The following is a 57,104-nucleotide window of genomic DNA, read 5'->3' as shown; positions in this document are numbered from 1 at the left end:
AATCCCAAGATCTACATTATAGATGAAGCGGACAAAATGACGGTGCAAGCCGGCAATAGTCTGCTGAAGTTTCTTGAGGAGCCTTCGGCACCGGCAGTGGGCATTCTGATCTCGGATAATAGCCGGGCGCTTCTGCCGACGATACAATCGCGAACTCAGCGTATCCCATTCAGTCCTGTACATCCGGATCTAATGCTGCAGGCGCTTGCTTCTGACGGAGTTCCGCTTCCCTTGGCCCGCTGCGCCGTATCCTTGACCTCTGGTCTTGAGGGCTGCAGGCAACTTTTGGAACAGAATTGGTTTGCAGAAATGAGAAATCTAGTGTTACAATTAGCAAAGGAGTCTTTGGGCAAAGGCAGCTCCGCGCTTGCAACTGCGGGGGTGAAGCTGTTCAAGACCGGGCTCGGTGAACATTTGGATACTCTATTCAGCATGTTCCATCTATGGTTCAAAGATATGCTCTACTTCCTGTACCGAAAGCACGAAAGTATCGTTTTCATAGATCAGTTAGACTTTATTTCCAGACATGCCCGTCAGCGGACTACGGAACAGTGGGTTGGATACATGGAGTTTGCTGCAGAGAGCAAAAGAAAGCTGCGCTCCAATGCCAATGCCCAGCTTTGTCTGGAGCAGTTCTTAATCCGTCTGGAAAGCTAAAGGATAATTATGAATATCCTCCATATGTCGCTTCAGCCTGGAAGTATTGGTGTAACCGATGAGGAAGGACAAGCATGCATTACCAGGGAGCGGACTTGCCCTTAGGTTCCTTTTACCGGCAAACAAGGGGGTTAATTTTTGTACAGCGTAGTAGGTGTCCGCTTCAAAAAAGCGGGTAAAATATATTACTTCGATCCGCTGGATTTTCCGATTGAACGGGATCAGTGCGTGATTGTTGAGACGGCACGTGGGGTGGAGTACGGTAAAGTCGTCATTGGCAAAAAAGAGGTGCAGGAGTCTGACGTTGTACTGCCTCTGAAGAAAGTCATGCGTATTGCCGGTGAAACCGACGCACGTGTGGTGGAAGAGAACAAGGGTGCGGCAAAAGATGCCTTTACCACCTGTTTAAATAAAATTCGTGATCATGGCCTTAAAATGAAGTTGGTGGATGTCGAATTCACGTTTGACCGCAACAAAATCATCTTCTATTTCACGGCTGAGGGACGTGTCGATTTCCGTGAATTGGTCAAGGATCTGGCTAGTATCTTCCGTACCCGGATCGAGCTTCGGCAGATTGGTGTGCGTGATGAAGCTAAAATGCTGGGTGGACTGGGTCCCTGCGGGCGGGTTCTCTGCTGTTCATCCTGGCTGGGCGATTTCGAGCCGGTATCTATCAAAATGGCCAAGGATCAGAACCTTTCGCTCAATCCGACCAAAATTTCCGGATTATGCGGACGGCTTATGTGTTGCTTGAAGTTTGAGCATGATAATTATGAAAGTGTGAAGGAAGAAATGCCGGCAGTCGGTAAGATGGTCATTACCTCTTTAGGGGAAGGCAAGGTTGTAGGCATTAATGCCGGAAACCGTACGATTCATGTGCAGCTGTTTGAAGTGGGCAAAGTGAAGGAACTTCCAATGGATGATGTTGTCGTCAAGTAAACCATATAAGGTTACTTTCGGGGTGGAAACTTGGAGAAGAAAAATATATTTGCACACATGCAGGATATGGAAGCGCAGATGGAAACGATGCGCGCCAATCTTGGCGAATGGAAACAGACGGTAAAAGAACTGATGGAAGCCAATCAAAGGCTCAGTCTCGAAAATGAACAACTTAGAAAAATATTAAAGAGGGAAGCACCCCTAGATCCTAACGTGGATTCGGCGGAAGCAGAAGCGCTTCTGGCGGCAAGCGAAGGAACAGAGGAGGTTGTCGGGGAAGGTTATGATAACCTGGCCCGTCTATACCATGAGGGCTTCCACATCTGTAATGTTTACTTTGGGCATTTGCGTACAGAGGGTGATTGTCTGTTCTGTCTTTCTTTTCTTAATAAATGAGGATATCCAGCCGTAGGGGATTTACGCCTACGGTTTTTTTGTAATCTAGAAGAGATTTATGGTATTTCAATTTTTCAAGGGTAAGGAGAGCTACAAGATGAATTCGTTCAAAGATTCAGCCATTCCTCTGCTTCCGTCGGAGCGAGTGGATGATTTATTGACCCATGATTTGCATATTATACAAAGCGATGAGGTATTCAGCTTCTCGATGGATGCTGTGCTGCTGGCCAGATTCGCAGGTATTCCGCCGCGTGGAAGAGTGCTTGACCTCTGCACCGGTAATGGCGTTATTCCTATGCTCCTGACTACACGTACTAGTGCTTCTATAGAAGGAATCGAGATTCAACCTCGTCTTGCTGACATGGCCCGCCGCAGTGTGGCTATGAATGGTCTGGAGGAGCGGATTTTCATTCATGAAGGCGACTTGCGGGAGCTGCATACAGTGGCTGGCTATGGCGTATATGATGCAATCACCGTGAATCCGCCATACATGCCGCTGAACGGGAGTGATCTCAAAATGAACACGCACCAGGCGATGGCCCGTCATGAACTGGGCTGTACACTGGAGGAGGTCATTCAGGCCTGTGTCCGGCTTGTCCGTACTGGAGGTAAGGTGAGTATGGTACACAAGCCGCAGCGTCTTGCAGATATTATCAGCCTGATGCGGCAGTATAGACTGGAGCCGAAAAGTATCCGTTTTGTGCATCCGCGTGCACATCTTGAAGCGAATATGGTGCTGATCGAAGCAGCGCGTGACGGGAAGCCGGAGGTGCGTTTGCAGCCGCCGCTGATCGTTTATAATGAGAACAATGAATATTGTCCGGAGATCATGGACATCTATTTTGGAGCCGGAGAGGGTAGATCATGACAATATCTTGCCAGAGTAGTTTTCAAAACAGCAAAGATGGAGGGCGTCCAGAAGGGAGCGGATCTCTTTATCTTGTAGCTACACCGATTGGCAACTTGGAGGATATGACTTATCGTGCTGTGCGCACCCTCCAGGAGTGCGATATTATCGCTGCTGAGGATACACGAAATACGCGAAAACTGCTGAGCCATTTTGAAATTACCCCATCCATGTTATTCAGCTATCACGAGCATAATAAGGCGGCAAGTGGGCCGGAGCTGATACGCTATATAATAGAAGGTAAAAATTTGGCACTTGTCAGTGACGCTGGTTTGCCGGCCATTTCTGACCCCGGTTCTGACCTCGTTGCGCTTGCTATTAGTCATGGTATTCCGGTCATTCCAGTGCCGGGTGCGAACGCTGCATTGTCCGCGTTGATCGCTTCCGGCTTGCCGACGACAACTTTCACTTTTGCCGGTTTCCTGCCCCGGGAGCGAAAAGACATTCGTGCAGTATTATCCCCTCTGCGTTCTGCCCAGGGAACACTGTTGTTTTATGAGTCTCCGCATCGGGTACTTAAGACCTTGGAGCATTTGCTGGAGGCGTTCGGCAACCGCCGTATCGTTCTGGCCCGCGAGCTGACCAAGCGGTACGAGGAATTTCTGCGCGGAACGATTGAAGAGTGCAGCGCCTGGCTAGCTGAGCATCCTCCGCTTGGGGAATATGTCATTGTCGTTGAGGGCGAGAGTAAAGAAGAGGCAGCTGCTGCCGAGTCCGCTTGGTGGCGCGAGCTGAGCATTGAAGAACACGTCGCCCACTACGAGGCCAACGACATCCCCCGTAAAGAAGCTATGAAAAAAGCGGCTTCCGACCGCGGCGTCGCCAAACGGGATATTTATAATGCGCTGCTGGAGCGGGAATAGCAGTCTAGAAGATTCGTTCATTAAAATGGATTTAAGTGTATAAATTGGATGAGTTATATGATGTTAGATAATGCTGAGGGAACATTGGGAAAACATTAAGCGGTTATTTTGGAGAGGTAATGCTAAACGCCGATGCCAGCGATTCCCGCAGGGAGAGCGATCAAGCCCTGTCGTCAGTAGCTCATTTGGGGTTAGAAGTCCCAACGGCTCTAACTAAGGCAATTCCCAAAGGGAGAGCCGCCGCAATCCGCACGACGTAACTCATTCGCCGAATCAGCTGTACGCCTATAGCCGAGTTAAGCCGATTCCCGCAGGGAGAGCGATCAAGCCCCGTCGTCAGTAGCTCATTCGGGGTTAGAAGTCCCATCGGCTCCAACGTAAGGCAATTCCCAAAGGGAGAGCCGCTGCAATCCGCACGACGTAACTCATTCGCCGAATCAGCTGTACGCCTATAGCCGACGCCAGCGATTCACGAAGGGAGAGCGACCCATCCCCGCTGTGTGTAGCTCACTCGGGGTTAGACGTATCACCCGGCGCCGAAGTGAGGCGATTCCCGAAGGGAGAGCCGCCGCAGTCCACACGCCGTAACTCATCGAACCGCACTAAAAGTACGGATCACCGTCGACGCAATGCGATTCCCAAAGGGAGAGCTGCCGCAGTCCGTTCGTAGTAACTCACCCATCCGCGCCGCATGACGAGGCCCGCAGGGCCGGGCCTACCACTACCGCCTGCTTCCGTCCGCGATTGCCGCACTGTCCGCGGGTGTGCCCTTCCAAGTGTCCAGAGGGCTGGCAGCCCTTTGGGGCCCTCCCTACAGGGAGGGTTTGGGAGGGTGTCCCCACAAAAAAAGTGCCCCCCGCATAAACGGAGGGCCAAGGAGATATAAAAAGGTTAGAATTAACAATTTGATTTATTCTTATTATATACTATTTGTTTTAGTTTGTCACAGGGGTAGGGATAGTAGAAATGCATTCATGACAAACAATTTTTCCTTTGAAATAAGTTACATTCTCGGCATTGCCACAGAAGATGCAGGCAGGCTCATATTTCTTAAGCATGATCCGCTCACCGTCCACGTAAATTTCGAGCGCATCCTTTTCACCAATGCCAAGCGTACGGCGCAATTCAATTGGAATAACAACCCGTCCCAGTTCGTCTACTTTTCTTACAATTCCTGTTGATTTCATCATAGCCATCGTTGCCCCTTTCAAATATCAAAAGCGTCATTATTCGACATTCTTCACTGTTTTATGATATCCATAATACCAACGATTCCCAAAACAGTCAACCTTTTTTCTAACGAATTTTAGGGTAATTTTATGGAAATGTACAGTGCTGTTAGGTTTGAAGCAAAACCACCCAAAAATTACATAAATAAATTTTGTCGATTCAACCACTCATTTTGTGTCATAATTCGACAAAGTGCGACATTATTACCCATTATATACCGCCAAGAGCGAAATGACTAATTAAAATTAGATGAAGGAGTTGATCTCATGAAGAAGCCGCTCACAGAAGAGAAGGTTTTCAAAGATCCGGTTCACAATTACATTCACGTGCAGGATGTAATCATCTGGCGTTTGATTAATACTAAGGAATTCCAACGCTTGCGCCGGATTCGGCAACTAGGTACCTCTTATCTGACTTTCCATGGTGCAGAACACAGCCGATTCTCGCATTCTCTTGGTGTCTATGAAATTACACGTCGAATTATTTCCCAGTTTGAACGAAGTGGATATAAAGGATGGATTCCGGAAGAACGATTGCTCACGCTCTGTGCAGCGCTGCTTCATGATTTGGGGCATGGACCGTTCTCCCATTCTATAGAAGAAGCTTTTGAAATGAACCATGAGGACTGGACGTGCCGGATCATTCTGGAGAACACAGAAATCACCAATATTCTAAGGGATGTAGAGGAAGATTTCCCTCAGAAAGTCGCTTCAGTTATCGCCAAAACCTATGAGCACGCAATTGTTGTCAATTTGGTGTCTAGTCCCCTCGATGCTGACCGGATGGATTATCTTCTGCGGGATGCTTATTACACTGGTGTGAATTACGGTACGATTGATATCGATCGAATTCTGCGGGTGCTCCGTCCCTATAATGGAAGAGTTGTAGTTAAGGAATCAGGAATGCATGCGATAGAGGACTATCTGATGTCGCGGTATCAAATGTACTGGCAGGTATATTTTCATCCGGTAACCCGGAGTTCTGAAATTATTTTAAGACAGATTTTCCGCCGGGCCAAAGAGCTGTACTTAGAGGGGTATAATTTTAAATTTATGATTCATCCACTAGGTGACTTGCTTCAGGGGGAAGTGACAGTGCAGCAGTATTTGCTGCTAGATGAAGCGTTAGTTCAAACGGCCTTCATGCAATGGACACTGGAGGAGGATGGACTGCTAAGCGACTTGTGCAGCCGGTTTATTCATCGTAAACTGTATAAATATGTGGAGACGGAGAGTCTCAATCCGGAGACGATTGACGAAATCCGCCGCAGTTTTGCGGGAGCCGGGCTGGACCCGGAATATGATCTGGAAATTGATTTTCCGTCAGACCTTCCGTATGATGTGTTTCGTCCAGGAGAGGGTTTTGACAGCAATCAAATATTGCTGCTTGACCGGAAGGATCGGCTCCGTGAAATCTCGGAGGTTTCAGATATTGTACGTTCCATCAGCGGCATTCACCGTGGAAGATATCACCTATATTTTCCTCAAGATAAGCTGAATAAGGCGCTTTCACAACTGCCTGACTCTGTTGCTGAAATATTCGCAAAATAAAGATTAAATAGTTATTTTTGAACATAGAGACCAAGACCGGGAGGACAACAGTACATGTACTTATTCGACACACATACCCATCTGGATGCCCCGCAATTCGACGAGGACCGCGAACAGGTCATTGCTCGTGCGGTAGAGGCCGGTGTCAGCAAAATGATTAATATCGGATTCAATCGGGGGACGATCCCAACCACGATGCAGCTCGCAGAAAAGTATGATTATATTTATGCAGCAGTGGGGTGGCATCCACAGGATGCGATTGACATGAAGGAGGGGGACCTTGATTGGATTGCCTCGCTATGCAGCCACAAAAAGGTCGTCGCCATTGGTGAGATCGGACTCGATTATTACTGGGATACCTCACCGAAGGACGTGCAGCACGAGGTCTTCCGCAAGCAGATCGGACTAGCCCGCGAGCTGAAAATGCCAATCTGTATTCATAATCGGGAGGCCCATGAGGATGTAGTGCGAATTCTTCGCGAGGAGAAGGCTAACGAGGTTGGCGGTGTAATGCATTCCTTCTCGGGTAGCTGGGAAACAGCGAAAATGTGCCTGGATTTGGGATTCCACTTATCCTTCGGAGGACCGATAACGTTCAAGAATGCAAGGGTTCCCAAAGAGGTGCTGGCGCAGACGCCGCTGGACCGTTTATTGATCGAAACAGACTCCCCGTATCTGACGCCACACCCCTTCCGTGGGAAGCGAAATGAGAGCGCTCATGTCAAGTTGGTGGCAGAAGCTGCGGCAGAAATTAAAGGGATAACTTGGGAGGAATTGGCTGAAATTACGTATGCGAACGCACTGGAACGATTTGTCATTGAGTGAAATCGGGAGGAAACACGGTGAAAAATAGAGTATAGCCGATGTATTAAACTTTTTTAACAAAAAAACAGCCGAATATTACAATATTTTAACCATATATTTGCGTAAACGTGGTTGAATCGTCCTTTACAACATGCATCAAAACAGGATATCATCTTTTCAGTGCAGTGAGCTGTTGTTACAGTGACAGCCCACGCTATCATGGATCGTCTCGCTGAGTCTCCGTATGGAGAACGGGGGAACCAATATTGTTTGCCGTATACAGAGCACATCAAGTACAGCTTAGAATGCCGCAGACAGTAGTTGATTTCTTCACGTGGTCTTTGGGGTGAATTTTAGGGCAACCGCCGTGAGCGGGTGACCCGAGATAGGGCGTCTCTCTTTCGTCCGAACCCGACAGCTAACCCCGTAAGCGAAAGTAAGAGAGGAAACCTCGTGCATGAGCCGCGTATTCTGACATCGGAGAAGCCACGAAAGAGTCCTCATAGAACTCTTTTAGGCTTCTTTTATTTTGAATATTGCGCATGTACCCTGCATACTGTTATATAACAGATGTGGGGGGAGCACTATGCCGGGCAGGCGATCCATGAGCAGGAGACGCAAAGGTATTGCAAATAGCGTGTCCTGTGACAATCTCGAATAGTTTCGTCCGAATGATAACAGTCATCTTGGTATACAGCTGACGACGGGGCTATGTAAGGAGGATGGAGAGAATGGGCGTATTCCAACCAGAAGTATCCCATGATTCGCAATCATCCAGCAGGTCTTACGCTTTACGGTGGGAACAAGTGAACTTTCGCGTACTTTCACTTGCCGGCGTGTTATCGATTTTGATCACGCTGATCATTCTGCTGTACGTGCACGGTCAAAGCAGCAAGCAGATCACTTTAGTAATTGACGGGAAAACGCAGTCTCTGGAAACGCGTGAAGCGATTCTCAGTGATGCACTAGCAAAAGAGCAAATTTCGCTGCAGCCGCATGATCAACTATCTATAGGCCTTAGTGATGAAATAAAAGACGGCGACCGTGTCGTGATTAACCGTGCGCAGCCATTCAGTCTTACTGCGGATGGTGCAAAAAAGATTTTTTATACGACCGAGAAAACAATCGGTCAGGCCATCAAGAAGCTGGGTATTGCCCTCGAAGGCCATGATAAGATTTTCCCTTCGCTAGATACCACTATCTCTGCCAATATGGATATCAAGATTGTCCGCATTAACAAACAAACTGTACAACGGACAACGAACTTGCCATATCGAGTCATCAAGACGGCAGACCCCTCCCTTACCAAGGGAACAGTTAGAGTGGCACAGGCGGGCGCACCAGGCGTCATGATCCAGCACATCGAAAAGATTTATCAAGACGGTGAACTGGCTTCCATGCGTATGGTTGGGAAAGAAGTTCAGACGGTGACCAAAGACAAGATTATCGCCGTTGGCACAAAGCCTCTCCCTAAACCTGTTACAGTGGCCCAAACAACAACTTCCAAAACAGCTAATGCTACCATTTCAACAAAAACCAGTGCCAAGAGCAGCAATGTCGCCACTAAATCGGGCGTCAATTTTGAATACAAGAAATTAATCAAGAACGTCTCGATGACTGCTTATTCTTCAGAAGAACCGGGAATTGGAACTCGTACCGCCTCCGGCACACGCGTAACGGAAGGACGTACGATTGCAGTGGACCCTAATGTAATTCCTATCGGTTGGTGGGTATATATCGAAGGCCTTGGCTTCCGCCGTGCAGAAGATACTGGTGGTGCTATCAAAGGCAATAAGGTGGATGTCTACTACGATTCGTTGAACCATGCACGTAACTTCGGACGCAAGTCGCGTACGGTGTATGTGATTGGACCTGTAAAACCGGAGCTTAACTAAGTCCTGGCTTTTGCAAAATTAGGTTGAATCAGCTATAGTGAGGGTAGCAGTTAAGAATAACATGTGCTCATGAAATGATCGCAGAGCTACCGCTCATCACTTATACATTCTTTAGCCAAAAAGAAGGGGAGCGAATCCTCTTCTTTTTGCGTTTACGAGAAGGAGTCAACACTATGATCAAGGAAGTGATCGTTGTCGAAGGCAAGAGCGACACGATAGCCATCAAGCGGGCGGTACAGGCTGATACCATTGAGACTGGCGGCTCCGCGGTGGACAAGAAGGTGATTGCCAAAATCGCGCTCGCCATGGAGCGGCGGGGGGTAATCATTCTAACCGATCCGGACCATGCAGGAGAGCGTATCCGTAAGATCGTTTCAAGCAAGGTGCCAGGCTGCAAGCATGCCTTCATCCCCGAGAAGGATGCGACCCGCAAGGGTGACATTGGCGTGGAGAATGCTACACCTGAGGCGATTCGCCACGCGCTGGCACATGTACATACGTCCTTTGAGGGCGCACCGGCCCTGATCGGGCTGGATGACCTGATGGCGGCAGGTATGCTCGTGCATCCCCGGGCCGCAGAGCGGCGGATGGCACTTGGCAATCTGCTTGGTATTGGGTACTGCAATGGCAAGCAGCTCTTCAAGCGGCTTGCAATGTTTGGTATTACGCGGGAGGAGTTTGCCGGAGCCCTCGCCCAAATTGAACAGGGAGGCATAACTTCATGACTGACAAAGAGAGCGTTTCAACCCCTAAACGGACAAAGGAAATCATTCAACGGTACGGATTCTCATTCAAAAAAAGTTTGGGCCAGAACTTTCTGATTGACCAGAATATTCTCGACAAAATTGTAAATGCTGCTGAACTGGACGATACTGCAGGTGCTTTGGAGATCGGTCCTGGAATCGGGGCGCTGACAGAGCGCCTGGCACAAACGGCGGGTGCAGTAACGGCGGTCGAAATCGACAGACGGCTGATCCCGATTTTGAAGGATGTACTGTCACCATATCCCCATGTAAAGGTTCGTAATGATGATGTCCTGAAGGTGGACTTACAGCAACTGTTCAAGGAGGACTTTGCCTCCGTAGATCGAGTAAGCGTAGTTGCTAACTTGCCCTACTACGTTACGACGCCGATCCTTATGAAGCTGCTAGAAGAGAAGCTGCCGCTTGATAATATCGTTGTTATGATCCAGAAGGAGGTTGCCGAACGGATGGCAGCATCTCCAGGTGGCAAAGAGTATGGCAGTCTGAGTATCGCCGTGCAGTATTACAGTGAGCCTGAGTTGGTCTGCATTGTGCCGCATACCGTATTCATCCCGCAGCCAAATGTGGAGTCGGCAGTGATCCGACTCAAGGTACGGGAGCGTCCGCCTGTAGAGGTTGCCGATGAGAAGCACTTCTTCGATGTGGTACAGGCCTCCTTTACCCAGCGGCGCAAGACGATCGCTAATAACCTCAAGGCCCGTTTCTTCCCGGGAGAGGGACGCGAGCGCCTGGAGGCGCTGCTAAGCGAAGCAGGAATCGAGCCAACAAGACGCGGAGAGACACTTAGCTTGGAGGAATACGCCCGGCTAAGCGGAGTTCTTTTGGCTGCAGGAGTCGTCTGAGTTAAGCAGAAACAGTTCCCATCCTTAACTGGGGGCAGATATTTTAAAATCACGCTGGAATACGAACCAACCGCGGCCTTTGCCCATACGATGGGGTAAAGGTGGTGTTTTGATGAATTCAGGAGACTTGGTCGTTCGCAAATCTTATGGCGGTGACGTGACTTTTCGAGTAGAGCGCATCGTACAGACCGGAGCCGTTATCAAGGGGACAGAATTCCGTCTGCTGGCGGATTCCCCCCTGGACGACTTGGTACAGGTGCCTCCTACCCGGATCACAGAGCTGGGGCAGCGAGCGCAGATAAAGGCAAAGGAATCGTTAACACAGCTGCACAAGGACCGTCAGGACCAGACACAGCGCAGCGGTAACAGTACGGGCGGGCTGTGGAATCAATCCTCTGCAGAAGCGGCTTATTTTGAAGTACCAGGCAAAGTGCTGCATTTGGACGGGGATGCGTCCTATTTGAATAAAAGCCTTAGCTTGTATGAGCAATTGCGGATTCCTGCGGAGGGTCATCATGTTCATGAGTCTTCCATGGCGGATACGCTACACCGGCTACTGCCCCGTGTCCGTCCGGATATTGTGGTGATTACCGGTCATGACGGGGTGTTAAGGCAGCAGCATACTTATGATCTCTACAGCCTGAACAGCTACAAAAATTCGCAGAATTTTGTGTCCGCGGTTCGGGTCGCGCGGGAGTATGAACGGAATTTTGACTCGCTCACCATCATTGCGGGTGCTTGCCAATCGCATTTTGAGGCACTGCTGGGCGCAGGCGCTAACTTTGCCAGCTCGCCGGGACGGATTCTGATTCACGCGCTGGACCCTGTCTATGTGGCCGCCAAAGCGTCATTTACCTCCGTCCGGGATACGGTTAACCTGAACGATGTGCTTAGCAATACAATCAGCGGCAATCAGGGTGTGGGAGGCATTGAGACACGCGGCAGCTTCCGGGTGGGGATGCCACGCTTGCAGAACCTCTCTGCGCTGAAGGTTACCCCTTCAGTCGTTTAACACGGGTTTACGCGTCTTAGAGGAAGAGAGAGCCGTCTCGCGGCTATATAATTTATCAGAGCCGGGCTTCCGCCCGGTTCTTTCTTTTTCTTTTAAAAAAGGGTCTTTCGCTCATAATATGGCGGGAACAGGACACACTCCTCATAAGGACAATTCAAGATCAGTCGATCCAGGCGAATAACTATTACTGATAACAAGGTAATTATTACAGCCAATCTTTCCTCCGAAAAAAATCCATTGACATCCTTTTTGGCATAATTTATAATTATTTATTTACTTTGACAAGGTCTGTAAAATGATGTATAATGGACAAGGAAAGAGGTGGTCGTCAGGCAATGGCTAATAACGCGCTGTTGGAAATCAAACGCAGTCTCGAAGCTCACGTCGGTCATAAGATTACGCTACGTGCAAATGGTGGTCGCCGTAAAACCGTCGAACGCACCGGTGTCCTGGAAGAAACGTACCCTTCTGTTTTTATTGTCAAACTAGATCAGGAGCAGCAAACGTTCAAACGAGTCTCCTACAGCTATGCCGATATACTTACCGAATCTGTGGAAATCACAGTGTGTGAAGATGACGGGCAGATGCGGATCATGTATATTAAATCTTAACGATTCATGGGCAGCCTCCTTTTGGGGGCTGTTTTTTGTTGGATGAATGATCTCTTCCCCTGGCAAGCATACTAGTAAGGCAAGTTGCTCATCATCAAATACGCATTAAGGGAGGAACCTTAAGTGAGCCGAAGAAGACGTAGCACGATGTCGGAGGAACTGAAGACCGAGCTGGCCAAGGAACTGGGGTTCTATGATACTGTGGAGCGCGAAGGCTGGGGCGGAATCAGAGCGAAGGATGCCGGGAATATGGTCAAGCGGGCCATTCAGCTCGCTGAGCAGGCTGCACGCAGATCGGATTGAGGCTTAGGGTGTATGAACCTGAAGAGGACGCTGCCACAATGGGGCGTCTTTTGTGCTGTCTTGGGGCCCATTACATTTGAAGAATGGACTTCGATACCAGTTTCTCATATAATATGTTAAGTTGTTTTTAGGGGAAAAGCTGAAGGTGGGTGAACGCCTTGAAAATGTACGAAAAAGCGCCGGCCAAAATCAATTTGATGCTGGACGTATTGAATAAGCGCGCTGACGGTTTTCATGAGGTGGAAATGATAATGACGATGGTGGATCTGGCAGACCGTTTGGAGCTATCAGAGACGCCGAGGGATTCGATTATAATATCCAGCCAGGCGGGATACATCCCCCTGGATGAGAAGAATTTGGCCTTTCAGGCAGCAAGGCTGATTAAAGACCGCTACAATGTGCGGAGCGGCGTACATATCCATCTGGATAAAAGAATTCCAGTCGCTGCCGGACTCGCCGGCGGCAGCAGTGATGCCGCAGCTACGCTGCGCGGCCTTAACCGGCTCTGGCGCCTCGGGATCCCCGCGCAGGAGCTGCAAGAGCTCGGCGCCGAGCTGGGCTCGGACGTGCCTTTCTGCGTGACGGGCGGCACTGCCCTTGCGACGGGCCGTGGGGAGCAGCTGACGCCGATTGCAAGTCCCCCGCAGTGCTGGGTGGTGCTGGCGAAGCCGCCGATCAATGTATCGACGGCTGAGGTGTACGGCCGCGTGCGTGCCGGGAATATAGCCGTACATCCGTCCGCTAGCGAAATGCGCGCGGCGATTGAGGCTGGCGATTTTCACGGTGTGTGCAGCAAGCTAGGCAACGTCCTGGAGGACGTGACACTGAAGCTGCACCCGGAGGTGCAGCAGCTCAAGGATGCAATGATCAAGCTGGGAGCCGACGGTGTGCTGATGTCTGGCAGCGGGCCAACCGTGTTCGGACTGGTGTCCAAACAATCTAAAGTAGCGCGGATCTATAATGGACTGCGCGGATTTTGTAAGGAAGTATATGCAGTACGGTCGCTGACATAGCAGGCTTCTCTTGTATAAACCCGTACAAAAGTGATATATTTTTCTATAATATTCGGTTTTGGCGAGGAGTATTCTGTGAAGAAACTAAAACGAAGTCAGCGTTTGGTTGACATGACCCAATTTTTGCTGGAGAAGCCGCATGATTTGCTGCCGCTGTCCATTTTTGCGGAGCGTTACGGTGCGGCGAAGTCATCCGTAAGTGAAGATCTGGCTATTATAAAAGAGGTATTTGAAGGTGAAGGCATGGGCGAGCTTCAGACCCTGGCTGGTGCAGCAGGCGGAGTGCGCTATATTCCGATGATTCCGAAGGAAATGGCGCTAGAGTTTGCCAAGCGTCTGTGCGAGCAGCTCGAGCATAGTGATCGCATTCTTCCGGGCGGATATTTGTATATGTCTGATCTGCTCGGGCTTCCTTCCTTGATGGAGCAGGCTGGCAAGATCATTGCCACTGCCTACAGCAATCAGGACATCGACGTGGTTATGACGGTAGAGACCAAGGGAATTCCCCTGGCTTATGCCACGGCAGCGCAACTGGGATTGCCTGTGGTAATTGTTCGTCGTGACCATCAGGTGACGGAAGGCTCGGCGGTGAGCATTAATTATGTGTCCGGATCGCATAAGAGCATTCATACGATGTCACTGTCCAGACGGGCCCTGAAGGAGAAATCCAGGGTACTGATCGTGGACGACTTCATGAAAGCAGGCGGAACCATTCGCGGAATGGTGGATCTGCTCGGTGAGTTTAATGCCGAAGTGGCTGGTGTTGGTGTGCTGGTGGAGTCTGGCGCGGTAGAATCAGAAGAGAGGCTGCTGCACGAGTATGTGTCGCTTGTGAAGCTAAGCGAAGTGGACGCCAAGGAACGGAAAATTTCCGCACATCCGGGGAATTACTTTTTTTAACGGAAATGTGAATTGAGATACGCGGGCCGGCTGGAATGCCGGGTTCGCGTATTTTTTCAAATACGGAGTAATTTGTCGAAATTATGAGGAATAAACAGTAAACCGCCCGAAACGTGTCGAAAACAATGGATGTTCAAAAATAATCTTCTTAAACAGTCATTTTTTGGTATGGAAAAGAAGGATTTAGCATTGTTGTGTGGAATTATACACCAAGTCTCTGATGGAAAAAGGTGGTGAACACACACATGCAAATTACGGATGTCAGACTCCGCCGGGTTAACTCTGAGGGGAGAATGAAAGCAATTGCATCCATTACCATCGACAACGAGTTTGTTGTTCATGACATTCGCGTCATCGACGGGAACAATGGGATGTTCGTTGCTATGCCGAGCAAGCGTACACCGGATGGAGAATTCCGCGATATCGCACACCCGATCTCTTCGGGCACACGCGAGAAGATTCAATCTGCGGTTCTGGCCGAGTACGATCGCGCCGCTACAGAAGAAGAAGAAGTCATCGAAGAGGGAGCCTAGGATGCGCTTTCTACTCGCTGACAGCTGCCTTTCGGGGCGGTGCCAGGCCATGCCGTTATTTATAATATCAGAAAGTATGAGCATCCCTTTGAAGTGACTTCCTGATATTGCAAAATGGGCCGCCTTTACTGATGGTTTTCTATACGTCATTTAAGGTCCAGCATGAACGGTCTTTCTCATTGGGGTTCGGAGAAAAGGGAACCATGCCTACATGGTTCTCTTTTCTTTTTGCCCGGAATGAGATATATTCAGTAGTGAGTTCAAGAGTAGGAGGTTGGCATTCTTGAAAAGAATGGCTGTAGTACTTGCCGCAGGCCAGGGCAAGCGGATGAAATCTAAATTATACAAGGTGCTGCACCCCGTTTGCGGAAAGCCGATGGTTGGGCACGTGCTTGATACAGTAAAAGCGACCGGATGCCAGCGGAGTATTGTCATCGTCGGACACGGCGCGGAAGCGGTTCAGGCTTATTTGGGCGACAAGGCGGAATATGTGCTGCAGGAACAGCAGCTCGGAACCGGCCATGCCGTGAAACAGGCCAAGGATTTGCTGGGCGGCGAAGAAGGAACAACAATTGTGATCTGCGGGGACACCCCACTGGTTACAACTGAGACGCTTAACGGGCTGATGACGCTGCATGAAGAGAACCAGGCGGCAGCAACCGTGCTCAGCGCTGTTATGGATGATCCAACAGGATACGGACGCATTATCCGCGGGGAAGACGGCGGAGTACAGAAGATTGTCGAGCAGAAGGATTGCACTGCTGAAGAAGCTGCTGTACAGGAGATTAATACAGGCACTTATTGTTTTGATAATGCTAAATTGTTTGCTGCTCTGGAGAAGGTCACGAACAGCAATAATCAGCAGGAGTATTACTTGACCGATGTAATCGGTATACTGCGGGCTTCGGGCGAGGTTGTACTGGGTTACCAGACAAAGGATGCCGCGGAGTCTATTGGTGTGAATGACCGATTGGCACTGTCAGAGGCTGAAGGCCATATGCGTAGCCGTATCAACCGTTACCATATGCTTAATGGAGTAACCATTATCGACCCTGCCTCAACTTATATTGGAGCAGACGTAGTCATTGGAGCGGACACTGTTCTGTATCCGGGGACAATCCTGAAGGGCTCAACCGATATCGGAGAGAACTGCGTGATCGGTCCTTCAACAGAAATCGAGGATTCCCGTGTGTTTGACGGAGCCGAGATCAAGCAATCCGTATTGAATCAGGCAGAAGTTGGCGCACGGACCACCGTTGGGCCTTTTGCGTATTTACGTCCTGGTGCTGTACTTGGTGAAGAAGTCAAAGTTGGCGATTTCGTAGAAATCAAGAATGCCACGATCGGCGACGGTTCCAAGGTATCGCACCTTAGTTACATTGGTGATGCAGCAGTCGGCTCCAATGTAAATGTGGGCTGCGGTGCAATCACCGTCAACTATGATGGTTATAATAAAGCCAAGACAGAGATTGGCGATGATGCCTTTATCGGTAGCAACGTGAATCTCATCGCTCCCGTTAACGTGGGCAAAGGGGCCTATGTTGTTGCGGGGTCAACCATTACCCGTTCCGTTCCGGATCATGATCTTGCCATTGCCAGAGTGCGGCAGGAGAACAAAGAGGGCTATGCGGTCAAGATCCGCGCCCGTGCGAAAGCTAAGAAAGATCAATCCAGTCCATCGTAAAGTCCTGCTGTAACCGCCGGACGGACTGAACATCTCCGCTCCGGCGCCTTTGGAAAGCTAAATTCCGTCACGGAGGGTTTATATTTTATGACTTATTGTGATTCCAAGCTAAAAATTTTCACCTGTAATTCTAATCCCAAGCTGGCCAGTCAAATTGCGGACTATATCGGTATTCCGATGGGTGAATCGCATACTACCAGTTTCAGTGATGGCGAGATTCAGGTGAAGCTGTCGGAAAGCGTACGGGGCTGCCATGTATATGTAGTACAGTCGACCTGTGGTCCAGTCAATGACAACCTGATGGAGCTTCTCGTCATGGTAGACGCACTCAAACGCGCTTCCGCGAAGAGCATCAACGTTGTTATTCCATACTACGGGTATGCGCGTCAGGACCGTAAAGCGCGTTCACGCGATCCGATTACGGCCAAGCTGGTGGCGAACCTGATTGAAAAAGCAGGAGCGCACCGCGTCATTACGATGGACCTTCACGCAATGCAGATTCAAGGCTTCTTTGATATTCCAGTGGATCATTTGCTCGGCGTGCCGATTTTGGCCCAGTATTTCCGCTCGAAACAAATCGAGAATCCTGTCGTTGTGTCTCCTGACCACGGCGGTGTGGTTCGCGCCAGAAAACTGGCTGATTTCCTGAATGCTCCGTTGGCCATTATCGACAAACGTCGTCCGGAGCCAAATGTCAGTGAAGTTATGAACATCATTGGTAACATTGAAGGCAAAACAGCGATTCTGATTGACGATATCATTGATACAGCCGGAACGATTGTACTGGGCGCTAATGCCCTGATGGAAGGCGGCGTGAAGGAAGTATACGCTTGCTGTACCCACCCGGTCTTGTCCGGACCTGCGCATGAGCGTCTGGAGAACTCGCCGATCAAGGAGATTATCGTGACGGATACCATTCCAATCCGCAGCGAGAACCCTACTTCGAAGCTAAAAGTGCTATCCGTTGCTCCACTGATGGGCGAAGCCATCATCCGCGTGCACGAGGAGCTGTCGATCAGCAAGTTGTTCGAGATTGAATAAGATAGATAGACTAGAAGTAACTGTATAATAAATAAAGGGTTACACCTCTCCTATCAGGAAGATGTAACCCTTCTCGGCGTGATGCCGGGGAAAGCATATGGCTTTCTAGTACCCGGGACGGGAGATGAAGGTATAGCGATTGCGGTTGTACAGCGTACCCTGCAGCTCGACAAAGCCTTCATCTACTGCCGTCAGTATACCGATGTCTATGTGCACATTGTCCAGGTAAATCTCGACAGGCACAGCATACTGGATGTGATACTGGAAATGGCGGTGAAGCATTAATTTCTCGCCCTGGCGTAACATAGAATAATCACCTGTCTTCGAAAGTGTAATGTCGGTCCAAGAAGCTCTTATGCTTCCATTGTACCAAAAACAGTAATCACTTGCGCAAAAGAGCCGAAGAGAAAGGAACGTTCAGCAATGAAATGGATAGTTGGACTCGGAAATCCCGGTCCGCAATATGCGAAAACCAAGCATAATGTCGGATTCATGGCGCTGGATGAACTGGCAGCCAGACATGGAATTTCCTTGAATCAGAACAAATGCAAATCGATTATCGGTGAAGGGGTGATCGGCGGCGTCAAGACCGTACTGATCAAGCCAATGACCTTCATGAACCTTTCCGGTGAAGCCGTACGCGCATATATGGATTATTACAAGGTTCAGCTTGAAGATATGATCGTAGTCTACGATGACCTGGACACAGAGCTAGGCAAGGTACGACTGCGTTATCAGGGAAGTTCTGGCGGGCATAACGGAATTAAATCCATCATACAGCACACAGGAACCCAGAACTTTAATCGGGTAAGAATGGGGATCTCCCGCCCTGAGCCGGGTTATGCGATAGTGGATTATGTACTGTCCACTTTTGCCAAGAAGGACGGGGATAAGCTGCAGGATACGATTACGAGTACCTGCGATGCGCTCGAGTTCAGTCTCAAGAATACATTTGAGCAGACCATGGCCAAATTCAACGGTTAATATGTAGCAATGGTCTTTATACCGGGCTAAAGACAGTGTCAGCCGGGCATACTGAAGGTATATACTACCTTCAGGAGGCATATAGATGGCAATAAACTATGTATGCAGGCACTGCAGAACCTTTCTGGGCAGCATTCACAGAAGCGATGCGACAGAAGTGCAGCTAGGCCTACATTCCTTGACCCCTGCGGAGCGCAGAGATATCATAGCGTATGATTCAGAAGGCGAGATTACGGTAAAGGTTACTTGCGATTATTGCAAGCAGGCCTTGGATAACAATCCCGAGCTCAGCTTACTGGCCAGTCCGCTTCAGTAAGTGGAAGCGCCTGTCTCTATCGTCATCCGCAAGCCTTGGCGTTACAGCTGAGGCTTGTTTTTCGATTCCAATCATAATAGGTAAGGCGGCATCAGCCGCCTTCAACCTGTTTAGTAAGAGAGGTGCGCCTGTTGTTACAAGGTCTTATAGAAGCTTTTTCCAAAGATCCCGATTTTCAATCTGTCACCCGCGGTGTTGCAGCAGGTATGAAGGAACAACTCATATCCGGCCTGTCCGGATCTGCCCGGCAGATCATGCTGGCGGCGCTGCATGAAGAGACGGCACGCCCGCTGCTGGTGGTGACGCATAATATGTTCTCGGCCCAGAAGATGGCTGATGACTTGCAGGAAGCGCTTTCTCCGGATCGCGTACTGCTTTACCCTGCCAATGAACTGGTGGCTGCTGAGGCGGCGGTCTCCAGTCCAGAGACGTTAGCTCAGCGAATCGATGTGCTGACACGATGCGCTCAGGGCTTCCGTGGCATTGTAATCGCCCCTTATTCAGGTGTGCGCCGTCTGCTGCCCTCCCCTCATGTTATGGCTGGGGCGCAGGTGACGATCTCACAGGATGGTACGCTTAACCTTGAGGAATTCCTGCTGTCCATGATCGAAATGGGCTATGAGCGGGTAGAACGGGTAGAGAACCGCGGGGAGCTAAGTGTAAGAGGGGGGATTGTCGACTTTTATCCAATGACCTCTACCTTGGCATACCGGGTGGAGCTGTTCGACGAAGAAGTCGATTCGATCAGAACTTTCGATCCGGCCGATCAACGCTCGATTGACAAAGTACGTAGTGTGAAGATTACACCAGCCAAGGAGATCATCGCGGACAAGTCCCGTCAGGAAGCGGCAGCTGCAGAGGCGGCGGTTCTGCTGGAACGCCAGCTAGAGAAAATGACGGACCGCCAGGCGAAGCTGCGTCTGCGGGAGGAAATGGGCCGTGAGTTGGAGATGCTCCGCCAGGGCACTTATTTTCCGGAAATCTATAAATATATCAGTTTGCTTTATCCTGAACGTTCCCATCTGTATGACTATATGGTCGAGGATACATTGCTTGTATTTGACGAGCCAGCACGGCTCTTGGAGACGGCGAAGCAGTTGGAACGGGATGAATCGGAATGGAACCTTCATTTGCTGCAGAATGGTAAGACGCTACCGGATCTGCAGCTCTCTGTAGAGACTGACACGGTAATGTATCACCGTCCGTTCCAAAGTCTGTTTATGTCGATCTTTCTCCGCCAGGTTCCACATGTTCAGCCTCAGAACATATTGGGGTTCATCAGCCGTGGGATGCAGGATTTCCATGGACAGATGAATGTGCTGAAATCAGAGATGGAGCGCTGGCACAAATCCGGTGTTAAAGTCATCATGCTGGCGAATGGCGAGGAACGTATTGAGCGTGTGCGCAGAGTCCTTTATGACTACGGCATTGAGGAGCCAACCATTGTTCAGGGAAATCTGGGCTCTGGTTTTGAGCTACCGTCTATTCACCTTGCGGTGATTACCGAAGGCGAGATGTTCTCCCAGAAGCAGCGCAAAGCGCGCAAAGTGTCGAAGGGTATAGACAATGCTGAACGAATCAAGAGCTACACAGAATTGAAAATCGGCGATTATGTCGTTCACCAGAACCACGGGATTGGTAAATACATGGGGATCGGTACGCTGGAAGTCAGTGGGATCCACCGTGACTACATGCATATTATGTATGCTGGCGGCGACAAGCTGTCTGTGCCGATCGAACAGATTGACCTGATCCAGAAATATGTCGGTTCCGAAGACAAAGAGCCTAAGGTATACAAGCTGGGTGGAAATGAATGGACCCGTGTCACTAATAAGGTGCGTTCTTCGGTACAGGATATTGCCGACGATCTGATCAAGCTGTATGCCGAGCGTCAAAGCGCGATGGGATACGGGTTTGAGAAGGATACTCAGGAGCAGCAGGAGTTCGAAGAAGTATTCCCGTACGAGGAGACTCGTGACCAGCTGCGCGCGATTGAGGAAATTAAAAAGGACATGGAGCAGAACCGTCCGATGGATCGTCTGCTATGTGGCGATGTTGGTTATGGTAAGACTGAGGTAGCCATTCGTGCCGCCTTCAAAGCAGCCATTGAAGGTAAGCAAGTGGCTGTATTAGTGCCAACGACGATTCTAGCCCAGCAGCACTACGAGACTTTTCGTGAGCGATTTTCCAATTACCCGTTGAATATACAGGTGCTGAGCCGGTTCCGCAGCCGTAAGGAACAGAATGATACGATCAAAGGCGTCAAACAGGGTACGGTTGACGTGGTCATCGGTACACACCGGCTGCTCTCACAGGATCTGGTATTCAAAGATTTGGGTCTGTTGATTGTGGATGAGGAGCAGCGTTTCGGCGTGACTCATAAAGAAAAGCTGAAGAAGCTGAAGACGAACGTGGATGTACTGACATTGACCGCAACACCGATTCCCCGCACACTGCACATGTCGATGCTTGGGGTACGGGATTTGTCTGTCATTGAGACGCCACCGGAGAACCGCTTTCCCGTACAGACGTATGTCGTTGAACATAGCCAGACTCTGACCCGTGAGGCAGTGGAGCGGGAGCTCGCACGCGGGGGTCAGGTCTACTATCTGTATAACCGTGTCCAAGGTATTCAGGAAATGGCTGCGCAAATCTCCATGCTGGTGCCGGAAGCACGCGTTGGCATCGGTCATGGCCAGATGTCGGAACAGGAGCTGGAGAAAACCATCCTGGACTTCCTTGATGGCGAATACGACGTGCTTGTCAGCACAAGTATTATCGAGACCGGGGTAGATATTCCTAACGTCAACACGCTCATTGTGCATGATGCTGATAAAATGGGGCTGTCTCAGCTCTATCAGCTACGGGGACGGGTAGGCCGGTCCAATCGGATCGCTTACGCTTATTTCACATATCAGCGGGATAAGGTTCTGACTGAAGTGGCGGAGAAGCGGCTGCAGTCGATCAAGGAGTTCACGGAGCTTGGTTCCGGGTTCAAAATCGCTATGCGCGACCTTTCCATCCGTGGCGCGGGGAACTTGCTGGGGGCAGAGCAGCACGGTTTTATTGCCTCAGTGGGCTTTGATCTATATTCGCAGATGCTGGCAGAGGAGATCCGCAAACGTAAAGTGACCGTACTTGGCGAGGAAGATACCTCGCTGAAGGAAGGTAATACCGTCATTGATTTGTCGATTGACGCCTATCTCCCGTCAGAGTATATTTACGACAGCATCCAAAAAATTGAAATTTATAAAAAGGTAGCGGCTATTTCCGCCTTTGACGATGCTTCCGAGCTTGAAGACGAGCTGCTTGACCGCTTCGGGGAGCTGCCGGAGGCAGTCGTTAACCTATTGTCTGTAGCCCGGTTGAAAGTTTATGGCAAGATGTACGGCATCGACGCTATGGTGCGGCGAGGAGACGAGGTCTCGCTCAATTTCTATGAGGACCGGATCGGAGCTTTTGATACGACAAAGCTCGCTAAAGTTGGAAATCGTTTCGAAAGACGTGTACAATTTGAAAAGGATGCAAAAGCCGTCATCCGGGTCAAGTCCAAAGGACTCGGGGACAAAGAGCTGCTTGACTTACTTGAGCAATTCCTGGAGGAAGTCAAACAGGCTTTCAAATCGAAGGGAGAACTTCACAATGTCGTTAAATAAAACAAAAACCTGGAAAGTGCTGCTCGTATCACTGGCAGCAGCTCTTTCCTTCTCTGTACTATCTGCTTGCAGCAGCAGTAAGGGAGGCAATGCCGCGGATAACAGTACGGCAGTTGCTACTTATAAAGGTGGTACTATTACAGAAAAAGCATTTGATCTGGATCAGAAGATCATGAAATTCCTGTCGCCTGATCAGGCGCAATATTTGCAAATTGATGCCTTTAAGGAGTCCATCCTCAAGCAAGAGGTAGCCTTCGAATATTTGGCTGGACAAGCTACCGACGAGGCCAAGAAAGAAGCCAAGAAGGAAGCCGATGCCCAAGTTGAGGCTATGAAAAAAGGCCTTGGCAAAACGTATAAAGATACTTTGAAGCAGCAAGGGATCACGGAAGAAGATATCCATGCATACATGGTGCGCGTGCTGACTGTGTATCAGGATATGCTACTCAAGGTCACGGATGAAGATGTGAAGAAAGAATTTGAAGCGACAAAGGGCGACTTTACCGTAGCTAATCTGCGTCATGTCCTGATTGGCTTTACAGATGCCGACAAGAAGGAACGCAGCAAAGAGGATGCTCTGAAGCTTGCGAAGCAAGTAAAGGCAGAGCTTGACGGCGGAGCCGATTTTGCGGAAGTTGTGAAGAAATACACCGACGATACGGCTTCCAAGGAAACGGGTGGCGAGTATAAAGATAAACCACTTGGTACCTATGTAGAGTCGTTTAAGAAGGCTGCACAGACCCTGCCGCTGAACACGATCAGTGAACCGGTAGAAAGCCAATTTGGATATCACATTATCAAAGTGGAATCCCGTACGGAGAAGACCTTCGACCAATTGACCGATGAGCAGAAGGAAAACATTAAGCAATCATTGGCTTCCAAGAGCCTGGAGAACTTCATGGAGAAGGAACTTGACGGTATCATTGAGAAGATCAACCTGCCGAAGAGCTCTGCCCCTGCTGATGAAAAAGGCACAGAGCCAAGTGCGTCTCCTGAGGCAACAAAGGCCGCTGAATAAGCCGGGACAAGCTCCCCTGTATAATTCATTACACACTGAAGAAAGCATCATTGCTTTCTGTTTCAAGTACCGCCCCTGTGGGCGGTATTTTTTTGTTTTATTCAGACTTTCACAGCAATTGTCGAAGTTTGCCCGAGTTTTTTTATACAGGCAATGATATGTATAAGGAACTGGGAAGAGATGAATACTATGGGCAGATATTACGATAAATCACTGGGATTATCCATTCCCATAATGGACAGTAGTTGAACAATACTTCTTAAGAAAGCGGGGCAACATGTGAATGAAAGCTACTGGAATTGTACGACGTATTGACGACCTCGGACGAGTGGTGATTCCCAAAGAAATTAGACGGACGCTTCGGATCCGGGAAGGAGACCCTCTGGAAATCTTCGTTGACCGCGATGGTGAAGTCATCCTCAAGAAATACTCTCCAATTGGCGAGCTTGGTGATTTTGCCAAAGAATATGCCGAGTCGCTGTATGAAAGCACAGGTCATATAACCATAATCGCAGACCGAGATACCTTCATTGCACTTGCTGGCGGCTCCAAGAAGGAGTATCTGGAGAAGCAAGTTGGCGTGCTGCTGGAAAAGGTAATGGATGGCCGCAAAACGGTGCTGGAAACGAACGGTGGCAATTATGAGATAGGCAAAGACCATTCAGAACTGCTGTCCACTTATGTAGCATCACCGATTATTTCAGGAGGCGATCCGATCGGCTGTGTAGTGATGCTGAATAAGGATGATTCGGTGAAGATGTCCCAGATGGAAGTCAAAATGGCTGAAACGGCTGCCGCATTTTTGGGCAAGCAGATGGAACAGTAATATCTACGGTACTATGGCTCCTGCTCTCCTTTTGGTATGATGTACAAAGGAAAGCGGGAGTTTTGTCGTTCAGGGCATACATACGTTATAATTAAGCTTGTTTTGACTACGGTTGTTTGACTGGGTGGCAGTTGCGTTTCTTTCCAAATTCAGTGTTAGAAGCAGGTAATCTCATGAAATCGACAGCACAAGCTTCCCGGTTGCTCCAGGGAGCCTTTATTCTTAGTGCGGCGGCTATTATCTCGAAGCTGATTGGCACTTTGCAAAAAATTCCGCTGCAAAATCTGGGCGGTGATGCTGTATTCGGCATCTACAATACGGTTTATCCGCTATATACGATGCTCATAACTATCGCCATGCTGGGCTTGCCTTCAGCCATATCCAAATTCGTGGCAGAAGCATCCGCCGGAAGGCGGGAAGATGAAGGCCGCAGGATCCTTCTGCTGTCCACGCTGATTACTGGCCTCTGTGGTTTGGGGCTTGGTCTCCTCACCTATGCTGGCGCGCCTCTTATTGCTGTATGGGTTGGCAGTTCCCATGTTATTCCGGCACTACGCAGTGCATCGTGGGGGCTTGTATTCGTTCCGGTTATGGCGGCATTACGGGGTTATTTCCAGGGTCTCCACAATATGACCCCTACTGCGGTATCACAAATTGTGGAGCAGTCGGTCCGCGTAGCGGTAATGATTGCCCTGCTGCTTTATTTGACTTCACACGGGGCCGGAGTGGAAAGTATTGCGGCTGGTGCTCTGCTTGGCTCTGCCGGGGGCGGGGCCGCCGGCTTGCTAGTGATGCTGCTGTATTGGAGGAAACACCGGCGCAATACGGAGCTTTCCGCTGTGGCAGAAGTGGCGGCTACTGCAGAAGTAACGAGGTCCCAGGGTGCAGCCAAGTCCCTGCAGGGACAAGCTTCAGGAATTAAGGCCAGCAGCCTGCTGGCCTATGGGGTTCCTGTAATGCTGGGGGCATTGGCCCTTCCACTGATCGGACTGGTCGACGTATTTACTGTACCTCGTTTGCTCTCGGAGGGTCTCAGTGAAAGTGCAGCCATGGCACAGTTTGGCATCTATAACCGCGGCCTGCCGCTTGTGCAGATTGTGACCATGCTTGCCACATCCCTGTCCGTCGTGTTCATTCCCGCACTGGCAGAAGCCAAGTACAACGGTGATCTGAAGCTGATCGAGACCCGCTGCAGCTTGTCGCTGCGCTGGTTCTGGCTCTTGGGTCTCGCAGCCGCTGTGGGGCTGGCGGTGCTGGCCGAGCCGATTAACATCGCGCTCTACGGCGATACTGCCGGCAGCAGCACGATGATCTGGCTGGCCTTCACCGCCGCCGGCGGCACGGTCAGCATCATCTCGGCCGCGCTGCTGCAGGGGCTGGGGCATGTGCGTGCCCCAGCACTACATCTCTTGGCCGCCGCGGGGCTCAAGGCGGCCCTCAACCTGCTGCTTGTCCCGCAGCAGGGCATTACCGGAGCGGCCATCGCCAGTGTGGCCGCGCACCTGCTGGCAGCAGCGCTGAACGTGCTGCTGCTGCACCGCCAGGGCTATCTGCGGCTTCGCCTCGCAGATGCCCTGGTGAAGCCCGCGGTGCTACTCGCGGGCTTGGCCGCCGCCGCTGCGGCCGTCAGCTATGGAGCTGACGCGCTGTTCGCGGCGGCAGGGCTGGCTGGCGGGCGTACCGCCAGCCTGGCCCAAAGCCTGCTCGGCGTGACGGCGGGCTGCGCCGTCTTCGCCGTGGGCGCGATCGCCCTGCGGCTGCTCAGCGAGAGCGAGTTGCGCCAGCTTCCGGGCATCGGCCCGTCCCTGGCGAAGGGCTTTAGTAAGCTGCGGCTGTTCCGCTAGTTGTTGTAAATGAATCATTCACTGTCTTTTGGCCTCCCGTAGCGAGCCCAAAAGAACATTCAAGGATAGAGTGCCTTCTGCCTGTTATTAAGGCTAGAGAAGGTCAATAAGGAGATGAACAAGCATGAGCGCATCATTAACGATTGTCGGACTGGGTTCCGGCAATCCCGATCGGCTGACGCTGGGTATTATCAAGAAACTGAAGGCAGCCTCCACCGTGTACGTACGCACCAAGGAACATCCGATGATGTCCGCGCTTGCGGAGCTGGAGATTAAATGGCAATCGTTCGACGGATTGTACGAGTCTTTGTCCTCTTTCCCCGAGGTCTATGAGGCAATTGCCTCCCGTCTAATTCAAGAGGCCTCTACTGCCGAGCAAGGCACGGAAATTGTCTATGCGGTGCCAGGGCATCCCATGGTCGCCGAATCGGCGGTTTCCTTACTCCGGCAACGCTGCCCCGAATGGGGCATAGAGCTGCAGATTCTGGGCGGCGAGAGCTTCCTGGACGAGGCTTTTGTGCGGCTCGGCTTTGACCCTATCGAAGGGTTCCAGCTGCTAGATGCTTCCGGTATTCGCCGCTCACATCTTCAGCCCGAGCTGCACACTCTGATCGGTCAGGTGTATGACACCTTCACCGCTTCGGAGACCAAGCTGTGCCTAATGGAGCTGTATCCACCCGAATATGAGGTTGTGGTGGGGCATGCGCTTGGCGTAGAGAACGAGGAACAAATTCTGAAGGTGCCTCTCTATGAGTTGGACCGTCTGGACGGGTACGGCAACCTGTCGCTCATCTATATTCCGGCGAACCATGCGGAAGACGTGCGGAATCGCACCTTTGCCCGTTTGCATGAAATTGTCGATATTCTCCGCAGCCCGGAAGGCTGTCCTTGGGACCAAGAGCAGACCCATGAATCGCTGCGCAAGAACCTGATCGAAGAAACCTACGAAGTGCTGGAAACCATTGATGAGGATGACCCGGACCACATGAAGGAGGAACTGGGTGACCTGCTGCTGCAGATCATGCTGCACGCTCAGATGGAAGAAGAAGTGGGAACGTTCAATGTGTTTGACGTTATCGAGGGACTGAACAACAAGCTGGTGTTCCGTCATCCCCATGTATTCGGCGACCGGGAGGCCGGCAATGCGGATGAGGCACTACAGAACTGGGAAGGCATGAAAGCAGAGGAGAAGCGGCGTAAGGGTGTGAAGCCGGAGGAGCAATCTGTCCTTGATGGCGTCCCCCGGGATTTGCCGGCCTTGATGAAGGCCTATAAGCTGCAGAAGAAAGCCTCTAAGGTAGGCTTTGACTGGGACAATGCACTGGACTGCCTGGTGAAGGTTCGCGAGGAGGCAGACGAGCTGCAGGAGGCTATTAATAGCGGAGCCCCTGCGGAAGAACAGATTCTGGAGCTGGGTGATCTGCTCTTTGCAGCCACTAATGTGGCCCGGTTTATCGGCGCCGATCCGGAAGATGCGCTGACTCGAACCAACCGCAAATTTGTCCAGCGGTTCCAATATATCGAACAAAGCCTGCGCAGCAAGGGGAAGAGCGTGCAGGATAGCAGTCTTGATGAGATGGAGGCACTTTGGCAGGAAGCCAAGGTCCAGGAGCGCAAGTAACGACAGGTACTGCAGAAGGCTTACTGAACCTGCTTCACGCTTGGCGATCTATCGAAAGATACTTAGCCGTATATATACGCGAAGAAGCGGCTATGCTATGAATATAGCGGCTATGAATCTTTGATTTGAAGCAGGGATTGCAGTTTATAATGTAATAGTGCTATACTCTGCTAACCCTCTTCTTGCCGGGAAGAACGAAGCCCGCTTTTAAAAAAAACGGCGAGTCATGGCAGGATTTTCGGGTGGCATCCAGAATATCATAAAGACGAAATGGGGATTTGTGGCTGATAATGGCGATAAATCTCGTTTCATTTATTTTTTCGTATCCTAGGAGGAACCTTAAACTATGAACAAGACAGATTTGGTTAACAACATTTCCGAGAAAAACGGATTGGCAAAGAAAGACGTAGAAGCAGTACTGAATGGATTCCTGGGCGAGATCACCGAAGCTCTGGCTAAAGGCGATAAAGTCCAATTGATCGGTTTCGGCACTTTCGAAACCCGCAAACGTTCCGGTCGTACAGGCCGTAACCCGCAAACGGGCACAACTATTGAAATCCCTGAATCCACTGTACCGGCCTTCAAGGCAGGTAACAAGCTTAAAGAAGCCGTTAACTAATGCGTCTCGACAAATTTTTGAAAGTCTCCCGTTTGATTAAGCGCCGTACAGTGGCCAAGGATGTGTCCGAACAAGGCCGGGTGCTGATTAACGGACGGGAATCCAAACCTAGCAGCACAGTAAAGCTCGGCGATGAGATTACAGTGCAGTTCGGTCAGAAGCTGGTGACGGTCAAGGTAGAAAAACTGGTGGAGACGACCCGCAAGGACGAAGCCGCTGGAATGTATACCCTGCTCCGGGAAGAGCCGGTTGCGAAGAGCAACGGGCTGGAGTGGTAAGTGCCGGTACCTTAGCTTATACGGATGCCTGATGAAAGAAAGCGTAACTTTACGATAATGTAGAGTTGCGCTTTTTTTGCGTGGATAAGAGGGTTTCAGAGAGAGTAAGCATATTTTTAAAACAAGCCCTTGTTCTATCTTAAACTCCCCCACCATAGATTAGAGATAAGAAGGAGGGGTACATGCTATGATCGAACCAGTAAAAGCCAATAAGCAACATGATCTGCATATGCACGACCGCAAGCAGCTCGAACTTACGGGCGTGCAGAATGTGGAGAGTTTCGACAGCGAGGAGTTTCTGCTTCGTACAGAACTCGGCCATCTCACCATTCGCGGGAGCCATTTACATATCAAAAATCTCAGCCTGGAAAACGGACTCCTGTCGCTAGAAGGCAATGTTCATTCATTGATTTATCTTGATCCCGGTTCGCAGGGCAAAAACAAGGGAATTATCGGCAAGCTCTTCAAATGAACCCCGGGGTCCAATGGGTAACCCTGCTCTACATGATGCTGGCCGGGGTGGTAATGGGACTCGCCTATGACGGCTACCGGGTGCTGTCGTTCAAGTTAAGGTTTCCCAACTGGCTGTGCGCCGCCCTGGATTTGCTGTACTGGCTGTGGGCTGCCCTCCTTGTGTTTCGTCTGCTGTATGCCGGTAATCAGGGGCAGTTGCGGTTCTACGCGTTCCTTGGTCTATTTCTGGGTGTATGGATCTATTTTTTGATCTTCAGTGTTACGGTGCGGCGTTTTGTGGTAATGTTAATTCAGTTGGTTCATTCTGTGTTCAAATTCCTTTGGAAGCTTGTAACCATCCTGATCGGGATGCCGCTTCTGTGGCTCTGGCGTCTTCTCAAAGGGATACTAACGCTGCTCGGACGTATTGTGCTGTTTGTTCTCAAGCTGCTCCTGCGTCTAACGAAGCCGCTTTGGATACTGCCTGTTAGATGGCTTTCTCCCTATTGGGCACGGCTTGTTCATAGCACATGGATGACAACAATTACTACTTGGCTGACTAGGCGATGGAAACGCTGACCTTGAAGAGGGGGACGCAGCATGAACAGATTTTCTGCAGAAGAGAAGAATGCGAATAAGGCTTCAGCTGCCGGCGCGAAGCGAAGGAAATTTATCTGGCTGGTCGTTGTGACGGTTTTTTTCGGCTGGGCAGGCTATATTTTCTTTTCCCAGCACGCGTTGATCGCGGACAAGAGTGCCGATCTGGCTAAGAAGCAGGAGACTAAGGATAGTATTACCAAATCGCTGGATCAATTGAAATACGATGTATCCAGGCTGAATGATGATGAGTATATCGGCCAATTGGCGCGTAAATGGTATAATATCTACCCTCAGGGGGAGACTCCGATCCGGACAGAGCAATCAGGGAAATAAAGCAGGTCAAAAGGGCTTTTCGCTCTGTTGCCTTGCTGTTCTCTTTACTGTATAATCAAATCACCGCAGACAGGATGACCTTAATATTCGTCTGTATATTTTTAAGGGAGGATCATTTTATTCTATGGCAATTGAAGTGGGCACCAAGTTAGAAGGCAAGGTGACAGGCATCACGCATTTCGGAGCATTTGTGGATCTGTCAGGAGGTGTCACAGGTCTCGTTCACATCTCGGAAATCGCCGATAATTACGTCAAGGATGTCAACGATCATCTGAAGATTAGTGATGTAGTAACAGTCAAGGTGATCAACGTCGACAAGGACGGTAAGATCGGACTTTCCATCAAGCAGGCCGTAGATAAGCCGGCATCGGAAGTACGTCCCCCAAGAGCACCAAGACCTGAACGTCCAAGCGGTGGAGACCGTTTCGGCGGCGGTGGAGGTAACGGTGGTGGAGGCGGTGGATTTAATCGTGAACGGGGAGGGCGTCCATTCAAGCCTGCAGCCGGTAAACCTTCATTCGAGGATAAAATGTCACGCTTCCTGAAAGACAGCGAAGAGCGCATGTCTTCGATTAAGAAGAACACAGAAGGAAAACGCGGAGGCCGTGGAGCCAAGCGCGTATAATCCCAAACTTGAACATCATAAATAACCGCAGGGGCCTTTGGCCCTTTGCGGTTTTTTTGTTTTTTCTTTAGTAGATAGACAAGGTTTCACGACCCTTAACTTTTTTTGTCGGGGACCGTCAAATCGCCGACAGCATCCTCGCCAATCTCGCAGTAGTTTAGGGCAATCGCTGGCGAATGGCTGCTGTCAATCACTGACAGAAAGCCGGCATTGCTTCTGCTCAAGCAGAGTAAGCCACTGTCCCATAAGGTATAAAGGGCCTTTTTCCGGGGTTTGTCGGGACAGGCTTTTTTGTCGGAAATTTCTTATGACTTACCTTCCGTTTCTGACAAACTTTCTCAGACCCGCCACTATATAATGAGAACCATAAATTTGGAAACGGGTGGTGTAGAGTAATGAGTAAAAGCAATGTGGTTAATTTGCCGGAGTGGACAAGAACAGGAAACAAGGACAACAAGGCACAAAAAGAAAGCTTGGGATCGCGTCTGAAGACATGGGCACAGAACCAGCGGGCCCTTCAGCTGCTGGCAGCGAAGAAATGGATGCTGCTCCTTAGCGTTATGGGTTTCCTGCTTGGACGAGCTACTATCTTGAATGAGCTGTCCCCGTTCGCTATCGCTTATTTTGCCGTCATTATGTTTATGCGCAGAGACTCTATGCTCCCCGTGGCCGTAGCGATTATCGCAGGCAGCCTCTTCACGCCTTTCCCTGGAGGCCTGGTGATTGCTGCAGAGTTGATAATATTTATGTTGGTCTATAAGGGAATGGAAAGCTTCCAGCGTATTGACCTTTCTTATGCCCCGCTTATGGTCTTCGTATCCTCCTTTATGGTCGGTCTGTTCCAAATCGTGATTGGCCCTTCATTCACCTGGTATCCGATGATGATGATGACCCTCGACGCAGGCCTTGGTTTCGTACTGACGTTGGTATTCGTGCAGGCGCTTCCGCTACTGACTTTTAGGCAGAAAAGCCGATCGCTGCGTAATGAAGAAATTCTCTGCTTGATTATATTGCTCGCCTCCGTAATGACCGGACTGGTCGGCTGGTCTGTAGGAGGGCTGTCTCTGGAGCATATTCTTTCCCGATACCTTATCCTATTATTTGCAATGGCTGGCGGTGCCCCGCTAGGGGCCGCTGTTGGGGTCGTTACAGGGCTAATCCTCAGCTTGGCTGATATTGGGGCGATCTATCAGATGAGCCTGCTAGCTTTTTCCGGGATGCTGGCGGGCATGATGCAGGGAGGCCGGAAAGGTGCTGTTTCGATCGGAATGCTGCTGGGCTCCAGTATTCTGTCCGTCTATTTCACGGGTCCGGGTGACATGATGGTTTCAACATGGGAGACTTGTGTAGCGGTGGTGTTATTTCTTCTGACTCCGCGCAGCATGATTTCGGCAATTGCCAAATATGTACCGGGTACAGCCGATCATAGTCGATCTCAGCATGAATATGCCCGCAGGGTACGGGATATTACGGCAGAAAGGGTGACACAGTTCTCGCAGGTATTCCGCCAGCTGTCCAGTAGCTTTGGGCAAATCTCACGCGCCGGAGAGGCGGGAACAGCCGAACGTGAAATGGAGGATTTCATGAGTACGGTGACGGACAATGTCTGCGCAGGTTGCGTGCGCCGTGGTCATTGCTGGGATGCGAAATTCTATCAGACCTATCGTTATATGACGGACATGATGACTACCGTGGAAGAATGCCCGGATGTGACGGCCGCTCAACTCCCCCCTGAGTGGAACCGGATTTGCGGCAAGACGGGTGAGGTTCTGGAGTTCATGAAGGGTCAATATGGCCTTTACCAGCATGATATGCGGTGGAAAAGACAAATATACGACAGCCGGCAATTTGTTGCCGAGCAGCTGTCCGGCGTCTCCCAGGTGATGGAGGACCTGGCCAAAGAAATTAAGCGGGAAGGACAGGCGATGTATCGCCAGGAAAGCCAGATTCGTGAAGCCTTGGAGAAGCTGGGCTTGTCCATCCATAGCATTGATATATTAAGCCTTGACCCCGGACGCGTAGAAATTGAGGTCGTTCATGCCTATACTCGTGGGTTCGATGAATGCCGCAAAATGATTGCCCCGCTGCTCTCGGACATTCTTAATGAGAACATAGCTGTCATGAGCGAGACGGCAGTCCATCCCCGTGAAGGGCTTTCGATGGTTACGTTCGGATCGGCAAAAGCATATGAGGTAAATACCGGGATAGCTAATGCGGCCAAAGGAGGGGACTTACTGTCCGGTGACAGCTTCAGTACCGTCGAACTGGGCAACGGAACCTTTGCTGTATCGATCAGCGATGGAATGGGCAACGGCGAGCGTGCACGGATGGAGAGTAGCGCGGCGCTGGGAATGCTGGAGAAGCTGCTGCAATCAGGCATGGATGAGAAGCTGGCGGTCAAATCCGTCAATTCGGTGCTGATGCTCCGTTCCCCTGACGAGTTCTATGCTACCGTGGATATGGCGCTGATTGATCAATATTCTGCACAGACTACTTTTATGAAAATCGCCTCCGCGCCTAGCTTTATCCGGCGGGGAAGCGAGGTGATTCCTGTGACAGCTAGCAATTTGCCTATCGGCATTATTCAGGATATGGAGGTGGACCTGATCACCTTGCAGCTCCATCCGGGCGATATTCTCATTATGATGACCGACGGTATTTATGATGCACCGGGATATGCCGTTAATAAAGAGATATGGATGAAACGAATGATACAGGAGCTTGAGGGCCATGATCCGCAGGATATGGCTGACACCCTTCTAGAGAAGGTCATTCGTTATCAAGGCAATGAAATTCATGATGATATGACCATCGTCGTCAGTCGGATCGACCATTATCATCCGGAATGGTCCAGCTTGCAGCTGCCTGGAATTGGGCGAATGGAGCGCCCGCGTACGGTGAGCTAGAGTGCAACTGCTCTGTTCTTTTGTGTCTAAACTGCCGAGTCGAATGAAATGATGACTCGCCACCACTTGTTCCTCCCCACCCAAACACCGCAATTTTGTGGTGGTGTTAGGCTTTTGAAAAAGTGAATGGTATGGAACGAAAGAGAAATTTTGGAGCTGTAGAAGCGAAGCGTTCGCCTTTAATCTCTGATTTCGACCACTATAACGGTTCTGATGAAAGAAATCAGAGAATAACAGCGATCGAAAGCCCAACATTTCTCGCAGTTCCCCTTCATTCACAGTCTTTCTAAAAGCCTTTCACATCACAAAATGCGAGTTTGAAATCTCTCATTTCTGGACATGCTAGAAACAGAGGTTTCAGACAAAAGGGGAGTGAATGGTTATGAAGCAGATTCTGCTCATTACAGACGGATGTTCGAACGTGGGGGAAAGTCCGGTGATGGCAGCGGCTCATGCCCTGCAGGAGGGAATCACCGTTAACGTGGTCGGTGTGATTGATCATGGAACAATTGGCGAGCTGGGTAGCCGGGAGATTGCCGATATTGCGAAGGCCGGAGGGGGGCTGAGCCGTATAGTCGGAACACCGCAATTGGCCCAAACGATACAGATGATGACGCGAAAGACTGTAGTTCAGACCATTCAGCAGGCGGTTAATAAAGAGGTGAAAAAAATACTCGGTGATGGCTCGCTGGAAGAATTGCCACCGCTACAGCGTTCTCAGGTCGTCAATGTCGTGGACGAGCTGACGGAAACATCGCCGCTGCGTATTGCTCTGCTTATTGATGCCAGCGCCAGCATGAAGCCCAAGCTTGCTGCGGTAGAGGATGCTATCCGAGATCTGGCGCTAAGTCTGGAGGCACGGGAAGGTAAAAGCGAGATCGCTGTCTTTCATTTTCCCGGACGCACCAGCAGTGAGGATGCAGAGCTTGATATGGACTGGACCAGCAACGTGTCTGGTGTCCGCTCTTTGTTCTCCAAGCTGCGGATGAGAGGCGCCACTCCTACAGGACCAGCGATTTTCAGGGTGCTTGAGCATTACCGTTATGATACACTGGATGGACATCATGGACGCCTGATGACTGAAGATCTAGACGAAAGAGAAGGGATGATTGGTGGGTATGTCGTCTAATCCGCCTTATCCTCTCGGCACCGTTATCACCGGGAAATGGCGGGGAAACCGTTATGTGATACAGCGATTGCTGGGCAGGGGCGCGAATGGAACCGTATATCTCGTGCAGCGACAAGGGAGGCGGGAATACTATGCGCTTAAAATAGGATACGATGCGCTTGATCTGCAATCCGAGATCAATGTGCTCACTTCCTTGCAGTCCCGCCGGAAGCGCAATGAATACCGCGCCCAGCGGGAATCGCCCTTGTCGTCCTATCTGCTGGAAGCAGATGATTACAGGGAGGACGACAATAAGCCGTTCTACGTAATGAGATATGTGCAGGGCAGACCGCTGCATCATTTTCTTTCTAAGAACGGACCGGACTGGCTTGGGCTTGTGGGCCTGAAACTGCTTGATAAGCTGCGCAGGCTTCATGAATGCGGCTTTGTATTTGGTGATTTGAAGCCGGAGAATGTTATGGTTTCTGACGTCGGAGAAGCGGAACTGATTGACTTTGGCGGCGCAAGCCCAATGGGCCGGAGTGTGAAGCAATTTACTGAATGGCATGACCGTGGCTTCTGGAATGCTGGCAGCCGGACAGGGGATGAGGCTTATGATCTGTTTGCCTTTGCCGTTCTCTGTCTTCGCCTGCTCAATGAACCTGGTCTGAAGAGTGCAGCTCTGCAGCTTCCGCAGACGCGAAGTGTGGATGAACTGTTGAAGCTGGCCCGCAGCCTGCCGGATAAGAAGTTGTCCTCCTGGATTTGTCATGCGCTGAAGGGTGGATTCAACGGCTCGGCCGAGGCCATGGAGGTTTGGAAGAATCATATATATGGCTCGCGTAAGGTCAGACCAGAGCATATGGCTACGCCCCGCTGGCTGAAAAACGCGTTTGGCTTGTCTTTATTCATGCTGGCCTTTACAATTTATTGGCTACTGCGATTTTGAAATTATACATACTGCCGGTATACGAACCTGTGCAAACGGCCGGGCGGGAAGGGAGCCGCATATGGAGCAAATGAACGGACTGGTGGATGCTGTACTGGAGTCTGCAGCTGAGCATGGGCTGTGGTCGCCTCATGACACCATTGTAGTCGCAGTATCCGGCGGACCGGATTCTGTGGCTCTTTTGCATGTACTGCATGAAATTGCGGCAAATCGGACACCTTTAAAACTAATATGTGCCCACGTAAATCATGGATTCAGGGTGGAGTCGGTAGAAGAGGCAGAGCTTGTTCGTCAGTTGGCGGCAGAACTCGATATTCCTTTCGAAATGGCGGAGTTTGATATTCCTACTCTGGCCAAGGACAGTGGTCTTGGTCCGGAGGGAACTGCCCGGGAGAAGCGTTATCAGTTTCTTATTGATACCGCTCACCGGTATGGGGCTCAAGCTGTCGCGCTGGCCCATCATGCCGATGATCAGGCTGAGACCGTACTGATGCGGCTGTTGCGTGGGAGCGGGCTCTCGGGACTGGCCGGCATGAGATGGAAGCGGTCTGAAAAAAAGGTGCAACTCATTCGCCCCTTCCTCCGTATTAACAAAACGGCCCTTGTGGGCCTGTGCCAGGAGAATGGTTATCCCTATGCGGAAGATGCCAGCAATCTGCTGACGCAATATACGAGGAATGCTGTGCGGCTGGAGGTGCTGCCTTTTCTGGAAAGATACAATGGACGCTTGGGACATTCTTTGCTGCAACTGGCAGAGATTGCTGGAGCCGAGGATGATTATATGGAGGAAGCTGCTACCAGATGCTTTGATGAACTGGTTTCCGTAAATAGCGGGAAATATACATTTGAAAGGGTATCCTTTGCGGCCGTACCCTCCGCTTTACAACGGCGTTTGATTAAACTAATATTAAATTATCTGTCGGCGGATTCTTCCATTACGGATTTCTCCAAAATTGAATCTGTACGGCGGCGGACATTACAGGAATATCCTACGACCTGGAGTCTTGATCTGGGCGGGGGGCTTACCTGTATCCGGCAATATGACATGATGTTGTTCTCGTCCAAGCCTCCGAAGGTGCAGGCAAGCTATACATATCGGATTTCTTTGCCCCAGACCCGGCTTTCGCTCGGTGAGATTGGGAAAGTGATGACGATGACGGTGCTGGAGAGAGAAAGCTTTTTTTTACGCGGGGAGCAGTCTGAATTGATGTCGGCATGGTTTGACTTAGATGAATTGGTCTTTCCGCTGACCATCCGTTCCAGATTGCCTGGAGATACCATTAAGGTTATGGGATTAAACGGAAGCAAAAAGGTAAAAGATATTTACATTGATGATAAAATACCTTCTTCCGAGCGATCTATAATTCCCCTCGTGTGCGATGGTTTGGGCAATATCGTCTGGATTCCGGGCGTAAGACGCTCGATGCATGCCGCAGTAGGGCGGCATACGGCCGCGGTCCTTCTCCTGTCGCTAGAAGACGGTGATGGGACTGAAGAAACGTAATGGTCGAAGTAAGTCTTTCATAGTATAACTTAGGAGGTCTCGCAAGTTGCAAAATGATATTAAAGAGGTTTTAATCAGCGAAGAGGAAATTCAGCAGAAAATCAAGGAGCTTGGCACTGTGCTGAGCAAGGAATATGCAGGACGTAACCCTTTAGTGATCTGTGTTTTAAAAGGTGCGTTTATATTTATGGCAGATTTGGTTAAAGTCATTACAGTACCTCTGGAGATGGACTTTATGGCCGTATCGAGCTATGGAGCATCTACAAAGTCTTCCGGCGTTGTCAAAATCATTAAAGATCTTGATGTGTCGGTAGAGGGCCGTGATGTGCTGATCGTTGAGGATATCATCGACAGCGGCCTTACGCTCAGCTACCTGATCGAACTGCTGCGTAATCGTAATGCTAAGTCAGTCTCAGTAGTTACCCTGTTTGACAAACCTGCGGGACGTACAGTCAACCTTGAAGCAGAGTACACAGGGTTTGTATTGCCCGATGAATTTGTTGTGGGCTACGGATTGGATTATGCCGAGCGGTATCGGAACCTCCCTTACGTCGGCGTGCTGAAGCCTGAAATTTATTCCAACTGAACAATTGACAGCCTTACAGCTGGTGATCAGACTCCAGGACTTCCCTTATTTGAGGTGTCCCGACAGGCTATGGTACAATAACTTGAGTGTTGTGAGAGGAGGTAGGGGATGAATCGGTTCATCCGGAATTCTGGTTTTTATTTGATTTTATTTTTAGTCGTGGTGGGCATTGTCCAGTTTGTAAGCAATGGAAATGAATCCGCCGATTTCCCTAGATATGACCAGTTAAGACAGGAAATCAAGAGCGATAATGTGAAGAGCGTAACGGTTCAGTTTGAAGGCAACGCGTTCCTGGTTACAGGTGAGTATAAAGAGCTGCCGGCAGACAAAAAATCTAAAAGCTTCTCCACATATATCCCTCCTACAGATGCTGCTCTTAACGAATTGGTTAAGGCCAGTGATGAACACGGCGTAGAGTATGAGCAGAAGAAGATGCAAGGCGACAGCATTTGGCTGACGTTCCTCTCCTCCATTATCCCGCTGGTGATCATGTTCATCCTGTTCTTCTTCCTGTTCAATCAGGCGCAGGGTGGCGGCGGCAAGGTCATGAATTTCGGCAAGAGCAAAGCCCGGTTATATAATGAAGAGAAGAAGCGAATCAGCTTTGAGGATGTTGCAGGGGCCGACGAAGAGAAGCAAGAGCTTGTCGAGGTCGTGGAATTCCTGAAAGATCCGCGCAAATTCGCTGCTGTGGGTGCACGTATCCCTAAAGGCGTATTGCTCGTAGGTCCTCCGGGAACAGGTAAAACCTTGCTGGCCCGTGCGGTAGCTGGTGAAGCCGGTGTTCCATTCTTCAGTATCTCCGGTTCTGACTTTGTGGAAATGTTCGTCGGTGTCGGTGCTTCCCGTGTACGTGATTTGTTCGAGAACGCCAAGAAGAATGCGCCTTGTATCATCTTCATTGATGAGATTGACGCAGTCGGACGCCAACGTGGCGCTGGCCTCGGCGGTGGACACGATGAGCGTGAACAGACACTCAACCAATTGCTCGTTGAAATGGACGGCTTTGGTGGCAACGAAGGTATTATCATTGTAGCGGCAACTAACCGCGCAGATATTCTTGACCCAGCCTTGCTTCGTCCGGGACGTTTTGACCGTCAAATTACGGTTGACCGCCCTGATGTGAAAGGCCGTGAAGCAGTACTGAAAGTTCACTCCCGCAACAAACCGCTGACGAAGGATGTTAAGCTGGATGTAATCGCCAAGCGTACAACTGGATTCACCGGTGCTGATCTGGAGAACCTCCTGAACGAAGCGGCATTGCTCGCTGCACGCCGCAACCGCAAGGATATCTCCATGCGTGAAGTGGATGAAGCGATTGACCGCGTAATTGTGGGTACGGAGAAACGCAGCCGTGTTATCAGCGACCGCGAGAAGCGTATTGTGGCTTACCACGAAGCGGGTCATACCATTGCTGGTTACTTCCTGGAGCATGCCGATATGGTGCATAAAGTAACGATTATCCCGCGCGGACGCGCAGGCGGATATGTCATTATGCTTCCTAAGGAAGACCGGATGCTTGCAACCAAGCAGGAATTGCTTGATAGAGTAACGGGATTGCTTGGTGGCCGTGTCGCTGAAGAAATGTTCATCGGCGAAATCGGTACAGGCGCATACAGTGACTTCCAACAGGCTACGTCTATTGTTCGTAGCATGATTATGGAGTACGGTATGTCTGATAAGCTGGGACCTCTGCAGTTCGGAACATCCCAAGGCCAAGTATTCCTGGGCCGCGATATCGGGCATGAGCAGAACTACAGTGACTCCATCGCTTATGAAATTGATCAAGAAATGCAGAACTTTATCCGCACGTGCTACGAGCGTTGTAGAGAACTGTTGACCAAGTACTCCAAGGAAATGCACCTTATTGCTAACACCTTGCTTGAGAAGGAAACACTGGAGCTGGATCAGATCAAAGAACTGATCGAGCAGGGTTACCTGTCTGAAGATGGCAAGCCTGAGGAATCCGAAGGTGTTGCCCATGAGGGTGGAGAGCCAGTAATTGATTCTATCGGAGATGTGCGTGTGCGTATTCAAGGCAAGCCTGAGGATACCCAGTCCACATCACCGGATCTGGCCAAGGATATCCCGAACAATCCGGGATCTGAAGGCAATGATGGATCGGATGATAATAAGGGCGGCGGAAGTCTTTCCTAAGTTGTCTTTTAACTAAATTAACTGCTGCAAATCCGGAGAACGGTTATGTTCTCCGGATTTTTTGTGTCTGCACTCTGGAAAAGAAGTCGTGGGCTGTCTTTCCAGTTACATTGACAGGGGCTGGAACGTTGTGTACATTAGTGATTAATATTACTTACTTTTTATATGATCCAATTTGACATGAACGTGCCGGCCTCAAGCCGCGAAGACATAAGGGGGAGTACAGACCATGGAAGCTTTGGCGCTGGAGCGCAAGCAGGAACAGAATCGTGAACTTCGTATACGTCTCGAACAGCTTAAGAAAGAACGAAACGCAATCATTTTGGCTCATTACTATCAACGGGATGAAATTCAGGAGGTTGCTGATTTCCGGGGTGACTCGTTTTTGCTGGCTCAGAAGGCAGCGGAGACAGATGCAGAAGTGATTGTGTTCTGTGGTGTGCATTTCATGGGGGAAAGTGCTAAAATTTTGGCGCCTAACAAGACAGTAATCATTCCTGATGAACGCGCCGGCTGCCCAATGGCTGATATGGTCAATGTGGAAGGACTTCGTAAGCTGAAGGCTCAACACCCTAATGCTAAAGTCGTTACTTATATCAATTCGTCCGCAGAAATCAAGGCGGAGACGGATATTTGCTGTACCTCCGCGAATGCGGTGAAGGTCATTGAATCGCTGGATGCCGAAGAAATCATCTGGGTACCGGATAAGAATCTCGGACAATATGTTCAAGATCAAACCGGCAAGAAGCTGATCATTTGGGAAGGCTACTGCAATACCCACGACATGTTGACAGTCAAGGATGTAGTGGAGATGAGAGCCAAATATCCTGACGCAGAGTTCGTGGTTCATCCAGAATGCCGCCCTGAAGTTGTAGCCATGGGGGATTATGTTGGTAGCACCACCTCGATTTTGGAATACTGCCGCAAGTCGGATCGCAAGCAGTTTATTGTTGGCACCGAAGATGGTACCGGATATCAGCTCCGTAAGGATAGTCCGGATAAAGAGTTCCATTTTGCCACAAAGTTTCTTGTGTGCCCGAATATGAAGGTTAATAATCTCAAAAAATTGGTGAAGGCCCTGGAAACGATGAAACCGCAAATTTACGTTCCACCCGCTATCGCCGACAAAGCCAGAACTTCCTTAGAGCGCATGCTACTAGTCAAGTAGCATGCGCTACTCTTTCGTTGAAACAGGTGAGCGGTCATGATTCCACAATATTTGGTTGATTTTGATCTCCGGGATATTCCAACTGTAAAAACGGATTGCATTGTCATAGGCTCCGGAATTGCCGGATTATTCACAGCAATTAAAGCCAGTGAAGACCGGCGTGTCATTATGATTACTAAGAAGTCGCTGATGGAGAGTAATACCCGCTATGCACAAGGTGGAATTGCTGCAGTTATTTCCGATGATGATTCCCCGGCCTACCACCGCCAAGATACCTTAATGGCGGGAGTAGGCCTCTGCTCTTCTACTGCTGTGGATGTCCTCGTCAATGAGGGTCCAGAGGGTGTGCATGAGTTGATCAGACTTGGTACATTGTTCGATAAGGAAGATGGTGTTCTGGCGCTGACCCAGGAAGGGGCACATAGCCATCGTCGTATTCTCCATGCCAACGGGGATGCTACAGGCTATGAGATTGTAAGGGCCTTGGGGCAGCAGGTGGCGGAGCATAACAATATTGAAGTATGGGATGATCATTATGTTATAGATCTCATTACTGAGGATGGGGAATGCGTCGGCGTACTGTTGCAGCAGCCAGATGGCGGAAAGCTATTTCTGCAAGGGGATGCAACAATATTGTGTTCGGGCGGGGCGGGGCAGTTATACCGTTATACGACTAACCCTGAGGTTGCTACCGGTGACGGTGTGGCCATTGCATATCGGGCAGGTGCTCATATTCGTGATATGGAGTTCATTCAGTTTCATCCTACAGCACTCAGTTACCCCGGCGCCCCTCGGTTCCTGATCTCGGAGGCGGTACGCGGGGAAGGTGCGGTGCTGCGTAATATCAACGGGGAACGCTTCATGGAGCGGTATCATGAATTGCTCGAACTGGCACCACGTGATATAGTTGCCCGGGCGATTGTAAGTGAGATGGAGCTGACCAAATCGACTTTTGTCTATTTAGATATTACCCATGAATCGGCAGAGATGGTAAAGCATCGTTTTCCAACCATATATGAGACTTGCATGAGCTACGGACTGGATATTACCTCAGATTGGATTCCAGTGGCTCCAGCTGCGCATTATATGATGGGGGGCATCAAGACTGACCTGAACGGGGAAAGTAATATTTCACGCTTGTTTGCCTGTGGTGAAGTGTCTTCTACAGGTCTACATGGAGCAAACCGCCTGGCGAGTAATTCTTTGTCCGAAGCTGTTGTATTCGGCCGACGGATTATTGATCGGGTTCGTGAACTGCCACCTCTGGGTCGTGATGTGAATGCTGTCAGCATTCAGGAAGGACGTACGGAAGCTTCGACCCAGGCTATTGTGGAACGCCGTTTGAAGCTGCAAAAGGTGATGGTCCGCTATGCCGGACTTCGGCGTAATGAGGAGATGCTGTCTAAAGGTTTGGAAGAGCTGAAGCGGCAGGTGCCGATCTTTGGGGCATCATTATCTAAGCGTGAAGAATACGAATTCGCCAACATGCTGACCTGCTGCCTGCTGATCACAGAGTCGGCGCTCGCTCGGCAAGAAAGCCGTGGAGCGCATTACCGTGAGGATTATCCGCAGCGCAATGATGAGGAGTGGCGCAAACACCTGCTCCAGACTCGTGAGCTGGGAATAGTGGAGGAATTAAGCGATGATGTTTAACGGATATAATGAAGAACTGGTACAATCCATCAAGTCATGGCTACGTGAGGATGTGGGCTCGGGTGATATTACTACCCAGACTACAATTCCTGCCGGACATGAGTCGAAGGCTATAATACATGCTAAGGAGAGCGGGGTCATTTGTGGCCTGCCTGTGGCGGAGCTGGTGTTCGAGGTAGTAGATCCGTCACTGACGTTTACGGCCCATGTCCAGGAGGGGAAGATGCTGGAAAAAGGCACTGTTATCGCCGAGGTAGAGGGAAGCACACATGCTATCCTGACAGGTGAACGACTTGCTCTTAATCTGATGCAGCGGTTATCGGGGGTGGCTACACGCACATCTTCTTTTGTGCAGGAGCTTGAAGGCCTATCAACCCGACTGGTCGATACTCGCAAAACGACTCCGGGCCACCGGATGTTGGAGAAATATGCAGTTCGAGTGGGTGGCGGGGCGAATCACCGTTTTGGATTGTATGATGCGGTGATGATCAAAGACAACCATATCAAAGGTGCTGGTGGAATCCGGCAGGCAATCGACCGGGCGCGAAAGAATATACCGCATACGATGACCATCGAGGTCGAGACGGAGAACCTGGAGCAGGTAGAAGAAGCATTGGCTGCTGGAGCCGATATCATTATGTTGGATAATATGTCTACCGACATGATGAAGGAAGCTGTAGCCAGAATTAAAGCGAAAGCGCCGCATGTGAGAACTGAAGCCTCAGGCAATGTGTCGCTGGAGACCGTACGGGGAATGGCTGAGACAGGTGTCGACGTGATTTCTGTTGGCCGCCTAACGTATTCTTTCTCCTCGCTGGATATCAGCCTGGACCTTAACGCCAAGAAGGAGGGTCCTGTCTCATGATGCTGGCAGTCGATATCGGTAATACTAATATTGTCCTTGGTGTATATAAAAAGCGGGAGCTACTGCATCACTTTCGGCTGAGCACCGCTCGTCAATCAACGGTAGACGAATATGGTGTGCTGATACACAATTTGTTTCATATGTCGGATATCTCGGTCAAGGATGTAGAGGGTGTCATTATATCCTCAGTGGTTCCTCCACTGGTTCAGACGATCGTTGATATGTGTGTAAAATATATTGGTAAAGACCCTTTGCTGGTTGGACCAGGGATTAAGACAGGACTTAATCTCCGGTATGAAAACCCGCGTGAGGTAGGAGCAGATCGGATCGTGAATGCTGTTGCAGCTATTGAACAGTATAAATGTCCACTTGTTGTTGTTGATTTCGGGACCGCGACTACGTTTGATTGCATTGATGGTGATGCTAATTATCTTGGCGGTGCCATTGTCCCTGGTCTAGGCATTTCTACCGAAGCGCTGTATCAGCGGGCTTCCAAGCTGCCTCGCATCGAACTGGAGAAGCCGAAAAAGGTGATTGGCCGTAATACAGTTCATGCGATGCAGGCTGGAATCATTTTTGGTTACGCAGGTCAGGTTGAAGGTATTGTCAAACGTATCAAGATTGAGATGAACGCGCCGGAGCTGAAGGTTATTGCAACGGGAGGGCTAGCCCCGCTTATTGCCGGAGAGACGGAATGCATTGATGAGATTAATCCGCTGCTCACGCTTGAAGGACTGCGCATTGTTTACGAACGTAATAAATAAGATTGCCTAAAGAGGCTATATAGGTTGAACTAAGAAAAGTAACATAAGGGGAATGGAATGGAGGGAAAGTTTGGAACTGAAGGAGCGACAGCGACCGCCTTTGTCTCCGGATTTTATCCGCGAATAGCGGTACAATCTAAAGAAATCTGGAGACAACAGCGGCCAAAAGTCCAAACATTTTCCGCAATGACGATCTAACCCCGTGTAAGAATCCTGGGTTCAATCTATATAGTTAGAATAAATGATAGGAGGAGTATGCACCCAATGGAAAATAAGAAGGATCGGCTTGTCCGGGGAACGGCATTTGACGGGAGAGTAAGAGCGTTTGCAGTCCGCACGACAGAATTGGTTGAAGAGCTGCGGCGTAGACACGATACATTTCCGGTGGCTACAGCCGCTCTGGGGCGCACCGTTACTGCTGCGTCCATGATGGGAGCCATGCTCAAGGGCCAGGAGAGACTTAATATTAATGTCAAAGGTAATGGGCCACTAGGTCGAGTATTGGCAGAGTCCAACGCTCTGGGAGAAGTTCGGGGATATGTGCACAACCCGCATGTTCATCTGCCGAGCAATAGTTTGGGCAAACTCGATGTGGCAGGTGCTGTCGGCACTGAAGGATTTATTGAGGTCATTAAGGATTTGGGAATGAAGGAGCCATACCTTGGCAGTGTCCCGATTGTCTCCGGAGAACTTGGTGATGATTTTACCTATTACTTCGCGGTTTCGGAGCAAACACCGGCGGCTGTAGGCTTGGGTGTATTAGTAGATACGGACAACTCCGTCATTGTTGCCGGAGGTTTTATCATTCAACTGCTTCCGGGTCTTACGGATGCCGAGATCACAGAGATTGAGCAAAAGCTAGGGACGATGCCTTCCGTTACCGCACTGCTGGAGCAGGGATTGGAACCTGAAGAGATGATGCGTTGGCTTTTGCCGGATGCTGTGTTGCTGGATGAACTGGATGTTCATTTCGCATGCCAATGTTCACGTGAACGGGTGGAGCAGACCTTGATCAGTTTGGGCCAGCATGAGCTGGAGCGTCTGATCGAAGAGGATGAAAAGGCTGAAGTAGTATGCCATTTCTGTAACGAAGCATATCAATTTAATAAAGAAGAAATGCAGGCGATCCTGGATCAAGCGACATCGTAGGGCCGGCAGATGATGACAAGACAGGAACGCGCGCTGCGCAATGCCGTTGTCCTATTAGCTGCTGCGACCTTGGTATGCGGAGGGCTGCTAATTTGGAGCCTGCGTGCCATGGCCGTTCTTGAAGGAAACGAAGGTGATCCGGAATCGCCAGATGTTGCTGCGGCGGGTGGACAAGAAATCACCGAACAGCAATGGATTGCTGAGTTAAAAAAGAAACACGGCTATGAGGTGCTATTGGAAATAATCAATCACATCGTTGTTGGCCAAGAAGCACAGAGCTTGGGAATCCAGGTGACGGATGCCGAAGTCAAACGAGAGCTGGAGCGCGTCATTGCTGGTTATCCGTCAGAAGAGCAGTACTACGCTCAAATGCAGTCTGAACTGGGCCTATCTCGTAATGATGTGCGGGAAGAGACCGTGTACCGGCTCACGCTTCAGGCCATAGCTACCGTTGGAATAACGATTAATGATTCCGACATTGACAGCTATCTGGAGCAGAACGAGGATCGCTATCGCCCTAAGAGAGAAATGCAGCTTTCTATGATTGAGGTGTCTACCTACAAGAAGGCACAGCGGGTCATGGACCGTTTGGAGAAGGGTGAGGATTTCGCCGCTTTGGCGAAGGAACTGTCTATTAACGAAGAGAGTCGATTGCAGGGCGGAAATCTGGGAACTGTAGAGGAAGATGATCCCTTCTGGCCGAAGGAGCTGCTGAGTACAGCGGCAGGACTGGATATCGGGGACATTGCGGGTCCGCTTCAGACGGATGAGGGCTATGCTGTAATCCGATTGGAACACAAAATTGAGCGTCCAGCACCGGATACAGAGGAGATACGATCTCAGGTTCGTCAGGAACTGGCTTTGGAGCAGGCGCCTACGCTTCGGCAAGTGGAGAGCGATTTGCGTCTCAAATATGAAACTTTAATAAATATTGACAATAGTCTGGAACATTGATAATATGTGATTATTGAAAACCTACTGATTTAGTCGGAAATAATTCATTGCACTAATATTCATTTACCATTCCAAGGAGGTTTTTGCTCATGGCTAAAGTCGTCAACAATGTTACAGAACTTATCGGAGGAACTCCACTCGTTCGTTTGAACCGCATTGTACCGGAAGGAGCAGCTGAAATCTATGTGAAGCTGGAATATCAGAACCCGGGCTCCAGTGTAAAGGACCGCATTGCAATCAGCATTGTGGAAGAGGCTGAGAAGGAAGGCCGTCTGAAACCAGGTGACACCATTGTGGAAGCGACCAGCGGTAACACCGGTATCGGTCTGGCTCTTGTGGCTGCTGCCAAAGGGTACAAGGTTGTTATTGTGATGCCTGAAACCATGAGCTTGGAGCGTCGGAACCTGCTGCGTGCTTACGGAGCGGAACTGGTGCTGACTCCGGGAGCAGAAGGTATGAACGGTGCGGTTAAGAAGGCAGAAGAGATTCTGGCCGAGAACCCAAGCTATTTCATTGCAGAGCAGTTCAAGAACAAAGCGAATGTGAAGATTCACCGCGAAACTACAGGACCTGAGATCGTGGAAGCGATTGAGTCCATCGGCGGACCGCTGGATGCATTCGTTGCAGGGATTGGAACTGGCGGTACAATCACTGGTGCTGGCGAAGTGTTGAAGAGCCAATATCCGGGTGTGAAAATCTATGCGGTAGAACCTGCGGCTTCGCCTATTCTGGCTGGTGGCAAACCAGGCCCACACAAGATTCAAGGGATCGGTGCGAACTTCATTCCTGAAATCCTCAACCAGGATGTTTATGATGAAATCGTTCATGTTGAGAATGAAGAAGCCTTCGAAACAGCACGTCGTGTAGCGAAGGAAGAAGGCATTCTGTCCGGTATTTCATCGGGCGCTGCGGTATTTGCTGCGATCAAGATCGCCAAGGAACTGGGTGCTGGTAAAAAGGTAGTCGCTGTGATCCCAAGTAACGGCGAGCGTTACCTGAGCACACCGCTCTATAATTTCGAAGTTTAATTAACTGCGTCTGTTCGGACGCTTCAGGGCCTTCGTCCCACCATATGGTGGAGGCGAAGGCCCTTTTTAATGTTTTAAAACGAGCATTTTGTTGTCGATTCTGCCTTGTAACACGTAATTTCTTACCTTGTACCTTGCCGTTGGTGGAGTTATTTTGCTGTGCGGTCTTTTCAAAAGGGCCAAATGTACAGTATACTGACAGGCAATATACCGATAATTAATAATGACTATAGGAAGTAATGCTAAACAAAACTTAAGTGAATGCTTACGGAGTAAGTTTTGTTACGTAGTGAAATCAAAGAAGCGTAGCTTCGCAAAATTAAGGGCTGCTTATGAAGCGAGTTTGTTACGTAGAAAGTTCAACGAAGTAATGCTAAACAAAACTTTTAGGAGGATGGCTTTGGAAATCTTAACGACACGGCAGTGGTGGGAGCAGTGGGCGAATGAAGGCTGGAGCACCCTGCCATTACTTATACAATCACAACAACAGTCCAGGGGTTTGCCTGCATCATGGAAGGCGGCATGGGAATTGGCATCTCCATACTCTGTCCTGCTGGAAAGCGGTAAAGGTGGCAGATACACGTATCTCGGTCTTACACCTGCTTCCGTACTGCAAGGGAAAGGCGATTCTGCCAAAGTAATCGACCCTTCGGCTGAAACAACTGATCTGGGATCGGGTGGCTCAACGCAAGCGGCGGCGAGCCTGCTGCAGGGTCAACCGCTGGAGGTGCTGCAGCGCTGGATGTCGGGCTACACCTCCCCGCGTCTGCCTCTTGAGGGCGTTCCGCCGTTTACGGGCGGCTGCCTCGGGTTTCTCGGCTATGATGTTGTCCGTTCGCTAGAACGCTTGCCGTCCCTGGCCGAAGACGATCCGGGGTTCCCTGATTATCTCTTCATGAGAATGGAAGAAGTATGGATTTATGATCATGAAACGGACATGCTCTATTGTGCGGTGCATGTGCCGCTGTCAGGGAAGGATTCGCCTCGCTCAGATGAAGTGGAACAGCTATACGATGATGCGCTGGGCCGTGCGGAGCGAATGCTGGCTCAGTGGGGTACGATCACATCCGCGGCGGGGCTAATAGATGACAGCGCCGAAATAGCCAAAATCTATGACCGTGTCACCGGAGAATGGCCAGGTATGTCCTCAGCCTTTACTAATGAGCAATTCCAGCAGGCTGTGCTGGACGTTCAGGAATACATCCGCAAGGGCGATGTATTCCAGGTTAACCTATCGCTGCGTCAGGAAGCAGCGCTGAAATCGCAGCCAGAGGATATCTACGAGTGGCTGCGCAGACTTAACCCGTCCCCATACATGGGGCTGCTGCGCTCTCCTGGCTTCGCGCTCTCCAGCGCTTCGCCCGAGCTGCTCGTCAAGCTGCACGGGGACAGCGTCAGCGCACGCCCCATCGCCGGCACCCGGCGGCGTGGGCTGACTCCCGCTGAGGATGCCGCCATGGAGGCGGAGCTGCGCGGGAGCGAGAAAGAGCGCGCCGAGCATATTATGCTCGTCGATCTGGAACGCAACGACATTGGACGTGTCGCTGCTTACGGCTCGGTCCATGTGCCCGAGCTGATGACTGTGGAGCGCTACTCCCATGTCATGCACCTGGTCTCGCAGGTAGAAGGCACCATTGCTCCTGGCAAAGACGCCTATGACGTCATCGCAGCTCTCTTCCCGGGCGGAACGATCACTGGCGCGCCTAAGGTGCGCACCATGGAGATCATTGAGGAGCTGGAGCCGGTCCGGCGTGGCCCATATACTGGGTCTATGGGCTGGATTGACTATAACGGCAATATGGAATTAAATATTATTATACGAACACTAGCTGTGCAGAACGGTATCGGATACATTCAAACGGGCGCGGGAATCGTGATCGACTCCGATCCGTACCGTGAATACCGGGAATGTCACAATAAAGCCAAAGCGATAGTCACAGCAGTTCTTTGTAGTGAACACACACAAGAATTGCAGGCTTCCGGCGGCGCCGAAGGGGGAGCAACATTATGATCTTGGTCATCGACAATTATGATTCCTTTACGTATAACCTGGTACAGTATTTAGGAGAGCTGGGAGAAGAAGTGAAGGTATCCCGCAACGACGAGATTAGCATTGAGGAGATTGAAAAGCTGGCTCCGGACCACATCCTGATTTCCCCAGGACCTTGTACTCCAAATGAGGCAGGTATCAGCCTGGAAGTGCTGCAGCATTTCAAGGGGATCATTCCGATCTTCGGAGTGTGTCTGGGCCATCAGGCGATCGGACAAGCCTTTGGAGGCAACGTCATCCGTGCTGAACGTCTAATGCATGGCAAGACCTCTCCGATCCACCATCACGGTACTTCGGTGTTTGAAGGACTGGAATCACCCTTCACAGCAACGCGCTACCACTCGCTGATCGTAGAGCGGGAGACCCTGCCGGACTGTCTGGAGATTACTGCTGAGACTGAAGAAGGCGAGATCATGGCCCTGCGCCATAAAGAGTACCCGATCGAAGGTGTACAATTCCATCCCGAATCCATTATTACGAATCATGGTCACACCATGCTGCGCAATTTCCTGAAACGGAGAGCCGGAGAAACGGCATGAACTATATAGGGATCAATGATGGCGTAGTCGACGCCAAGGAAGCCGTGGTTTCTGCTCTGGATCACGGCTTTTTGTACGGTATCGGACTGTTTGAGACCTTCCGCACTTATAACGGAGCCCCTTTCTTGCTGGAGCGGCACTTACAACGGCTGGCGTCAGGTTGCCGGGAACTGGGTATTCCTTTTGAACAGGAGCAGGGACGTCTATTGCAGTGGATCAAGCGGGTAATGGATAAGAACGGTCTGCAAGAGGCTTATATCCGCTATACAGTAACTGCAGGTGAGGATATTCTGGGATTGCCCGCGGGAGACTATAGTCAGCCTAATCACCTTCTATATATCAAGGAATTGCCCAAACTATCAGATAAGCTCTATACCGCAGGCAAGCCACTGCAATTATTGTCCCACCGCCGGAATACACCGGAAGGGACGCAGCGGTTCAAGTCATTGCATTATATGAATAACATTTTGGCCAAGCGTGAGCTTTCGGGATATGCCTCTTCTGCTGAAGGGGCCGAGGGCTTGATGCTTACTGCTGATGGCTACCTGGCTGAGGGAATAGTCAGCAATCTATTTTTTGTTCATCATAATGTGCTATATACACCTTCACTCTCTACAGGCATTCTTCCAGGCATTACCCGGGAAATGGTATTGGAACTGGCTTCTGGTGCCGGATTAAGAATTGAGGAAGGACAATATGATTGGGAGCATTTAAGATCTGCGGACGAGGTGTTTCTGACCAACTCCGTGCAGGAGCTTGTCCCAGTCACTGCATTGTGGGAACGAAATGAGCGTCACACCGTCGGAAGTGGAAGCTGCGGTGTCATTACTAAAGAACTGATCTCTTTATACAAAGAGAGAACGGGGGCGAGACAATGAAGCCTGTGATTTACAAGCGGACCTACCGCTGTGGCGATACGGAACTAACCTTGGGGCAGCGGACTCTTGTAATGGGGATTCTCAATATTACCCCGGATTCTTTCTCCGATGGTGGACTCTGGAATGAGCCGGAGAAGGCTGTTGAACATGCGCTACGAATGGCTGCCGATGGTGCAGATATTATCGATATCGGTGGAGAATCGACACGTCCTGGCCATAAACCGGTTAGTCTGGAAGAGGAATTGGAGCGGGTCCTTCCAGTCATCGAAAGCATCCACCGCGCCGCACCCCACCTGCCGTTATCGATAGATACCTATAAAGCCGAAGTGGCACGTCAGGCACTCCTGGCAGGTGCGCACATTATTAATGATGTATGGGGAGGCAAAGCCGATCCAGCGATGGCCAGAGTGGCCGCAGAAGCAGACTGCCCGATAATTTTGATGCACAACCGTCATGATCGCAATTACACTGATCTCATTATGGATATGTGTGAGGATTTAAAAGAGAGTGTACATCTCGCTCTTCATGCAGGCGTCAAACCGGAACGAATCATCCTTGATCCCGGAATCGGTTTTGCGAAGGATCAGGATGAGAACCTGAAGGCAATGACGGCTCTCGATACTTTGGCCGGATTAGGTTACCCGCTGCTGCTGGGTACCTCGCGCAAAAAATTCATCCGCACTGTGCTAGATTTGCCACCGGACGATGTCTTGGAGGGAACTGCTGCTACAGTAGCCTTTGGATTGGCTCAAGGCTGTCAGTTTGTGCGGGTGCATGACGTGGCTCTTATCAAGCGTACAGTGAAGATGTGTGATGCCATGCTATACGCTGCACCACCTGTGGTGCAGGAATAATTGATACTTGGAAGGGCGGCTGTCAGATGGATAAAATGAAACTGCACCGAATGGAGTACTATGGGTATCACGGAGTTTTTGAGGAAGAACGTAAGTTAGGTCAACGTTATTATATTGATCTGGAGTTCGATATGGATCTGCAGAATGCTGGTCTGAATGACGATCTCACACAAACAGTAAATTATGCCGAAGTGCATGATTTGGTTAAAAATATTGTCGAAACCAAGTCCTTTAAGCTGATTGAAGCTTTGGGTGAATGTATTGCATCACATGTATTGGACACTTATACTATTATCAATGCGGTAACGGTCAAAGTCACCAAGCCGCATCCGCCGTTCGACATTCATTTTCAGGGAGTGACCGTAGAGCTGCGCAGAACTAGAAAGTGAGAGTCGAACTATGAATAACCATTCCACCTCTGAGGAATCAGAGGCTTATATTGCTTTAGGGGCTAATTTGGGTGACCGTGAGGGAACCTTGAAGGAAGCCTTGCACCGGCTAGACAGTCATGATGGAGTTCAAGTCGTTCGTAGTTCGGGCGTGTATGAGACAGAGCCGGTCGGTTATCTCGATCAGCCGCAGTTTTTGAATATGGCAGCTGCGCTGCGCACGACCCTTGCACCGGAGACGTTGCTGGACGTCATGTTGGAGATTGAGAATCAGCTTGGGCGTACCCGCGATATCCTCAATGGTCCGAGAACGGTAGATCTTGATTTGTTGTGGGTAGAAGGAAAGACCTTCGATACCCGTAAGCTGACGCTGCCCCATCCGCGTATGCTGGAGCGCGCGTTTGTGCTTTTTCCGCTGAATGACATCGTTCCAGAGCAAGAACCCTCCGGACTCCGTGCCAGGGTCACAGAAGCGCTCCAAGATGTAGACGGAAAGGAAGGAATTCGGCTGTGGACAACAAGCGTATGGGAAGGCGGGTCAGGGCATTCCGTAAGCTGAAGGGCTTTACTCAACAGGAATTGGCCGATAGTACGGGAATATCTTTGGCTGTGCTTGGTGCAGTCGAGCGTGGTAATAGACGATTGGAAGATCAAATTTTAAATAAAATTGCGGACGTTTTAGGAGTCACGGTTCAAGAACTGTCCGACCCAACGTAACTCCAAAGAATAAAGGAGTGAAAGAAATGTTGAAGATTGGCGGCATCGAGATGAAGAACCAGGTTGTTCTGGCACCTATGGCTGGCGTATGTAACCCTGCTTTTCGTCTGATCGCCAAAGAGTTTGGCACGGGACTGGTATGTGCGGAGATGGTAAGCGATAAGGCGATCATCCATGGCAATAAGCGGACGCGCGAAATGCTATTCGTAGACGAGCGTGAGAAACCGCTGAGCCTGCAGATTGTTGGGGGTGACCGCACTTCATTGGTGGAAGCGGCTAAAGTAGTCGACAAGGAAACCAACGCCGATATTATCGACATTAACATGGGCTGCCCTGTTCCTAAAGTAACCAAGTGTGATGCAGGTGCCCGTTGGCTCTTGAATCCGGATAAAATCTATGAGATGGTGTCTGCGGTTGTAGATGTCGTGGAGAAGCCGATTACAGTTAAAATGCGGATCGGCTGGGATAGCGAGCATATTTTTGTCGAAGAGAATGCGCGTGCAGTGGAACGGGCTGGAGGTCAAGCGGTCAGTGTGCATGGTCGTACTCGGGAGCAGCTCTACACCGGACGTGCAGACTGGAACTATATCAAAATGGCCAAGGAAGCTGTGTCGATTCCCGTGATCGGCAACGGCGACGTGAACACGCCAGAAGATGCGCGGGCCATGCTGGATCAAACCGGCTGTGACGGTGTCATGATCGGTCGTGGGGCGCTAGGCAATCCTTGGATGCTGTATCGCACTATACAGTATTTGAGTACCGGTGAACTGATGCCTGAGCCGGGAGCGGAAGAGAAGATCAAGGTGGCCATTCTCCATATGGACCGTCTGATCGCGCTCAAAGGTGAAGCTGTAGCCGTGCGTGAAATGCGTAAGCATCTTGCTTGGTATTTGAAGGGCTTGAAGGCTGCGGCGCGGGTGAAGGACGTCATTATGGAAGAGACGAAACGCGATGAAATGGTGAAGATTTTGAATGATTTTGTCGAACAGTTGAAATATGAGGGAGATAACAGCAACCCGGGTACTGGAGCGACTCTTACTGCGGTGTAACCTTTCTTCAGCGAGCATGGTTTGAATACCCACAACATTATATGTGCCATCATTGACATTTTGTAGCGGTTCCAATATAATTTCTCAGTATAAAATCGCCGTTACAGTTAGATCAATGCAGCAAGGAGGGTTCTTAACCCTTCAGATTCGCATATAGTTATGGTGTTTTCAATAAATGTATACGACAGGAGAATCGGTTGAGATGAGCGATAAAGAAGTCATCCTTACCCCGGACGGACTGAAGCGTCTGGAAGAAGAGCTGGAGAACCTCAAATCCGTAAAACGCCGCGAAGTGGCCGAGCGGATCAAAGTGGCGATTGGCTACGGAGATATCAGCGAGAACTCGGAGTACGAAGACGCAAAGAACGAGCAGGCGTTTATCGAAGGACGCGTCATCACTTTGGAGAAAATGCTTCGCAACGCGCGTATTATCAATAGCGACGAGATCGTTACAGATGTTGTAAGCATTGGTGTTACCGTAAGTGTAGAGGATATGGAGTATGGCGATGTTATGGAATATACGATCGTCGGCACGGCTGAATCCGATCCGCTCAATAACAAGATTTCCAACGAAAGCCCTGTGGGCAAAGCCATCATCGGCAAGAAGCAAGGCACTATTGTGGATGTAAGTGTACCTGCAGGCGTTATTCAATATAAAATTCTTGATATCCGAATGAAGTAAGCACGGACGCTTGCCGTCTGATATAGCATTGCTGTGGCAAACACCGGTTTGGCTGAACCGGGCTGCAGACGCGGGAACATGTTTGGGAAAGCTTCCTTAGGGAAGCTTTTTTCAACATCAACCGGCAATACAGAACCACATATAGTTTCCTAAGCTGGAACGGGACTGTCCTCACAAAGGCTGAAGGGCGGCGCCGTTTCTTCTTGCGTATATGACATTAATGAGTTTAGAGGGGATGAAAGGCATGACTGAAGAATTGAATAACGATGCGATTCAGGAGAATGAATTAAGCGAATTGCTGCAGATCCGCCGGGCCAAATTGGACGAGCTGCGGGGATTAGGAATCGATCCTTTCGGCAAAAAGTATGAGCGTAACGCCAATGCGGGTGATTTGCTGAAGGAGTACGATAGCTTCATACAGGAAGAGCTGGAAGAGAAGAATGTCCAGGTCAGCGTAGCTGGTCGTATTATGGGTAAACGTAAGATGGGGAAAGCCAGCTTTGCGCATATTCAGGACCTTTCCGGCAAAATCCAAATCTATGTTCGTCAGGATAGCATTCCTGAGACCCAATATGCAGCATTCAATATTCTGGATCTGGGCGACATTATCGGTATAAAAGGTACCGTGTTCAAGACCAAAACAGGCGAGACCTCCATTAAGGTGAAGGATCTTGAAGTTTTGTCGAAGTCTCTGTTGCCACTACCTGAGAAATATCATGGTCTGAAAGATGTAGAATTGCGTTATCGTCAGCGCTATGTCGATCTGATCATTAACCCGGAAGTTCAGCAGACCTTCATTGCCCGTTCTAAAATCATCCAATCTATGCGTCGTTATCTCGATTCGCTCGGTTATCTTGAAGTCGAAACGCCGACTCTTCATGCCATTGCCGGCGGTGCCGCTGCTCGTCCCTTCATTACTCACCATAATACGCTCGACATGCAGCTTTACATGCGGATCGCCATTGAACTGCATTTGAAGCGTCTGATTGTTGGCGGTTTGGAAAAAGTATATGAGATTGGCCGTGTCTATCGTAACGAAGGTATCTCTACGCGTCACAACCCGGAATTCACGATGATTGAGCTGTACGAAGCCTATGCGGACTACCAGGATATTATGAACCTGACGGAGAACCTGATTGCTCATATCGCACAAGAGGTGCTTGGAACTCAGAAGGTTAACTACCAAGGGCAAGAAGTAGACCTCTCCCCTGGCTGGCGCCGTGTCTCCATGGTGGACGCTGTTAAAGAAGTAACCGGTGTTGACTTTGGTGTGCAAATGACTGATGAGGAAGCTCAGCAACTGGCGAAGGAGCACCGTGTGCCTGTTGAGAAGCATATGACCTTCGGACATATCCTCAATGCGTTCTTTGAGCAATTTGTAGAAGAAACGCTGATTCAGCCTACTTTTGTTATGGGACATCCAGTAGAGATTTCTCCTCTGGCGAAGAAGAATGATATTGATCCGCGGTTTACCGATCGCTTTGAGTTGTTCATCGTAGCTCGTGAGCATGCCAATGCCTTCAGCGAGTTGAATGATCCGATTGATCAACGCCAGCGGTTTGAAGCGCAGCTTCATGAGAAAGAGCAAGGCAACGATGAGGCGCATGAAATGGACGATGACTTCATCCGCGCGTTGGAACACGGAATGCCGCCTACTGGTGGACTCGGTATCGGTGTAGACCGTCTGATTATGCTCCTGACCAACTCTGCGTCCATTCGTGATGTGCTGTTGTTTCCACATATGCGCAATCGTACTGCCGAGTAAGTGCAGTCTTAGTAATAGATAAAGCAAGAAGAGCCAAGGGGACCTCTACAGAGGGTTCTGCTTGGCTCTTGTTTTATTGAATCTATTAATTTTCAAAAAAACACTTGCAATGGTCTTCTATACATGGTATATTCTAATTCCGGCCAAGAAATAACGATGCCGAGCTCGAAAATGAAATTCGAAAAACGAAATTCAAAAAAAAGAGCTTGACATTAAAACGCCGGACATGATATAGTATAAGAGTTGCTGCTGAGACATTAAGCGGACAACGAG

At 50.0% G+C, this 57,104-nt stretch carries 57 protein-coding genes and 1 riboswitch (1 of these 58 running past the window's edge); of the genes, 54 read left to right on the top strand and 3 right to left on the bottom strand.

All coding sequences use genetic code 11. The annotated features are described in order from the left end of the window. From holB to rsmI, 5 genes are all read left to right on the top strand, one after another. Positions 1-657: the 3' portion of a DNA polymerase III subunit delta' gene (gene holB / locus ACFVU8_RS29435; RefSeq protein ID WP_379470084.1), read on the top strand. It extends 318 nt beyond the left edge of the window; only the last 657 of its 975 coding nucleotides appear in the window; its start codon lies beyond the left edge, outside the window; its stop codon occupies positions 655-657. A 138-nt stretch (positions 658-795) separates the two neighbouring features. Then, positions 796-1,596, top strand: a complete 801-nt coding sequence (locus ACFVU8_RS29430) for a PSP1 domain-containing protein (RefSeq protein ID WP_066367989.1) — start codon at positions 796-798, stop codon at positions 1,594-1,596. A gap of 30 nt (positions 1,597-1,626) precedes the next feature. Continuing rightward, positions 1,627-1,992, top strand: a complete 366-nt coding sequence (gene yabA / locus ACFVU8_RS29425; protein WP_066367987.1) for a DNA replication initiation control protein YabA — start codon at positions 1,627-1,629, stop codon at positions 1,990-1,992. A 97-nt stretch (positions 1,993-2,089) separates the two neighbouring features. Further along, a complete protein-coding gene (locus ACFVU8_RS29420; RefSeq protein WP_387432102.1) occupies positions 2,090-2,860 on the top strand; it encodes a tRNA1(Val) (adenine(37)-N6)-methyltransferase in 771 nt (256 codons plus the stop codon). Then, a complete protein-coding gene (gene rsmI, locus ACFVU8_RS29415) occupies positions 2,857-3,762 on the top strand; it encodes a 16S rRNA (cytidine(1402)-2'-O)-methyltransferase (protein WP_379470081.1) in 906 nt (301 codons plus the stop codon). Before ACFVU8_RS29420 ends, rsmI begins: the two co-directional genes overlap by 4 nt. Before the next feature lie 935 nt (positions 3,763-4,697). Here the strand turns inward: rsmI and ACFVU8_RS29410 are convergent. Continuing rightward, on the bottom strand, positions 4,698-4,952 hold the full coding sequence (locus tag ACFVU8_RS29410; protein WP_042123095.1) for an AbrB/MazE/SpoVT family DNA-binding domain-containing protein: 255 nt from the start codon (positions 4,950-4,952) through the stop codon (positions 4,698-4,700). A gap of 306 nt (positions 4,953-5,258) precedes the next feature. Between ACFVU8_RS29410 and ACFVU8_RS29405 the strand changes: the two genes are divergently transcribed. From ACFVU8_RS29405 to ACFVU8_RS29345, 13 genes are all read left to right on the top strand, one after another. Continuing rightward, positions 5,259-6,542 (top strand): HD domain-containing protein, encoded by a 1,284-nt coding sequence (locus ACFVU8_RS29405; RefSeq protein WP_379470077.1) that lies wholly within the window; start codon positions 5,259-5,261, stop codon positions 6,540-6,542. Positions 6,543-6,596: 54 nt separating this feature from the next. Continuing rightward, positions 6,597-7,367 carry a TatD family hydrolase gene (locus tag ACFVU8_RS29400; RefSeq protein WP_387432099.1) on the top strand — a complete coding sequence of 257 codons (771 nt, stop codon included), beginning with the start codon at positions 6,597-6,599 and terminating at the stop codon, positions 7,365-7,367. A 199-nt stretch (positions 7,368-7,566) separates the two neighbouring features. Beyond that, positions 7,567-7,794: riboswitch (cyclic di-AMP (ydaO/yuaA leader) on the top strand. Between the two features lie 283 nt (positions 7,795-8,077). After that, on the top strand, positions 8,078-9,241 hold the full coding sequence (locus ACFVU8_RS29395) for a resuscitation-promoting factor (RefSeq protein ID WP_379470073.1): 1,164 nt from the start codon (positions 8,078-8,080) through the stop codon (positions 9,239-9,241). A gap of 173 nt (positions 9,242-9,414) precedes the next feature. Continuing rightward, positions 9,415-9,966 (top strand): ribonuclease M5, encoded by a 552-nt coding sequence (gene rnmV, locus ACFVU8_RS29390; protein WP_175370226.1) that lies wholly within the window; start codon positions 9,415-9,417, stop codon positions 9,964-9,966. Beyond that, on the top strand, positions 9,963-10,847 hold the full coding sequence (gene rsmA, locus ACFVU8_RS29385) for a 16S rRNA (adenine(1518)-N(6)/adenine(1519)-N(6))-dimethyltransferase RsmA (RefSeq protein WP_175370225.1): 885 nt from the start codon (positions 9,963-9,965) through the stop codon (positions 10,845-10,847). The genes rnmV and rsmA overlap by 4 nt, the downstream gene beginning before the upstream one ends. 112 nt (positions 10,848-10,959) lie before the next feature. Next, positions 10,960-11,859: a sporulation peptidase YabG gene (gene yabG, locus ACFVU8_RS29380; RefSeq protein ID WP_379470070.1), complete on the top strand. Its 900-nt coding sequence runs from the start codon at positions 10,960-10,962 to the stop codon at positions 11,857-11,859. 335 nt (positions 11,860-12,194) lie between these two features. Further along, positions 12,195-12,470 (top strand): biofilm formation stimulator Veg, encoded by a 276-nt coding sequence (gene veg, locus ACFVU8_RS29375; protein WP_066367960.1) that lies wholly within the window; start codon positions 12,195-12,197, stop codon positions 12,468-12,470. A gap of 123 nt (positions 12,471-12,593) precedes the next feature. Then, on the top strand, positions 12,594-12,773 hold the full coding sequence (locus ACFVU8_RS29370) for a small, acid-soluble spore protein, alpha/beta type (protein ID WP_066367955.1): 180 nt from the start codon (positions 12,594-12,596) through the stop codon (positions 12,771-12,773). A gap of 158 nt (positions 12,774-12,931) precedes the next feature. Continuing rightward, positions 12,932-13,786 (top strand): 4-(cytidine 5'-diphospho)-2-C-methyl-D-erythritol kinase, encoded by an 855-nt coding sequence (gene ispE, locus ACFVU8_RS29365; protein WP_379470068.1) that lies wholly within the window; start codon positions 12,932-12,934, stop codon positions 13,784-13,786. Between the two features lie 75 nt (positions 13,787-13,861). Next, a complete protein-coding gene (purR, locus tag ACFVU8_RS29360) occupies positions 13,862-14,686 on the top strand; it encodes a pur operon repressor (protein WP_175370222.1) in 825 nt (274 codons plus the stop codon). Positions 14,687-14,931: 245 nt separating this feature from the next. Then, positions 14,932-15,219, top strand: a complete 288-nt coding sequence (gene spoVG / locus ACFVU8_RS29355; RefSeq protein WP_020425826.1) for a septation regulator SpoVG — start codon at positions 14,932-14,934, stop codon at positions 15,217-15,219. Between the two features lie 283 nt (positions 15,220-15,502). Beyond that, a complete protein-coding gene (gene glmU, locus ACFVU8_RS29350) occupies positions 15,503-16,903 on the top strand; it encodes a bifunctional UDP-N-acetylglucosamine diphosphorylase/glucosamine-1-phosphate N-acetyltransferase GlmU (protein ID WP_387432096.1) in 1,401 nt (466 codons plus the stop codon). A gap of 87 nt (positions 16,904-16,990) precedes the next feature. Next, a complete protein-coding gene (locus ACFVU8_RS29345) occupies positions 16,991-17,944 on the top strand; it encodes a ribose-phosphate diphosphokinase (RefSeq protein WP_066367931.1) in 954 nt (317 codons plus the stop codon). Positions 17,945-18,049: 105 nt separating this feature from the next. Here ACFVU8_RS29345 and ACFVU8_RS29340 read toward each other — a convergent pair whose 3' ends face one another. Beyond that, entirely contained in the window at positions 18,050-18,250 is a 201-nt protein-coding gene (locus ACFVU8_RS29340; protein ID WP_175370221.1) for a hypothetical protein, read from the bottom strand. Positions 18,251-18,367: 117 nt separating this feature from the next. Here ACFVU8_RS29340 and pth point away from each other — a divergent pair, with 117 nt between their 5' ends. From pth to ACFVU8_RS29275, 13 genes are all read left to right on the top strand, one after another. Further along, a complete protein-coding gene (gene pth, locus ACFVU8_RS29335; protein ID WP_175370220.1) occupies positions 18,368-18,928 on the top strand; it encodes an aminoacyl-tRNA hydrolase in 561 nt (186 codons plus the stop codon). A gap of 85 nt (positions 18,929-19,013) precedes the next feature. Further along, positions 19,014-19,244: an anti-sigma-F factor Fin family protein gene (locus ACFVU8_RS29330; protein ID WP_066367922.1), complete on the top strand. Its 231-nt coding sequence runs from the start codon at positions 19,014-19,016 to the stop codon at positions 19,242-19,244. A gap of 131 nt (positions 19,245-19,375) precedes the next feature. After that, positions 19,376-22,900, top strand: coding sequence for a transcription-repair coupling factor (mfd, locus tag ACFVU8_RS29325; RefSeq protein WP_379470054.1), 3,525 nt, complete (start codon positions 19,376-19,378; stop codon positions 22,898-22,900). Continuing rightward, a complete protein-coding gene (locus tag ACFVU8_RS29320; RefSeq protein ID WP_379470052.1) occupies positions 22,887-23,918 on the top strand; it encodes a peptidylprolyl isomerase in 1,032 nt (343 codons plus the stop codon). Before mfd ends, ACFVU8_RS29320 begins: the two co-directional genes overlap by 14 nt. A 283-nt stretch (positions 23,919-24,201) precedes the next feature. Then, complete coding sequence (gene spoVT, locus ACFVU8_RS29315; RefSeq protein ID WP_066367915.1) at positions 24,202-24,744, top strand: stage V sporulation protein T; 543 nt, start codon at positions 24,202-24,204, stop codon at positions 24,742-24,744. Between the two features lie 173 nt (positions 24,745-24,917). Continuing rightward, complete coding sequence (locus tag ACFVU8_RS29310) at positions 24,918-26,588, top strand: putative polysaccharide biosynthesis protein (RefSeq protein ID WP_387432094.1); 1,671 nt, start codon at positions 24,918-24,920, stop codon at positions 26,586-26,588. A gap of 124 nt (positions 26,589-26,712) precedes the next feature. Further along, a complete protein-coding gene (gene yabN / locus ACFVU8_RS29305) occupies positions 26,713-28,209 on the top strand; it encodes a bifunctional methyltransferase/pyrophosphohydrolase YabN (protein WP_379470050.1) in 1,497 nt (498 codons plus the stop codon). Between the two features lie 346 nt (positions 28,210-28,555). Then, the gene (locus tag ACFVU8_RS29300; RefSeq protein ID WP_066367909.1) at positions 28,556-28,828 is read left to right on the top strand and encodes an HU family DNA-binding protein; all 273 of its coding nucleotides are present in this window, start codon (positions 28,556-28,558) and stop codon (positions 28,826-28,828) included. Continuing rightward, the gene (locus tag ACFVU8_RS29295) at positions 28,828-29,106 is read left to right on the top strand and encodes an RNA-binding S4 domain-containing protein (protein WP_066367906.1); all 279 of its coding nucleotides are present in this window, start codon (positions 28,828-28,830) and stop codon (positions 29,104-29,106) included. The genes ACFVU8_RS29300 and ACFVU8_RS29295 overlap by 1 nt, the downstream gene beginning before the upstream one ends. Before the next feature lie 187 nt (positions 29,107-29,293). Further along, on the top strand, positions 29,294-29,578 hold the full coding sequence (gene yabP, locus ACFVU8_RS29290; RefSeq protein WP_066367901.1) for a sporulation protein YabP: 285 nt from the start codon (positions 29,294-29,296) through the stop codon (positions 29,576-29,578). Continuing rightward, the gene (gene yabQ / locus ACFVU8_RS29285) at positions 29,575-30,138 is read left to right on the top strand and encodes a spore cortex biosynthesis protein YabQ (protein ID WP_175370214.1); all 564 of its coding nucleotides are present in this window, start codon (positions 29,575-29,577) and stop codon (positions 30,136-30,138) included. The genes yabP and yabQ overlap by 4 nt, the downstream gene beginning before the upstream one ends. 21 nt (positions 30,139-30,159) lie before the next feature. Then, entirely contained in the window at positions 30,160-30,492 is a 333-nt protein-coding gene (locus ACFVU8_RS29280) for an FtsB family cell division protein (protein ID WP_175370213.1), read from the top strand. Positions 30,493-30,616: 124 nt separating this feature from the next. Continuing rightward, positions 30,617-31,117 (top strand): S1 domain-containing RNA-binding protein, encoded by a 501-nt coding sequence (locus tag ACFVU8_RS29275; protein ID WP_175370212.1) that lies wholly within the window; start codon positions 30,617-30,619, stop codon positions 31,115-31,117. A 95-nt stretch (positions 31,118-31,212) separates the two neighbouring features. Here the strand turns inward: ACFVU8_RS29275 and ACFVU8_RS29270 are convergent, their stop codons facing one another. Next, positions 31,213-31,341, bottom strand: a complete 129-nt coding sequence (locus tag ACFVU8_RS29270) for a hypothetical protein (protein WP_379470047.1) — start codon at positions 31,339-31,341, stop codon at positions 31,213-31,215. A 171-nt stretch (positions 31,342-31,512) separates the two neighbouring features. On the opposite strand from ACFVU8_RS29270, the gene spoIIE reads away from it, so the two are divergent. The 23 genes from spoIIE (at position 31,513) to lysS (ending at position 56,831) form a co-directional block, all read left to right on the top strand. After that, on the top strand, positions 31,513-34,023 hold the full coding sequence (gene spoIIE, locus ACFVU8_RS29265) for a stage II sporulation protein E (protein ID WP_387432092.1): 2,511 nt from the start codon (positions 31,513-31,515) through the stop codon (positions 34,021-34,023). 382 nt (positions 34,024-34,405) lie between these two features. Beyond that, positions 34,406-35,152: a vWA domain-containing protein gene (locus tag ACFVU8_RS29260; RefSeq protein ID WP_387432089.1), complete on the top strand. Its 747-nt coding sequence runs from the start codon at positions 34,406-34,408 to the stop codon at positions 35,150-35,152. Continuing rightward, positions 35,142-36,080, top strand: coding sequence for a serine/threonine protein kinase (locus ACFVU8_RS29255; protein WP_387432087.1), 939 nt, complete (start codon positions 35,142-35,144; stop codon positions 36,078-36,080). Before ACFVU8_RS29260 ends, ACFVU8_RS29255 begins: the two co-directional genes overlap by 11 nt. Before the next feature lie 61 nt (positions 36,081-36,141). Further along, positions 36,142-37,584, top strand: a complete 1,443-nt coding sequence (tilS, locus tag ACFVU8_RS29250) for a tRNA lysidine(34) synthetase TilS (RefSeq protein WP_175370208.1) — start codon at positions 36,142-36,144, stop codon at positions 37,582-37,584. Between the two features lie 46 nt (positions 37,585-37,630). Continuing rightward, complete coding sequence (gene hpt, locus ACFVU8_RS29245) at positions 37,631-38,170, top strand: hypoxanthine phosphoribosyltransferase (protein WP_175370207.1); 540 nt, start codon at positions 37,631-37,633, stop codon at positions 38,168-38,170. A gap of 108 nt (positions 38,171-38,278) precedes the next feature. Further along, on the top strand, positions 38,279-40,327 hold the full coding sequence (ftsH, locus tag ACFVU8_RS29240; RefSeq protein WP_175370206.1) for an ATP-dependent zinc metalloprotease FtsH: 2,049 nt from the start codon (positions 38,279-38,281) through the stop codon (positions 40,325-40,327). A gap of 229 nt (positions 40,328-40,556) precedes the next feature. Further along, the gene (gene nadA, locus ACFVU8_RS29235) at positions 40,557-41,495 is read left to right on the top strand and encodes a quinolinate synthase NadA (protein ID WP_175370205.1); all 939 of its coding nucleotides are present in this window, start codon (positions 40,557-40,559) and stop codon (positions 41,493-41,495) included. Between the two features lie 36 nt (positions 41,496-41,531). Then, entirely contained in the window at positions 41,532-43,148 is a 1,617-nt protein-coding gene (gene nadB / locus ACFVU8_RS29230; protein ID WP_387432085.1) for an L-aspartate oxidase, read from the top strand. Next, on the top strand, positions 43,138-44,013 hold the full coding sequence (gene nadC / locus ACFVU8_RS29225) for a carboxylating nicotinate-nucleotide diphosphorylase (RefSeq protein WP_387432082.1): 876 nt from the start codon (positions 43,138-43,140) through the stop codon (positions 44,011-44,013). The genes nadB and nadC overlap by 11 nt, the downstream gene beginning before the upstream one ends. Continuing rightward, positions 44,010-44,777 carry a type III pantothenate kinase gene (locus ACFVU8_RS29220; protein ID WP_175370202.1) on the top strand — a complete coding sequence of 256 codons (768 nt, stop codon included), beginning with the start codon at positions 44,010-44,012 and terminating at the stop codon, positions 44,775-44,777. Before nadC ends, ACFVU8_RS29220 begins: the two co-directional genes overlap by 4 nt. 264 nt (positions 44,778-45,041) lie before the next feature. Further along, positions 45,042-45,926 (top strand): Hsp33 family molecular chaperone HslO, encoded by an 885-nt coding sequence (hslO, locus tag ACFVU8_RS29215; RefSeq protein WP_379470031.1) that lies wholly within the window; start codon positions 45,042-45,044, stop codon positions 45,924-45,926. A 9-nt stretch (positions 45,927-45,935) separates the two neighbouring features. Next, entirely contained in the window at positions 45,936-46,880 is a 945-nt protein-coding gene (locus ACFVU8_RS29210; protein ID WP_387432079.1) for a peptidylprolyl isomerase, read from the top strand. Between the two features lie 89 nt (positions 46,881-46,969). After that, positions 46,970-47,908 carry a cysteine synthase A gene (gene cysK / locus ACFVU8_RS29205; RefSeq protein ID WP_175370199.1) on the top strand — a complete coding sequence of 313 codons (939 nt, stop codon included), beginning with the start codon at positions 46,970-46,972 and terminating at the stop codon, positions 47,906-47,908. Positions 47,909-48,302: 394 nt separating this feature from the next. Then, a complete protein-coding gene (locus ACFVU8_RS29200; protein ID WP_387432077.1) occupies positions 48,303-49,919 on the top strand; it encodes an anthranilate synthase component I family protein in 1,617 nt (538 codons plus the stop codon). Continuing rightward, positions 49,916-50,497 carry an aminodeoxychorismate/anthranilate synthase component II gene (gene pabA, locus ACFVU8_RS29195; RefSeq protein WP_066367848.1) on the top strand — a complete coding sequence of 194 codons (582 nt, stop codon included), beginning with the start codon at positions 49,916-49,918 and terminating at the stop codon, positions 50,495-50,497. Before ACFVU8_RS29200 ends, pabA begins: the two co-directional genes overlap by 4 nt. Next, on the top strand, positions 50,494-51,375 hold the full coding sequence (gene pabC, locus ACFVU8_RS29190) for an aminodeoxychorismate lyase (RefSeq protein WP_379470023.1): 882 nt from the start codon (positions 50,494-50,496) through the stop codon (positions 51,373-51,375). Before pabA ends, pabC begins: the two co-directional genes overlap by 4 nt. Beyond that, positions 51,372-52,229, top strand: a complete 858-nt coding sequence (gene folP / locus ACFVU8_RS29185) for a dihydropteroate synthase (RefSeq protein WP_379470021.1) — start codon at positions 51,372-51,374, stop codon at positions 52,227-52,229. Before pabC ends, folP begins: the two co-directional genes overlap by 4 nt. Positions 52,230-52,255: 26 nt before the next feature. After that, positions 52,256-52,618, top strand: coding sequence for a dihydroneopterin aldolase (gene folB / locus ACFVU8_RS29180; protein ID WP_066367836.1), 363 nt, complete (start codon positions 52,256-52,258; stop codon positions 52,616-52,618). Between the two features lie 10 nt (positions 52,619-52,628). Then, on the top strand, positions 52,629-53,177 hold the full coding sequence (folK, locus tag ACFVU8_RS29175; RefSeq protein ID WP_379470012.1) for a 2-amino-4-hydroxy-6-hydroxymethyldihydropteridine diphosphokinase: 549 nt from the start codon (positions 52,629-52,631) through the stop codon (positions 53,175-53,177). Next, complete coding sequence (locus ACFVU8_RS29170) at positions 53,144-53,335, top strand: helix-turn-helix domain-containing protein (RefSeq protein ID WP_353615566.1); 192 nt, start codon at positions 53,144-53,146, stop codon at positions 53,333-53,335. The genes folK and ACFVU8_RS29170 overlap by 34 nt, the downstream gene beginning before the upstream one ends. 26 nt (positions 53,336-53,361) lie before the next feature. Then, positions 53,362-54,384 (top strand): tRNA dihydrouridine synthase DusB, encoded by a 1,023-nt coding sequence (gene dusB / locus ACFVU8_RS29165; RefSeq protein ID WP_387432075.1) that lies wholly within the window; start codon positions 53,362-53,364, stop codon positions 54,382-54,384. Between the two features lie 202 nt (positions 54,385-54,586). Further along, positions 54,587-55,066 carry a transcription elongation factor GreA gene (gene greA, locus ACFVU8_RS29160; protein WP_379470006.1) on the top strand — a complete coding sequence of 160 codons (480 nt, stop codon included), beginning with the start codon at positions 54,587-54,589 and terminating at the stop codon, positions 55,064-55,066. A 244-nt stretch (positions 55,067-55,310) separates the two neighbouring features. Beyond that, on the top strand, positions 55,311-56,831 hold the full coding sequence (gene lysS, locus ACFVU8_RS29155; protein WP_387432073.1) for a lysine--tRNA ligase: 1,521 nt from the start codon (positions 55,311-55,313) through the stop codon (positions 56,829-56,831). Positions 56,832-57,104 lie beyond the last annotated feature (273 nt).

The sequence above is a fragment of the Paenibacillus sp. NPDC058177 genome (assembly GCF_042883835.1).
GTDB classification, from domain to species: domain Bacteria; phylum Bacillota; class Bacilli; order Paenibacillales; family Paenibacillaceae; genus Paenibacillus_AQ; species Paenibacillus_AQ agri.
The sequence above is the reverse complement of the archived record's forward strand: the minus strand, read 5'-3'. Positions and strand labels throughout refer to the sequence as shown.

What these genes read in the sequence shown, in the direction of transcription:
- ACFVU8_RS29420 (WP_387432102.1), top strand. Translation starts at nt 2,090, where the DNA reads ATGAATTCGTTCAAAGATTCAGCCATTCCTCTGCTTCCGTCGGAGCGA.
- rsmI (WP_379470081.1), top strand. Translation starts at nt 2,857, where the DNA reads ATGACAATATCTTGCCAGAGTAGTTTTCAAAACAGCAAAGATGGAGGG.
- ACFVU8_RS29410 (WP_042123095.1), bottom strand. Translation starts at nt 4,952, where the DNA reads ATGATGAAATCAACAGGAATTGTAAGAAAAGTAGACGAACTGGGACGG.
- ACFVU8_RS29405 (WP_379470077.1), top strand. Translation starts at nt 5,259, where the DNA reads ATGAAGAAGCCGCTCACAGAAGAGAAGGTTTTCAAAGATCCGGTTCAC.
- ACFVU8_RS29400 (WP_387432099.1), top strand. Translation starts at nt 6,597, where the DNA reads ATGTACTTATTCGACACACATACCCATCTGGATGCCCCGCAATTCGAC.
- ACFVU8_RS29395 (WP_379470073.1), top strand. Translation starts at nt 8,078, where the DNA reads ATGGGCGTATTCCAACCAGAAGTATCCCATGATTCGCAATCATCCAGC.
- rnmV (WP_175370226.1), top strand. Translation starts at nt 9,415, where the DNA reads ATGATCAAGGAAGTGATCGTTGTCGAAGGCAAGAGCGACACGATAGCC.
- rsmA (WP_175370225.1), top strand. Translation starts at nt 9,963, where the DNA reads ATGACTGACAAAGAGAGCGTTTCAACCCCTAAACGGACAAAGGAAATC.
- yabG (WP_379470070.1), top strand. Translation starts at nt 10,960, where the DNA reads ATGAATTCAGGAGACTTGGTCGTTCGCAAATCTTATGGCGGTGACGTG.
- veg (WP_066367960.1), top strand. Translation starts at nt 12,195, where the DNA reads ATGGCTAATAACGCGCTGTTGGAAATCAAACGCAGTCTCGAAGCTCAC.
- spoVG (WP_020425826.1), top strand. Translation starts at nt 14,932, where the DNA reads ATGCAAATTACGGATGTCAGACTCCGCCGGGTTAACTCTGAGGGGAGA.
- ACFVU8_RS29345 (WP_066367931.1), top strand. Translation starts at nt 16,991, where the DNA reads ATGACTTATTGTGATTCCAAGCTAAAAATTTTCACCTGTAATTCTAAT.
- ACFVU8_RS29340 (WP_175370221.1), bottom strand. Translation starts at nt 18,250, where the DNA reads ATGTTACGCCAGGGCGAGAAATTAATGCTTCACCGCCATTTCCAGTAT.
- pth (WP_175370220.1), top strand. Translation starts at nt 18,368, where the DNA reads ATGAAATGGATAGTTGGACTCGGAAATCCCGGTCCGCAATATGCGAAA.
- ACFVU8_RS29330 (WP_066367922.1), top strand. Translation starts at nt 19,014, where the DNA reads ATGGCAATAAACTATGTATGCAGGCACTGCAGAACCTTTCTGGGCAGC.
- ACFVU8_RS29320 (WP_379470052.1), top strand. Translation starts at nt 22,887, where the DNA reads ATGTCGTTAAATAAAACAAAAACCTGGAAAGTGCTGCTCGTATCACTG.
- spoVT (WP_066367915.1), top strand. Translation starts at nt 24,202, where the DNA reads ATGAAAGCTACTGGAATTGTACGACGTATTGACGACCTCGGACGAGTG.
- ACFVU8_RS29310 (WP_387432094.1), top strand. Translation starts at nt 24,918, where the DNA reads ATGAAATCGACAGCACAAGCTTCCCGGTTGCTCCAGGGAGCCTTTATT.
- yabN (WP_379470050.1), top strand. Translation starts at nt 26,713, where the DNA reads ATGAGCGCATCATTAACGATTGTCGGACTGGGTTCCGGCAATCCCGAT.
- ACFVU8_RS29300 (WP_066367909.1), top strand. Translation starts at nt 28,556, where the DNA reads ATGAACAAGACAGATTTGGTTAACAACATTTCCGAGAAAAACGGATTG.
- ACFVU8_RS29295 (WP_066367906.1), top strand. Translation starts at nt 28,828, where the DNA reads ATGCGTCTCGACAAATTTTTGAAAGTCTCCCGTTTGATTAAGCGCCGT.
- yabP (WP_066367901.1), top strand. Translation starts at nt 29,294, where the DNA reads ATGATCGAACCAGTAAAAGCCAATAAGCAACATGATCTGCATATGCAC.
- yabQ (WP_175370214.1), top strand. Translation starts at nt 29,575, where the DNA reads ATGAACCCCGGGGTCCAATGGGTAACCCTGCTCTACATGATGCTGGCC.
- ACFVU8_RS29280 (WP_175370213.1), top strand. Translation starts at nt 30,160, where the DNA reads ATGAACAGATTTTCTGCAGAAGAGAAGAATGCGAATAAGGCTTCAGCT.
- ACFVU8_RS29275 (WP_175370212.1), top strand. Translation starts at nt 30,617, where the DNA reads ATGGCAATTGAAGTGGGCACCAAGTTAGAAGGCAAGGTGACAGGCATC.
- spoIIE (WP_387432092.1), top strand. Translation starts at nt 31,513, where the DNA reads ATGAGTAAAAGCAATGTGGTTAATTTGCCGGAGTGGACAAGAACAGGA.
- ACFVU8_RS29260 (WP_387432089.1), top strand. Translation starts at nt 34,406, where the DNA reads ATGAAGCAGATTCTGCTCATTACAGACGGATGTTCGAACGTGGGGGAA.
- ACFVU8_RS29255 (WP_387432087.1), top strand. Translation starts at nt 35,142, where the DNA reads ATGTCGTCTAATCCGCCTTATCCTCTCGGCACCGTTATCACCGGGAAA.
- tilS (WP_175370208.1), top strand. Translation starts at nt 36,142, where the DNA reads ATGGAGCAAATGAACGGACTGGTGGATGCTGTACTGGAGTCTGCAGCT.
- ftsH (WP_175370206.1), top strand. Translation starts at nt 38,279, where the DNA reads ATGAATCGGTTCATCCGGAATTCTGGTTTTTATTTGATTTTATTTTTA.
- nadA (WP_175370205.1), top strand. Translation starts at nt 40,557, where the DNA reads ATGGAAGCTTTGGCGCTGGAGCGCAAGCAGGAACAGAATCGTGAACTT.
- nadB (WP_387432085.1), top strand. Translation starts at nt 41,532, where the DNA reads ATGATTCCACAATATTTGGTTGATTTTGATCTCCGGGATATTCCAACT.
- nadC (WP_387432082.1), top strand. Translation starts at nt 43,138, where the DNA reads ATGATGTTTAACGGATATAATGAAGAACTGGTACAATCCATCAAGTCA.
- ACFVU8_RS29220 (WP_175370202.1), top strand. Translation starts at nt 44,010, where the DNA reads ATGATGCTGGCAGTCGATATCGGTAATACTAATATTGTCCTTGGTGTA.
- hslO (WP_379470031.1), top strand. Translation starts at nt 45,042, where the DNA reads ATGGAAAATAAGAAGGATCGGCTTGTCCGGGGAACGGCATTTGACGGG.
- ACFVU8_RS29210 (WP_387432079.1), top strand. Translation starts at nt 45,936, where the DNA reads ATGATGACAAGACAGGAACGCGCGCTGCGCAATGCCGTTGTCCTATTA.
- cysK (WP_175370199.1), top strand. Translation starts at nt 46,970, where the DNA reads ATGGCTAAAGTCGTCAACAATGTTACAGAACTTATCGGAGGAACTCCA.
- ACFVU8_RS29200 (WP_387432077.1), top strand. Translation starts at nt 48,303, where the DNA reads ATGGCTTTGGAAATCTTAACGACACGGCAGTGGTGGGAGCAGTGGGCG.
- pabA (WP_066367848.1), top strand. Translation starts at nt 49,916, where the DNA reads ATGATCTTGGTCATCGACAATTATGATTCCTTTACGTATAACCTGGTA.
- pabC (WP_379470023.1), top strand. Translation starts at nt 50,494, where the DNA reads ATGAACTATATAGGGATCAATGATGGCGTAGTCGACGCCAAGGAAGCC.
- folP (WP_379470021.1), top strand. Translation starts at nt 51,372, where the DNA reads ATGAAGCCTGTGATTTACAAGCGGACCTACCGCTGTGGCGATACGGAA.
- folB (WP_066367836.1), top strand. Translation starts at nt 52,256, where the DNA reads ATGGATAAAATGAAACTGCACCGAATGGAGTACTATGGGTATCACGGA.
- folK (WP_379470012.1), top strand. Translation starts at nt 52,629, where the DNA reads ATGAATAACCATTCCACCTCTGAGGAATCAGAGGCTTATATTGCTTTA.
- ACFVU8_RS29170 (WP_353615566.1), top strand. Translation starts at nt 53,144, where the DNA reads ATGGGAAGGCGGGTCAGGGCATTCCGTAAGCTGAAGGGCTTTACTCAA.
- dusB (WP_387432075.1), top strand. Translation starts at nt 53,362, where the DNA reads ATGTTGAAGATTGGCGGCATCGAGATGAAGAACCAGGTTGTTCTGGCA.
- greA (WP_379470006.1), top strand. Translation starts at nt 54,587, where the DNA reads ATGAGCGATAAAGAAGTCATCCTTACCCCGGACGGACTGAAGCGTCTG.
- lysS (WP_387432073.1), top strand. Translation starts at nt 55,311, where the DNA reads ATGACTGAAGAATTGAATAACGATGCGATTCAGGAGAATGAATTAAGC.